This is a genomic window from Polaribacter sp. 20A6 (genome assembly GCF_011378915.1).
GTDB lineage: Bacteria > Bacteroidota > Bacteroidia > Flavobacteriales > Flavobacteriaceae > Polaribacter > Polaribacter sejongensis.
The window spans coordinates 346027-403697 of record NZ_WTPZ01000003.1 but is presented as its reverse complement, the minus strand read 5'-3'; the positions used below and the strand labels follow the sequence as shown (position 1 = coordinate 403697).

Here is a 57671-nt window from a genome sequence, read left to right as displayed (position 1 = left end):
TGCATTAAAATGGTTTTAGAACCATGAATAATTCCTACTTGTCCTAATTGAGAAGTGGCAGCACTTTCACCAGAATTAACTCCCAAACCAGAAGCTTCAACCGCTATTAATTCTACCTCTTCATCATCCATATAGTGATAAAAAGCACCTGCAGCATTAGAACCTCCACCAACACAAGCTATAATTGTATCCGGATTTTCTTTTCCTGTTTTTTCTTTTAGTTGCCATTTCATTTCTTCTGAAATAACTGCTTGTAAACGTGCAACCATATCTGGATACGGATGCGGACCAACTACAGAACCAATTAAATAAAACGTTTCTGGATGCTGAATCCAATACCGAATTGCTTCGTTAGTTGCGTCTTTTAAAGTTCTACTTCCGCTTAAAGCAGGCACCACTTTTGCACCTAACATTTTCATACGAGCAACATTTGGTGCTTGACGCTCAATGTCTTTCTCTCCCATAAAAACAGTACATTCTAAGTCCATTAAAGCACAAACTGTAGCGGTTGCAACTCCGTGTTGTCCTGCACCTGTTTCTGCGATTATCTTCGTTTTCCCTAATTTCTTAGCTACTAAAATCTGACCAATCGTATTGTTTACTTTATGTGCTCCTGTATGGTTTAAATCTTCTCGTTTTAAGTAAATAAAAGCATCATATTTTTCTGATAAACGTTTTGCCAAATACAACGGACTTGGGCGACCAACATAATCTTTTAACAACGACTTGTATTCTTCTTGAAACTCTTCCGATTCTAAAATTTGAAGGTAATTATCTTCTAATTCCTTTACATTCGGATATAACAATTCTGGGATAAATGCACCTCCAAATTGTCCGTAATAACCATTTTTGTCTGGGTGAAATTTTGATTTCATATCTTAAATTGTGTAATTGTTTATTTGTTTAATCGTGTAACTGTTGATGTGCTTTTTTACACAATTCAACGTTTACACAATTACACAGATATTTTATTTTTAAATTTTTCTAACTCTTCTATTTTCTTAACTCCTGGTTTACTTTCAAATTTACTATTTACGTCTAAAGCATAAATTGGTAAATTAGATTTCAATATTTTTTGTACTTCTTCTGCATCTTCTAAACCGATTCCTCCACTTAAAAAGAAAGGTTTTTCAAAAGGATATTTTTCTAAAACAGACCAATCAAACTTTGTTCCGTTTCCGCCTCTTTCTTTTCCTTTGGTATCAAACAAAAAGAAATCTACCACTTCTAAATACGGTTTTAAAACATCAAAATCGAATTCGTCTTTAATTCCGAATACTTTAATAACCTCAACTTCATTTTTAGAAATGTAGTTTTTTTTTTTTTGCTTTTTTATCGTCTTATTTTCTTCAATAAACAAAGCTCTGTTTTCTGCTAATTGCTTTTGTAAATTGATAACATACTCAACAGATTCATCTCCGTGTAACTGAATAGCTTCTAATCTATATTCTTCAACTAAAGAAATAACAATCTCTACATATTCATTTACAAAAACACCTGTTTTCTTTATCGAATTAGAAAATTCTGGAATAATTCCTTCAAAATTTCTTTTTGATTTTTCATAGAAGATAAAGCCCAAATAATCAGGTTGCAACGCTGCAACTTGTTGGATATTTTCTGTGAATTTCATTCCGCAAACTTTTAATTTCATACCGAATATTGCTTAATTGTTTATTCGTTTAACTGTGTAATTGTTTTCACTCAATCTCTTTAAACTGACTTTTACACAATTCAACAATTACACAGTTACACTTTTTTTTACCTTATTTGATTGATAAACTCTAAACAAGCTTCTCCCGGATTGTCTGTTTTCATAAAATTTTCTCCAATTAAAAAACCTTGAAATCCAAACTCTTTCAATCCCGTAATTATCTTAGGATCAGAAATTCCGCTTTCTGAAACCTTTAAACAAGTATCCGGAATTTGACCTGCCAACTTAATAGAATGTTCTAAATCTACTTCAAAAGTATTTAGATTTCTATTATTAATTCCGATAATCTTATTGTCTAAATCGTTGATTTTATCTAAATCTTCCTGTGTATGAATTTCATACAAAACCTCTAATCCTAAATCTGTCGCTAGGTTTCCGTAGTTTTTTAGTTCTGTCGCAGTTAAACAAGAAGCTATTAATAAAATTACATCTGCTCCAATAGCTTTTGCTTCAACAATCTGAAATCCATCAACAATAAAATCTTTTCTAAGAATAGGTTTTTGTTGATTGATGATTCTCGCCTCCATTAAATCAGCCATTGTTCCTCCAAAGAAAGAAGTATCTGTTAAAATAGATTGTGCAGCTACATTTGCATCTAAATACCCATTAGTAACATCTGCAATGGTTGCTTGGTCGTTAATGATTCCTTTTGATGGAGATTGACGTTTAAACTCTGCAATAATCCCTGTAGAACCAACCTCTAACAAAGATTTTTTTAATGAAAAAGGTGTTCTTCCAAAACTTGGACTTTTTACTAAATTCTGAACAGGAACTTCTGCTTTTATCTTAGCAATTTCCTTCTTTTTAAATGCGATTATTTTATCTAAAATTGTCATATAAATAATTATGAATTCTTAATTAAGAATTACGAATTGGTGTTTCTTACTGTTTTTTGAATACTTCCGATAATTTTTAAAATTTCTTCAATATCCGTTAATAATGATTTCGATTCTATCTCAGATAAGAAATCGGTATCTTTTAATAGACGAATCCAATAATGAGATTCTCTTGCTTCTTTATAAGCGATTGTTAATTTAGCAAAAAAGTCTTTTCTACTCTGACCTCCAATTGCTTCTTCAACATTTGCTCCTATTGATGTTCCTGAACGTAATAACTGTTTACTTAATACAAACTCTTTCTTTTCTTGTGATAAATGCTTGTATAATTTTACAACTCTAACAGCGAAATTATAACTTTTGATTTGAATTATATTATCCTTTTTCATGAGCCGTAATTCATAATTATTAATTCGTAATTAAAGAATGTAAACATTCTTTCGCTTTCAATCCAAAAAGTGAATCTTTAGCTTCTACAAAAGCATTTTCGAAAGACTTGGTATCATCTACAATAGTTAACGCAAAAGCAGCATTTGTTAGCACTACGTTATTCTGCGCTTCTGTTCCTTTTCCACCAATAATCGTTTTGAAAATTTCAGCAGCATCTGCGACAGAGTTTCCTCCAAAAATTTCTGATTGCTGAATTCTTTTCTGCCCTAAATCTTCTGGATTTATAATTTGTTCTCCGTTTTTTGTAAAGAACTTAAATCCGCTTGTTAAAGAGATCTCATCATAACCATCTAAGGCATGAATAATTCCGTAATGGATATCTTCTTCTTGTAAAATGTAATTGTACAAACGTGCAACTTCCAAATTAAAAGTTCCTAACATGTGATTTTTTGGCGAACTTGGGTTTACCAAAGGACCTAACATATTAAAGAACGTTTTTAACGCCAAGGCTTTTCTTGTTCCACTTACAGCTTTCATTGCTGGATGAAATTTAGGAGCATGTAAAAAACAAATATTTGCCTTTTCTAGATGTTCTCTTAAAATAGTTTCATCATTGGTAAAATTATACCCAAAACTCTCTAACATATCTGAAGAACCTGATTGAGAAGACACCGAATAATTTCCGTGTTTTGCTACTTTTTGTCCGGTTCCGGCAACTATAAAAGAAGTTAAGGTAGATATATTGAATGTATCTTTTCCATCGCCACCAGTTCCTACAATATCAATAGTATTATAATCTGATAAATCTACTTTTATAGCCAATTCCATTAAAGCATCTCTAAAACCTGCAAGTTCATCTGCAGTTATCGGACGCATCATGAAAACAGTCATAAACGATGCTAAATGTGCATCATTGTATTTTTCTGCAGCAATATCTTTTAAGATTTGTGTTGCTTCAGATTTAGACAATCTCTCGTGATTATATAATTTGTTTAAAATTGCTTTCATTTTATGCTGAATTTATTTCAGTATCTGTTTGTCAGTTCTAGCGCTGTCGAGAACTTATTATTTACTATTAGCCTTGATAAAATTCGTAACCAATTGCTCACCAACATCTGTTAAAATAGATTCTGGATGAAACTGCACCGCAGAAATTGGAAATATTTTATGCTCAATTGCCTGAATTAATCCATCTTCATCTCTTGCAGTAACTTGAATTTCTTCTGGAAAACCTTCGTCTGTTGCTGCCCAAGAATGGTAACGTGCCGCCATAAATGTTTCTGGAACATCTTTAAATATTACTGCGTTTTTGTCTGTAACTTTCATTTCTGTGGCTACTCCGTGAAAAACATCTTCTAAATTGATGATGGTTCCTCCAAAAACTTCTGTAATGGCTTGTAAGCCTAAACACACTCCGAATATTGGTTTTATGCCTGCGTAGGTTTTTATTACTTCTTTTAAGATTCCTGCCTCATCTGGAATTCCTGGTCCTGGCGATAACATTATCATATCGTAGTTTCCTACATCTACAATACTTATTTCGTCGTTTCTAAAAACTGCAGGAAAATTTCCTGTAATTTTTTCGACCATGTGAACCAAGTTGTAGGTAAAAGAATCGTAATTATCTAAAATTAATATTTTCATATTTCTCAATTTGCGTTAGGGATTGAAATGGCATCCTTTTTATTTTCTTTTTAAAATAAAAAGATATAATGGAAAGCCCGCTCGAACGCCCTAAATATTCTCTGCTAAAATCAACGCTTTTTTTAACGCTGCTAACTTATTATTTACTTCTTGTAGTTCTTTGTCCTCGTCAGAATGAATAACGATTCCTGCTCCGGCCTGCGAATACAAAACGTTGTTTTTACTCACAAACGAACGAATGGCAATCGCTAAATTTACGGAACCGTCTAAGCCGATAATTCCGACTGCGCCACCATAAAAACCACGTGTTTGATTTTCGTATTTGTTAATCAACTCCATCGCCTTATATTTTGGTGCGCCACTTAGCGTTCCGGCAGGAAAAGTATCTCCAACAATTTCAATAGGGTTTCCTTTAATCTTCCCTCTAACGGTAGAAACTAAATGAATTACATGGCTAAAATATTGCACTTCCTTAAACACCTCAACCGTAACTTTATCGGCATGTTTGCTTAAGTCATTTCGTGCCAAATCTACCAACATTACGTGTTCAGCAGTTTCCTTTTTATCTTCGGATAATTTTTTACCCAATTTAATATCTTCTGCCATATCGCCTGTTCGTCTAAACGTACCTGCAATTGGATTGATGGTTGCTTTACCTGCAAAAATTTTAATTTGCGCTTCTGGTGAAGAGCCCATTAATTTGAAAGATCCGTAATCGAAATAAAACAAATATGGCGACGGGTTGATAGAACGCAATGCTCTATACACATTAAACTCGTCTCCTTTAAATTCTTGTTGAAATTGGCGTGATAATACGAGTTGAAAAACGTCTCCTCTTTTACAATGAGATTTTGCTTTTCTTACATATTCTTTAAATTCTTCGCCAGTTGTATTTGAAGTTTCTTCGCCTATAATTTCGAATTTTTGTGTATTGAATGCTTGTGCATCAATAATAGTTTCTACTTCATGTATGCGAGATACTGCGCCTTCTTCGATATTTTCTATCAGTGTCATTTCATCATTAAAATGATTGATAGCAATAATGAATCGATAAAAACTGTATTGCATTTCTGGGATTGCAGAAGGTGCTTTCTTGTTTGTAAATTTTATATTTTCGAAATACTGAACAGAATCGAATGTATTATATCCATACAAACCATTGAAATGTTTTAGTTCAGCAGGACAATCTAAATGGATAGATTCTTTAAACTTATCATACAACTCGTAGAAGTTTTTATTGATAGGTTGCTCATCTAATTGTGTTCCTTTGTGAGAAACTGAAAATTGAGAATCATCTACTTTCATAGTAACAATAGGCTCCACCGCTATAAAAGAAAAACTTTCTTCTTTACTGTGATAATCGGAACCTTCTAACAACAACGTGTTAGCGAATTTATCTCTAAAACGTAAGTACAGCCCTACGGGAGTAACTGTATCCGCCATTTTTGTTTTATGTATTGTCTTAAATTGTAATTTTTTCATTTTACTTTTTATCTGGTCGAGCGCAGTCGAGACTTTTTTTCGAACCTCTCGACTGCGCTCGAGGGAACATTTCTCTTTATCTTTTTTTACTTTGGATGCTTAAAAAATCATCATAAAAAAAAGGCTTATCGTGAGATAAGCCTTTTTTAATATATTTTATACATATAGGTTTCTTCTCACTTAATTATTAAGAGAGTTCCACCAACCTGTATTTATTGTATTATTTTTCATTGTGAAACAAAAGTAAGATAGATTTTTTAATTAAGCAATGTTTAGATTGTTTTTATTTAAAACAAAAACATTATTAGACTGAAAAAGAATTGTTTAATTTAATTGAAAATGCTAACTTTATGTGTTATAAACAAAATGTAATGCATCAATAATAATGATACACTTATGTTGGCAAACATAAAAAAATGAAATATAAAAATATAACTGTTGCAGGAAGTGGTGTTTTAGGCTATCAAATTGCTTTTCAAATTGCTTTTTATGGTTTTAACGTTAGTATTTATGATATTAATGATGAAATTTTAGAAAAAGCAAAATCAAAGTTTAAAATCATAGCTAAGGCTTTTAAAACAGATTTAAATGCAACTAAAGAACAATTAGACGTAACCTTTAAAAACTTAACTTATACTTCAAATTTAGCAGAATCTGTAAAAGATGCTGACTTAATGATTGAGGCAATTCCCGAAAACATAGCAATTAAAATAAGTTTTTATAAGAATTTAGCTAAAGTTGCTCCCCAAAAAACAATTTTTGCTACAAATTCATCTACACTTCTACCAAGTCAACTTGCTGATTCCACAGGAAGACCAAAGCAGTTTTTAGCATTACATTTTGCTAATAATATATGGAAACATAACACCGCTGAGATAATGGGACACCCTACAACAGATCCTAAAGTTTTTAAAGACTTAATCATGTTTGCTAAAGCAATAGGAATGTTACCATTACCACTTTATAAAGAGCAACCAGGTTATATATTAAACTCTTTATTAGTTCCTTTTTTAGGCGCAAGCTTAGACTTATTGGTTAATGAAGTATCAGATCCTCATACAATTGATAAAACTTGGATGAAAGCTACAGGAGCACCAATTGGTCCATTTGCAATATTAGATACTGTTGGTATAAACACGGTATATAATATTAACGTATCATCTGCAGAAGAAACACAAGAACCACTTGCCCTTAAAACGGTAAAATACTTAAAAGAAAATTTTATTGATAAAAATAAATTGGGCGTTTCTACAGGTGAAGGTTTTTACAAGTATCCAAATCCTAGTTTCTTAGATTCTGATTTCTTAAAAATAAAACCAGAATAACTTAACTCTACTTATTAATACTCATTTTTAAATTATAGAGAACATCATATTTAACCAAAACAAAAAAAATCTCGCTTTCGCGAGATTTTTATATTTACAAGAATTCTTTAAAAAATTACTTCCTCATAATTCTAACATTCATCTCTTCTACTTTTTTATCACTCAAAATAGAAGGTGCGTTGAATAATAAATCTTCTGATGAACCTGTTTTAGGAAAAGCCATTACTTCTCTAATAGAAGCTTTTTTCTCTAAAATCATCATTAAACGATCTACTCCCCAAGCAATTCCTCCGTGAGGTGGCGCTCCGTATTGGAAAGCTTTGTACATCGTTCCAACACTTTTCATCATTTCTTCTTTATTGTAACCCATATTTTTATAGGTTGCTTCTAAAATTTCTGATTTATGTGCACGAACAGAACCTCCACCAATCTCATAACCGTTTAAGATTAAATCGTATTGTTGAGCGATAATTGTACCAATCTCCTCTCCTTCTCCAGTCATGTGCTTTTCTAAATCATAGATTGCTGGCATAGAAAAAGGATTATGTGTAAATGTCCATCTTCCTTCGTCTGTTTTTTCAAACATTGGGAAATCTACTACCCAAGCTGGTCTTAATTCTTTCGGATTAATCAACTTAAAGATACGTCCCATTTCTTGACGAACAGCGTCTAACGCTTTGTTTGCTGTAGCATAATCTGACGCTGAGAAAAATACAATATCCCCAACTTGAGCATCTGTTGCTTTAATAATATTAGCAGCAATTTCTTCACCTAAAAACTTAATAATTGGCGATTGTAAATCGTTTTCATTTACAATAATATATGCCAATCCTCCTAAACCATTTTGTTGTGCAATAGCTGTTAAGTTCTCAATCTGACCTTTAGAAACTCTTTTTCCTCCTTGTTCTTCAGCCGAAACTTTAATACATTTTACAATTCCGCCGTCTTCAATTGGTTTGCTAAAAACCTGAAAAGTAGTATCTTTTACAATATCGGTAATGTCTTGCATTTGCAATCCATATCGTAAATCTGGTCTATCGCAACCATATTTGTCCATAGCATTTTTATAGGTAATTACTTCAAACGGACGTAAAATCCATTTTTTACCATAAATTTTCTTCACAATTTCATTAAACATTTTAGTGTTTAAATCGATGATTTGCTGCATACTTGCGTACGCCATTTCAATGTCCAATTGTGTAAATTCTGGTTGTCTGTCTCCACGAGAATCTTCATCTCTAAAACAACGTGCAATCTGGAAATATTTTTCAAAACCACCTACCATCAACATTTGTTTAAACTGCTGTGGCGCTTGAGGTAATGTATAAAAAGAACCTGCTTGCTTTCTAGTAGGAACAATAAATTCTCTTGCTCCTTCGTCTGTTCCGGCAGTTAAAATTGGAGTTTCAATTTCTAAAAACTCTTCTTCATCTAAAATATCACGAAGTAACTTAATTACTTTATGTCTATTTACAATTGCTTTACGAACCTCATCATTTCTATGATCTAAAAACTTGTATTGAAAACGAGTAGTTTCGTTCGTTTTCATGGCTCTTTTTATTTCAAAAGGAAGCGTTTTAGATAAATTTAAAATATCTAATGCTGCTGTTTCTAATTCTAATTTACCAGTTCTTAAACCAGCATTATAATCGTCTTCTTTACGCTGAACCACAACTCCTGTTACAGAAATTACAGATTCTGATTTTAACTTAACAAGTTCATCTAAATTAGGGAATGTTTCTCTACTTAAACGTACTTGAAAAACTTCATTACTTGAATCGCGTAAATCAATAAATATTAATTCACCATGATCTCTCACACTAGAAACCCAACCAGATAAAGTTACCTCTTCATTAATTGTACCTTCTGTTAGTTGAGAAATTTTATGCGTTCTGTATTCTTCTTTTATAATGATTGGAACTGTTTGTAGTTCTTCTTCAACTTTTATTTTTGATTTTGCTCCTACAACTTCATTTTTAGAACTTCCAGCATCCACAGAACCCTGAACTCCTGACTTTAAATTCTGAACTTGCTCAAGTATTTCCGTACGGATAACTTTCCCTGAAGCTCCTTTACCAATAATACCAATTACTTTACCAACAAGAATACCAGCTTTCCCTTGATTTCCTGCTTTAATATCGTTTGCAATGGCATCATTTTCTGCAATTACTTTTTTAACGGCATCTTTAATTTTATCTTCAGAAATAGTATTGTCTTCAAAATACTTGTTGTAATCGAAGTTTCTATCTTTTAAATATGATGTAATTCCGTTTTGTACTAAAACAGACGTAATTTTATCATCTTTAAATAATTGGAAAATTTCTGTTAATTGGGCTACATCATGAATATTTTCATACTCATCTGCACCAATATTATTCACCAATGTTTTGGCTACAAAAGAAGCATCCTTAATTTTATTATTGATAGCTACAAATACTGCAGAACGTAAAGAATCTGCTGTAAAAAATTTAGCATCTTGTGGTAAAACGCCACCATTTATCAAAATAGATTCTACTGCAAAAGGCAAAGAACTAATATCTACATCAATACTTTCTACTACTTTTTTAATGTTTACAAAAGGTAAATCTGGTTCAGAAATAAAACGATAATCTGCTTCAAATTCCTTTTTACGCATGGTTTTGGTCTGCTTTAAATCTGCATCCCATAAAACCGTAGTTTGGTCTGGTCTAAACGCCTTATTTTCTACGTAGTAATTTAATTGCTTTTCAATTTCTTCCTTTAAAGCATCTACCATAAACTTAAAAGAATTTAAGTTTTTGATTTCTGTTCTTGGGTTTAAATCATACGTATGTTTTTTTCTTAGTGATACAGAAACATCAGATTTAAACTCCCCTTTTTCAAGATTTGCTTCAGAGATTTTTAAATTCTGAACAATTCTTTGAATGTATTGTGCATACGTAGAAGCATCTTCTATATGACGAATACAAGGATCGGTTACAATCTCTATTAACGGAACACCTGCTTTGTTAAAATCGACCAAAGAAATTTTCTTTTCGTGCATCAATTTTGCAGCATCTTCCTCAATATGAACTTGCGTTAAACTCACTGTAAATTGCGAACCATCATTTCTATAACAAGAAACTTGTCCGTCTGGAATTACAGGATTGTGAAACTGTGTAATTTGAATGTTCTTTGGGTTATCTGGGTATTCGTAATGTTTACGATCCCAAGAAATAACTTCATTAGAAAAAGTAGATTTTACCGCTTTTCCAAAATAAATAGCTTTGGTAATTGCTTCTTTATTTATCGATGGTAAAACCCCCATTTGCCCAGTACAAACCGAACATATATTCTGATTTGGTTGTTCTATTTCTTGATTTGCACAAGAACAGAATAACTTTGTTTTTGTATTTAATCGAACGTGCGTTTCAATACCGATTACTAACTCTAAGTCGTGCTTTTTAATAAGCTCATTTAATTGTTCCAGTTCCATTATATCGTATCTTTTAAGAAGTTAGCAAACTTCAAAACAAGTTCGTCATTATTTTTTGCTGCCGTAATTTGTAATCCTGTTTCTGTTCCTTGTGGCACTGTTAACGTTGGTAATTGTCCTAAACTAAAACCAACTGTATACGCATCTGACAAATACATTGCCAACGGATCTTTTAAACTATCGCCTATTTTTGGTGGCGAATTTGGTGTAACTGGTGATAAAATAATATCTACCTCCTTAAAATCTTTTTCAAAATTAGCTACAATCTGATCTCTAACGTTTAATCCTTTTAAATAGATTTCATCAGAAAAACCTTGCGATAACACCTGATTTCCACCAACAATTCTACGTTTAGATTCTTCAGAAAAGTTTTCTGATCGTGTAATAGAATACGTATCTTTTAAATTATCGCCTTCTATTCTGTTTCCGTAATTAGTACCATCTAATCTTGAAAGATTCGATGCTGTTTCTGCCATTGCTAATGTATAGTATGTAGAAACTAAGGTATCAGATTCAAAGAAATCTAATTCTTTTACTTCAATTCCTTTGGCTTTTATTTTTTCTATTGCTGATAAAAAATCTGCTTTTACTTGCGGATCAATTGCATCAGTATCTATAAAGTTTTTAAAATAACCAACAGTTTTAATTCCATCAGCATTTAAAATATTTTCTTCTGATATTGCTTCTGATGGATACGTAGTTTGGTCTTTAATATCCTTACCACTCATTACATTTAAAACAATTCTAATATCTTCGATGGATTTTGCAATAGGCCCAACACAATCTGTAGAAGATGCGTATGCCATTAATCCGAATCTAGAAATTCTTCCGTAGGTTGGCTTTAATCCGTAGATTTTATTATAACCTGCTGGTTGACGAACAGAACCTCCTGTATCTCCACCAATTGAAAAAACCGTAAAATCTTTTGCTACATTTACTGCAGAACCTCCACTTGATCCTCCAGAAACCAACTCTGTATTAATCGCATTTTTAACAGCTCCGAAAATGGTGTTTTCTGATGATGAACCATGTCCAAAACTATCACAATTTTCTTTTACTAAAGGAATAGCACCTGCATCAAATAATTTCTGAATGGCAGTTGCTGTATATGGCGATTTGTATTTTTTTAATAAATCTGAACTTGCAGTTGTTAAGGTTCCTTGTACCATGTACACATCTTTAATTCCGAAAGGAATTCCCTCTAACAGACCAATTTCTTGTCCATTTGCAATTTTTGCATCTACTTTTGCAGCCAATTCTAGCGCTAACGTATCTAAAAGTGAATTGACAGTATTGTGGGTATTCGATTTTAATAAATCTAATCTTTCTTGCACTAATTGTGTACACGAAATTTCTTTGCTCACCAATTGCTGATGAATTTTACGTATTTGCGATTCCATATTATTCTTCTATCACTTTAGAAACTACTAAATAGCCGTTTTTTTCTTTTGGGAAGTTTTCGATGATGATTTGTTTTTCCGCTTGCGGACTATCAATAACAACATCTTCTCTTAAATCATTTAAAGACACTGCATTATTATGATTGCTATTAGAAGTAGAATTTGATGTATTTGCTTTTTTAATTACCTCAAATAACTGATTCACCGATTCCGATGGTTTTGCTCCTTTAATGCTAGACAAAATGTCTACCGTCATTATTTTGCTCATGTTTTTAATTTTTAGATTCAAAAAAAAGCCTTCCGATTAGGAAGGCTTTATTTATATATTTCTAAACAACAACCTTCCGTCCTAACAATTAGGATTATTGAAATTACGATTGTTATTATTGTTTGTCATTTTTGTTATACTGATGACAAATATATACAGAAAAAACTGTTTATATTCTTCTTTTTTAAGATTTTATACAGCCTTTACAGTATTTTTAAAATATTGATATTTATTTATTGATATAGCAACAGATTAAAGCATATTTACAAGAAACTTACTAATTAAATAGTAAGCTTCAAATAAACATCTCGATAAAATTGGGGGATTTCACTATTTTTATTAAAATAAACTTATTTTCTTAAAGGAATTGCAATATTAGGGTAATCGGTAATAATTCCGTCTACACCCATTTTTAGTAGGTTTACCATATCCTCTTTTTTATTGACCGTCCAAGGAATTACTTTCATATTTTTATTTTGAATCGTTTTCACCTCATCTTTATTCAATAAAACAAAATATGGACTGTAAATTTCTGGCACAAAACTTAACATTTTCATATTCGTTTCAAAATCATTTTGATACGTTAAAAATGCCAATATAAACTCAGGGTATTTCTTATGAATGTATTCTAAAATACGAGGATCAAAACTTTGAACCGTTATTCTTTTTTTAGGAATTTTGGCTTTTATCAGTTCCGCTATAACAAGGTCAGAAAATTTAGCTACAGCAGGTTGAAATTTTCTTTTTTCGTCATCAGGCGTACTTTTAATTTCAATATTATAACGAATCTCCTCATTTTTAGCTTCGGCAAAAGCAATCACCTCAGACAACAACGGTTTGTAAGCCTTCTCTTTTTTCTGCTCTAAGAATTTTGGATTTCCGATAGAACCAACATCATAACTTTTAATTTTTTTGTATTTATTCTTATACATATTAAAAGCCAAAGCATCCTCTTTTGTAACGCGATTTCCTTTAGCATCTAAAGTAACTTCCTCATTTAACCAAGGCTCATGAGAAACTACAACCTTATCATCTTTACTAATTACAACATCTAATTCCAACGTATTTACACCAAACTCTAATGCTTTCTCAAAAGCCTGAATTGTATTTTCTGGTGATATACCTCTCGCTCCTCTATGACCTTGTAAATCAAAATCGAACTTTTGTTCTTTTCCTAAAATTACCTCATCAATAAAAGTTACTGTTTCGTTATAAACACCTTCCCAATCGTTAGATCTTAAATCACACGCAATTACATGGTTTCCTGCTTCAGGAAAAGCAACTTTAACTTTTTTATCCGCAGAAGTTCCTAACTCATCATACATTTTTAAAATTGCATCAACAGAAACCACCTGATCTTGTTCTTCTTCATTCTTATAATAATAGCCAACAAATACAGGAACTTTAACTTTAGCAAAAGTTGCTGGCTTCATATTATCTAATAACATTTTTATCAAGGCTTCATAACCATTAACATGATACGTAGTAGACCAATATTTGGCTTCTTCTTCAGGTCTTTTCTGCTTTGTAATTTCACTTCCGTTCATTTTTATAAATCCGGCTTTTCCTTCTGGAGTTGTAATTGCTGCAAATGCAGGATTTTTAAGTCCAATAAAAGGAGAATACATTACCAAACCTAAAATAGAAGCATCTTCCGAAGCTAATTTTAAGCTTAAAGTTCCGCCAGTAGATGTACTTACCAAAATTACTTTCTTACCAATTATTTTACCAATGGATAAAGCTTCTTTCGCTGTTTCTATATAATTTTCTGGAGTTAACTTCTTAAAACTATCATCTCTCTGTATACCATGTTCTTTTAAACGAGACACATAAACATTTGCGTTGTATTTTTTAGAAAGCATACTCAATATAGGCTCTCCCTCCCTACCACTTGCTCCAAAACCATGCAAATAAACAAATGCAATATCAGATTGTTTATTTTTATAATTATCAGCCCAAATAATTCTAGCATCATTATTAGGTTTAATGTTTTTATTACTATCCTCTTTCTTTTTTACAATACTTTCAATTGTCATAATCGTTTTTACTTCTTGACCTAAAACCGTAAAATTAAAGGCAATTAATAAAAGCGAAGTTAAAAATGTTTTTTGCATAATAAATTGTGTTTAAAAAAAAGCTATCTAAAATGTTTGTTAAAATACATTAAGATAGCTTTTCTATTAATAATAAGCGTTCTTAAAAGTTCGCTTTTACTTGCATTCCGAAAAATCTTGGTGCCCCAGCAATAAAAGTTGGTATACCAAAAGCTCCTCCAGTATTACCAGCATCAACAATAAACTCTTTATTTAAAGCATTGTTCATAAAAAAAGTAAGTTCGTAATCTTTGTTAATTACAAGACCTGTTTTAAAATTTAAGATTCCGTACCCATCTTGAGAAATATCTGGCAAATTTGTTTCTTCAAAAAACACTTTAGATTTGTACGTATAAGTTGGTCTAAAAAAGTAGCTTAAATTTTTAGTAGCATCTATGTTGATATTAAATCCTGCAGAAAAAGAATTCTTAGGTGTTAATCTAAACGTATTTCCTGCTAAATCTTGTGCATTTCCATTAGAGTCTTCGTCATCAAAAGAAGCATCTATATAACTATAATTTGCAAAAAAACTTGATGTCTTAGAAAACGCATATTGCATAGCCGTTTCAAAACCAAAAGAACTTGCACTTCCACTATCTTCTGGCGTTGCCGTTAAGACTCCATCTTCGAATTTAGAAATAGTTGTTTGAAAATTTGAATACTCATACACATACGCATTAACATCAAATTGTAATTTATTATTTAAAAACAATGATTTTGCACCTACCTCATAAGACCAAACTGTCTCGTCTGATAAAACAGTTGTTTCTGTTGCTGTTACATTAATAACATTTGGTCTTCTCCCTCGGGCTGCCGTACCAAACAATGTAATATTATCATTTACATCATAATTTAAAGCGAAACGTCCAACGGCTGATAAAAAGTTTTCACTAGCTTCTAATTTTTCGCCATTTGTTGATGCAAACAACACATTTGGATAACTACCTAATAAGTGCCCTAAAACAGAAGGATTTTCTGAATCCGTTACTTGATATCCTGCATTAATGTTTTCCCAGGTAGCTCTTAATCCTAAAGTAACAGATAATTTATCGGTGAAATCATAAGAAGCATCAGCAAAAACATCTCCAGAATAATTTTCTCCAAAATTAGTATTAGATTCTGTATTAAAAGAATTTAACGGAACACCTGCAAGCGGTCCAAAAGTAGCTGGATCATTTGGTATATTTGGTAACAACGTTGGTACACCATTAATTAATAAAGCTTCTGGATTTAAAAATAACATTGCTACACTTTGCTCATTATATTCCCAAGGCACTCTTTGAGAACCTTTTTCATAAAAGAAGTTTCCTCCAAAAAATCCTCTAAATTTATCATCATTATCAAAATTGAATCTAAATTCTTGACTAAATTGTTTTCCTTCTGATATTTCATGGAAAAATAAAGCAGGAGCCGCAGTTCCGTCTGCATCAAAAGCTTCATCAGAATTAAATTTTCTATAAGCTGTTGTAGAAGTTAAATCCCAAACATCGTTAAATTCATGTTTTAAAATACCTGTAACACCCCAAACAGTTCTGTCTAAACCTAAATCTTCTCCTCTTTCTAAGTCTGCGAAAGTATTTGGGTTTGTATCTCCGCCGAATGGCGCATAAGTACCACTTTTAAAAGAAGTTCCCGGAGGCGTATCTTGTTGCCAGTTTGCAATTACATCTAAAGTAGTATCGTCATTTAATAAATATCTAAATGAGGTTCTAAAAGCAACTGTTTCTTTTCCATTTAAATCTCCACCAGAAAGGTTTTCGATATATCCATCTCTTTTATTATATATAGCAGCAGCTCTAAAAAATAATTTATCGTCTACTAAAGGAGTATTATAATGTCCTGTTGCCAAAAACTGATTAAAGTTACCATACCCTAATTTTACAGCACCAGACGTTTCATTTTTTGCTTTATTCTGAATGATATGCATTGCACCAATTTGCGCACCTCTACCAAACAAAGTTCCTTGTGGTCCTTTTAAAACTTCTACACGCTCTATATCGTATAATTCTACAACAGACCCTCTAGATTTACTAATTGAAACTCCGTCTTGAAAAATAGAAACTCTTGGTTCTACTCTAGAATCTCCACTATCACTTGTAATTCCTCTTACTACAATCCCTGGATTGTTAACACTTTGAATTTGCACTTGAAAACCCGGTACATATTCCGACAAAGCATCATATTCAAAAGTACCTTGATTTTCTAAAAAATCTGTTCCGTAAGAAGTAATTGCAATAGGCACATCTTTATTTTTTTGTTCTCTTTTTTGAGATGTTACCACAACACCTTCTAATTGATAAGCACTTTCTTTTAAAACAAAGTTCTGAATAGTTTCTACCTTATTAATAACTACATTACTAATAATAGTATTGTACCCTAAATACGAAATCTCTACACGATATGTCCCCTTAACAATCTTATCTAACAAAAACGTACCATTTTCATTTGAAGTTGCTCCTTTTGCTATTTTTTTAACATGAACATTTGCTCCCATAATAGGCTCTCCTTGTTCTGTAGTAATAGTTCCTTTTAGGACACCTATATCTTGGGCATTTATACTAATTACACTAAAGAGTGTTAAAAATGTAAGTACAATTTTTGAAAACATTGTTTTATGAGTTTATAATTAATTTGAACCGCAAATTTATCATCGTAAACCGAGACTCTTATTAATTTAAAATCATACAAACGTTACTTTTTTAATCATTAGAACCTATTCTATACAGATATTTTACAAAACAATAACACCAAAGTTTCAGCATATTAATGTTGTTTGCCTTTATCAGAAAAAACACTTTTAGATTAATAACTGATTTATAAATTATTAATCAATTTAACCGTAAAATAAGCTACTTTAAACAAAGAATCATAAACTTAACTTACACATATCCATAACACCTTAATATCGTACTAATATTCCTTCAAACGAAGAATGTCTGCTATTTTGTAGTTTTAAAACAAAAGGTTTAAGCTACTTTAAATCAACCGAAATTTAAACTCGATTTAAAAAACATCAAAATTAAATTTAACACCCATTTTAAGCGATTTAAAGCACTTTCACAAAATTAACAAATGTTGATAATTTTAAGCCAAAATCACTAAAAAGCTTTTAAAACCCCTTTATTAATTGTAAATTTGAGATTGTGAATTTTGCTTTTTAAAGGCAAATTTCATCAATCTAAAAAAACATTAATTTACTTTATATAATGAGCGAAGAAATTAAAAAAGAATATGATGCATCCAGTATTCAGGCACTGGAAGGGATGGAGCATGTAAGAATGCGTCCTTCCATGTATATTGGAGACGTAGGTATACGTGGTTTACACCATTTAGTATACGAGGTTGTAGATAACTCTATTGATGAAGCAATGGGTGGTTATTGTGATACAATTGATGTTACAATAAACGAAGACAACTCTATTACTACTAAAGATAATGGACGTGGAATTCCAGTTGGAATTCACCAAAAAGAAGGCGTTTCTGCACTACAGGTAGTAATGACAAAGATTGGTGCTGGTGGTAAATTCGACAAAGATTCTTATAAAGTTTCTGGTGGTTTACACGGTGTAGGTGTTTCTTGTGTGAATGCACTTTCTGATCTTTTAGTAGCTACGGTTCATAAAGAAGGAAAAGTTTGGAGACAAGAATACTCTCAAGGTAAAGCATTATATCCAGTTAAAACGATTGGAGAAACAGATTTTACAGGTACAATTGTTACCTTTTTACCAGACAAATCTATCTTTAAACAAACTACAGAATATAATTACGATACGTTAGCAACTCGTATGCGTGAATTGGCTTTCTTAAATAAAGGAATTACAATTACACTAACAGATAGACGTGAAACGGATGATGAAGGTAACTTTATTTCTGAAATTTTTCATTCTGATGAAGGTTTACCAGAATTTATTAGATATTTAGATTCAACCAGAGAGCAATTAACAGCCAATGTAATTGCAATGGAAGGTGAAAAAAACGGGATTCCTGTTGAAGTTGCCATGGTTTACAACACCTCTTATGCAGAAAATTTACATTCTTATGTAAATAACATTAACACGCACGAAGGAGGAACACATTTATCTGGTTTTAGACGTGGTCTAACAAGTACACTAAAAAAGTACGCAGATGAATCTGGATTATTAAAAAATGTAAAATTCGAAATTGCTGGTGATGATTTCCGTGAAGGATTAACAGCAATTGTTTCTGTAAAAGTTGCAGAACCACAATTTGAAGGACAAACAAAAACAAAATTAGGAAACAGAGAAGTTACTTCTGCTGTATCTCAGGCAGTTTCAGAAATGTTAACTGATTATTTAGAAGAAAATCCTAATGACGCAAAAACAATTGTTCAGAAAGTAATTTTAGCAGCAACCGCAAGACACGCAGCACGTAAAGCCAGAGAAATGGTACAACGTAAAACGGTAATGTCTATTGGTGGTTTACCTGGTAAATTATCTGACTGTTCTGAAACTGATCCAGCACAATGTGAAATTTTCTTAGTTGAGGGAGATTCGGCAGGTGGAACAGCAAAACAAGGTAGAGATAGAAACTTTCAAGCAATTCTTCCACTACGTGGAAAAATCTTGAATGTAGAAAAAGCTATGCAACATAAAGTTTTTGAAAACGAAGAGATCAAAAACATGTTTACCGCTTTAGGTGTTTCTATTGGTACAGAAGAAGATCCAAGAGCTTTAAATTTATCTAAAGTTCGTTACCATAAAGTAGTTATTATGTGTGATGCCGATGTAGATGGTTCACATATTGCTACCTTAATATTAACGTTCTTTTTTAGATACATGAAAGAAATGGTAGAGCAAGGTTATATTTACATTGCAACACCACCTTTATACTTAGTTAAAAAAGGACAAAAAAGAGAATATGCTTGGGATGACAATCAACGTGATATTATTGCTCAAAACATGGGTGGTTCTGTAAGCATACAGCGTTACAAGGGTCTTGGGGAAATGAACGCAGATCAACTTTGGGACACAACAATGAACCCTGAATTTAGAACGCTACGTAAAGTGGTAATTGATAGTCCTGCAGAAGCAGACAGAGTTTTCTCTATGCTAATGGGAGACGAAGTTCCTCCTCGTAGAGACTTTATAGAAAGAAATGCAAAATACGCGAACATAGACGTATAAGATTTCAATCTAAATAATTTTATATCATACACATTTCTAGCAATAGGAATGTGTATTTTTTTTGACTTTAAAATCCACATACTTCATACGTTTTGCACGTACTCACATATAGGTATTTTCGCCCTTTTTTAAGTAATAAAATATCAGCAACCTTTATTTATTGATAAAATTATCTATTTTAGCCATCACTTTAACATAATTTTAACCATTAATAATACCCAACAACCCAATGAAAAAGAGCATTTTAATTCTTATCGGCGTATTCGTCTTCACATTTAATGCAAAAGCACAAGATGGTTTAGAGAACATTCTTTTTGCTGATATTTCAGACGCAAACCTACTAACAGAAGCTTATTTAAAACCGGCTGCAGAAGGCTTTATCTACGGAATGAGTAGTGGTTGGTATCACACAGCAAAAGTTCACAAAACACTAGGTTTTGACATCACCATAGGCGCTAATCTTTCCCTTGTTCCATCTGATAAAGAAATTTTTAATGTAAATTCATTAAACTTATCCGATAAAATCACACAAAACCCAATAACTTCTCCTACCGTTTTAGGGAGTGGTGATAGTGCTTTACAAAATGGTTTTGAGGTAACCATACCTGCAAACTCAGACCCTACGATAAATAATGGTATTCACCCAGAATTAGTGAGAAACTTTACAATGCCAGATGGTTTTGGAGATGATCTACCTTTAAACGCAGCACCAACTCCATCCGTACAAATAAGCTTAGGTCTACCTTATCAATTTGAAGCAACTGTACGTGTTGTTCCAGAAGTAGGTAGCGATGATGTAAAGGGAAAATTATTTGGTTTAGGAATAAAAAAAGAAATCACCAATTGGTTTGGCCCTTTAGATAAATTACCTCTTCATGTTTCTATAATGGGTGCTTTTACGAATATGACAGTTACAAGTGCTATAGACGACCCTAACGACAATGGAGTAACCATAACTGACGGTTTAGGAGAATTAAAATTAGACTCTTATACAGTACAAGCTTTAGCTTCATTAAATTTTCCTTTCATAAATGTTTATGGAGGTATTGGATACGTTAGCGGTTCTTCTTCTTTAAACATAAACGGAACTTACGAATTAGAATATTCAGGAGGGCTTGGACAAACATATAGAAAAACACTTGTAGACCCTTTAAACTTAAACTACAAAGTTGGTGGATTAACATCTACAATCGGAGCAAGATTAAGCTTAGGATTCTTTAAGATTTTCGGAAGCTACACCCTACAAGAATACAACACAGTAAATGCAGGTATTGCATTTAGTTTTAGATAAAAAGAGTCGAAATCCTTTTCGTAAAAAGACACCTTTATAGGGTGTCTTTTTGTTTTTATAAGACTAAAACCTTAAGTAATTTTCGTACTTTTGTTAGAGATCAAATACATTATAAATCTTAAAAATTATATATATGAAAGTTTCAGTAGTAGGAGCAGGTGCAGTAGGTGCAAGTTGTGCAGAATACATCGCAATTAAGGATTTTGCATCCGAAGTTGTTATTTTAGACATTAAAGAAGGTTTTGCAGAAGGTAAAGCAATGGATTTAATGCAAACGGCTTCTTTAAACAGTTTTGATACAAAAATTACAGGAAGTACAAATGACTATTCTAAAACAGCTAATTCTGATGTTTGTGTTATTACCTCTGGTATTCCACGTAAACCAGGAATGACTCGTGAAGAATTAATTGGTATTAATGCAGGAATTGTAAAAACAGTTTCAGCTAATTTAATAGAACACTCTCCAAATACAATTATCATTGTGGTTTCTAACCCAATGGATACAATGACTTATTTAGTTCATAAAACTACTAGGTTACAAAAAAACAAAATTATTGGAATGGGTGGTGCTTTAGATTCTGCTCGTTTTAAATATAGATTAGCAGAAGCTTTAGGTGCGCCTATTTCTGATGTTGACGGTATGGTAATTGGTGGTCACTCAGACACTGGTATGGTTCCTTTAACTCGTTTAGCTACTCGTAACTCTGTTCCTGTTTCAGAATTTATTTCTGAAGAAAGATTAGAACAAGTTTTACAAGACACTAAAGTTGGTGGTGCAACCTTAACTGGTTTATTAGGTACTTCTGCTTGGTATGCTCCAGGTGCAGCAGTTTCTGCAATGGTACAAGCAATTGCTTGTGATACTAAAAAAATATTTCCTTGTTCTTCTTTATTAGAAGGTGAATTCGGTTTAAGTGATTTATGTATTGGAGTTCCTGTTGTTTTAGGTAAAAACGGAATTGAAAGCATTGTAGAAATTAAATTATCTGATGCTGAAAAAACTCAAATTCAAGCTTCTGCAAAAGGAGTTAAAGCTACTAACGCTTTATTAGAATTATAAGAAAGCGTCTTATAGACTTTTACAACAAATTATAATACCTAAAGCCTCAAAGAATATCTTTGAGGCTTTTTTTATACCTCTACTTCTACCCCATCTTTTCTAGGAAACTAAATAGATATTACTGTACAAATATCTAAACCCGTATATTTGAGCCCCAATTGTTGAAAAAGTGAAAAATCAAACACATACCCTTTTAAAAAACGTATACGGTTACGATAACTTTCGTCCTTTACAGGAAGAAATCATAAACAGAACCATAGACGGAAAAGATAGTTTTGTATTAATGCCTACGGGAGGAGGAAAATCAATTTGTTTCCAAATCCCTGCATTGATTTTCGATGGAATTACCATTGTAGTTTCACCATTGATTTCATTAATGAAAGACCAAGTACAAGCTTTAAAATCTAACGGAATAAAAGCTGATTTTTTTAATAGCTCCATTTCTCCGCAAGAAGAAAACGATGTAATTGGTAGAGCAATGAATGGAGAATTACAATTATTGTATTTATCTCCAGAAAAATTAATATCCGTAAGCAATACTTGGCTTAGAGAATTAAACATAAAATTAGTCGCTATTGATGAAGCACATTGTGTTAGTATGTGGGGACACGATTTTAGACCTGAGTACACACAACTAAAAGTTTTTAGAAACTCTTTACCGAAAGTACCTTTTATGGCTTTAACCGCTACTGCGGATAAATCTGCTAGAAAAGATATTGAAGACCAATTGGGCTTAACAAACTCTAAATTATTTATTTCTTCTTTTGATCGAAAAAACTTAAGCATAGAAGTTAGAGGTCAAGTTCCAAAACAGAAAAAGCTACAAGAAATCGGCAATTTTATAGAACGACGAAAAGAACAAAGTGGTATTATTTACTGTTTGAGTAGAAAAAACACCGAAGAAGTAGCGAGTCACCTGAAGCAAAGAGGTCATTCTGTAGCATTTTATCATGCCGGAATGAATAATGAAGAAAGAGAAAAAACACAAACTGATTTTATAAATGACGATACTAAAATAATTGTAGCTACGATTGCTTTTGGAATGGGGATTGACAAATCAAATGTTCGTTTTGTAATTCATTATAATTTACCCAAAAACTTAGAAGGCTATTATCAAGAAATAGGAAGAGCAGGAAGAGACGGATTGCCATCAGAAACTATCCTCTACTACAACATGAGAGATTTTGTATTATACAGCCAATTTGCAGATGGTGGAGCAAATAGCGATATGCAAAAAGAAAAACTAAACAGAATGCTTCAATTTGCAGAAGCTAAATCGTGTAGAAGAAAAATATTATTATCCTATTTTGGAGAGCATCTCACAGAAAACTGTGGAAATTGTGATGTTTGCGAAAATCCACCTAAAGATTTTGAAGGCACTGTTATAACTCAAAAAGCACTTTCTGGAATTGCAAGAATGAAAGAAAAAGACGGAATAACCATGTTAATTAATGTCTTAAGAGGAAGTAACAATGCAGATATCCACTCCAAACAGTATTATAATCTAAAAACATACGGAATAGGAAAAGATGTTAGTTTTTTTGATTGGCGAGATTATGTAATTCAAATGGCAAATCAAGGTTTGATAGAAATTATGTACAGCGAAAATTCTGCCTTAAAAATATCACCCATCGGGTGGGAGGTTTTAAAAGGAGAAAAAACAATACGACTAACAACACCTCTAACTTCAGATGATAAAAAGAAGAAAGCAAAAACTGTAAAAGCAACTATTGGAAGTGAAGCAAATAAAGATTTATTTACAGAACTTAAAAAAATAAGATATACCATTGCTAAAGAAGAAAACATGCCAGCGTATATCATATTTAATGATAAAACATTAAAATTAATGGCAAGTGAACTTCCAACAACCGAAAATGAATTTTTAGCTATTTCTGGAGTTGGAATGAACAAAATGGAAAAGTATGGTGACGAATTTATGAGCATGATTCGTAAATTTAAAAATGTAGCAAAACCTAGAAAAGTTAGTACAATGCAACACACGTTTAATTTATACCAAGAAGGTTTAAATGCTTCGGAAATTGCAGAAAAAAGAAACTTATCTATCACTACTGTTTTTTCACACCTTTCTCAATTGTATATGGAGGGAAAAGAAGTGAAATTAGAAAAACTTGTAGACAAAGAAGTTGTGAATAAAGTACGAATTGCATTTGATGAATTAGATCGTAAAGTAGCATTGAAACCCATTTTCGAAAAACTAAACGAAGAAGTTTCTTATGGGGAAATAAGGTTGAGCATTACACTCATTTTAAAAAATGAATAACAACCATAAATCATCAATAAAAACTCAGTTTTACTATTCAATCAAAAAGAATAGCATTAAAGTCTTTTCATAATTTCTGTCTTCCAATTTAATTTTTCAGCAAGAATTTTTTCTTCATTTATTTTTTTAAGATCCATAACATAATCATGAAATTCAAAATTTAAAGAAAAGTATAATACAGAAAAATTAACCTTATCATCTACAAAGATAGAATTACCATGAGAATCATTAATAGCACACTCTGAAAAACAAACCTTAGAGTCAATATTTAAATATTTTTCCCTTAAGATATTTTCAATTTTTCTTTTATTATTCATATTAGAAAAAGTATACCTAAAAAGAACTAACTTTTTTTTATAAAAATGAAGTTCCAAGATAACTTTATCACTTCCAATTATAGTTTTGGAATATAAAATTACTGTACCGCAAAGCGTTTTAACAGTATGAAAATCATCTTTAAGACCACTTTTAACACTTCTAATTGTACTACCGAATTTAAACTTAGAAGTAAAAAAAATTTCATTTTCAGTAGTAACTACCTTCCTTAATTTAAGCTCTTCAAACAATAACAAATAGTAGTTAATATTTTTAATACTAAAAAAAGACCTATAAAAATAACTTGCGTCTTTATAATTATTCTTTTTTAGAAAACGAAAAAACAAGCAAGGTTTTAAAGGGGAAAGAGTACTCAATTGGTATAATATTTTGGGGGTTATTGTATAATAACAAACATACTTAAATTATACAACAATCAAATCATTAAATAAAACCTTTTAATTTATTAATATAATCAAATAACTATAATTATGTTAAAATTTTTAACAAATTCACAAATAAAACTCTATTATCACAAATAAAACGCAATTAAAAAAAATCAAAAATATTATAAAAACAGTATAATATAATGATGCTATTCTAAGTAATAAAACAAACGCACAATACCTAGTCTAATAGATTTTAAAAAACTAGAAAACAAAGAAGTAAACAACTAAAAAAAAACATAAAACATAGAATTACAATATAAGAAGAGCGTAAATATAATGGGTTTTAAGAAGCCAGAATATGACAATTATCTTGTATTTAAAATTACATTATAATCAGTTAAAGTTCCTATCAATAAAATTAAATTAGATTCTTTATTACAGAACGATAAAGCAATCTTTTTTATATATTTGACACATGAGAACAAAATGGTACATCGGTACTTTATTCTTACTATTTATTTGTTTCGGAGCATTTCATGAAGAGGTTACTTTACCCAATCAAGAAATAGTGCTCGAATTTGTTGATGTTAAAATTAACCAAAAAGATATTGAAAGCACCATTGCTGACGTAAAAGAAAAACTATTAAAAATTGGTGTTTCAAATATTAAAATCAATGAAACAGACAGCGGAACTTTAAAGATTTCTTACTACAGTACTTTTCATATTGATAAAATCAAGAAAAAACTAGCTAAGAAACATACGTTAGTTTTAAATGAAGACCCTAATCATAAAGAAAAAGATGAGAATTCTTATAAATACCATATTGATATTCATGAAATAACAAACAAATCTGATATTTCTAATTCTGATTTTCATTTTGTTGTAGAACTTAAATATAATTCAGATAAACTCACCAATTACAACTCTTTTGCTTTCCTAAAAAAAGCAGACCAAAACAAAGAAAATCAACTCTTTAAAACTACTTATAAAGTTCATAAAACAAATCCTTTTATAAAGGATAAAACATCTTACAACGAACCAGAAGTTAGAGCAGGTCCCAGAAGCTTCCATCTATAAAAAATGTAATCATTTACACTTTTTTATATCTACTTTAAAATCATGAGTACCAAACTCATAATTACAAAAAACAATCAACAAAAATAATTGTCAGATTTTACGAGAAACTATATATTTGCTCGTTTTTTAAAAACCTAGACAATAAAATAATTATAAAATGCAAAACAAAGGACTTATAAAGTTATTTGCTATCCTTTTTGGACTAGTAAGTTTATACCAATTATCATTTACATTTTTAGCCACTAAGGTAGAAGATGACGCTGTAGCTTACGCTGAGAGCAAAGGTGATAATATTGATGCAAGACAAAAAGCTACTTTTGAGAGAAAGTACTTAGACAGTGTTGCAAACCAAGAGATTATTAATTTAGGCATTGCCTCTTACAGCTACAATGATGTAAAAGACAAAGAAATGAATCTTGGTCTAGATTTAAAAGGTGGTATTAACGCTATTTTACAAGTATCTGTAAAAGAAGTTTTAAAAAGCTTAGCTAACGATTCTAAAAACGTTGCTTTTAACCAAGCATTAGACGCTGCAGATGAAGCTCAAAAAAGTAGTAACGCTACTTATTTAGACTTATTTTTTGAAGAGTTTGAAAAAGTTGCAGGAGACACTAAATTAAGTGATCCTTCTATTTTTGGAACAAAAGCTTTAAGCGAGAAAATTACTTTTAACGAAGCAAATGCTACCGTTAAAGCAACTTTACAAGAAGAGATTAACAGTTCTATTGGTACTGCTTTTGAAGTATTAAGAAGTAGAATTGATAAATTTGGTGTTACACAACCAAACATTCAAAGAATTGGAAATTCTGGTAGAATTCAGATTGAATTACCAGGAGCAAAAGATATTGAGCGTGTTACTCGTTTAATCACTAGTAAAGCAGAATTACAGTTTTGGGAAGTTTATACCAATGCAGAAGTTCAGAATTACTTTTTTACCGCAAATGCTAAAATTGCTGAAATCTTAAAAGACAACAGTGCTGCAGAAAAAGTAATCGACTCAACTAAAACAGATGATATTGATGATTTATTAGGTGAATCAATCGATTCTACAGATGTAAATCAAAAAAACCTTTTCACTTATTTATTTCCTAACGTAGCACAATCTCAGCAACAAATGAGTTCTCTAGTAGGACAATCTAGAGTGTTAGATACGGCAATGGTAAATGATTTATTAAGCAGAAAAGACGTAAAAGCTTTATTACCTAACGAATTAAAGTACGTTAAATTTTTATGGGATTATAAATCTAACAAAGGTACAGACGGAACTGAGCTAATTGGATTATATGCTATTAAAGGAAGCCGTAGTGGTAATGCTACTATTGAAGGTGATGTTATTTTAGATGCTTCTCAAGTATTTGACCAATTAAACAAGCCAGAAGTTTCTATGACTATGAATAGTTCAGGAACAAAACAATGGGCTAAAATGACTACCGAAAACCAAGGTAAATTTGTTGCTGTTGTTTTAGATAACTATGTATATACTGCGCCTTCTGTAAATACACCAATTACAGGTGGTAGAACATCTATCTCAGGTGGAAGTATGACTATTACGGAAGCAGAAGATATTGCTACCGTTTTAAAAGCTGGTAAATTACCTGCAGCTGCAAGAATTATTCAAGCAGAGGTTGTAGGACCATCTTTAGGTCAAGAATCTATAGATCACAGTATTCAATCTTTTGGATTAGCTATTTTATTAGTATTAGTTTGGATGGCTTTATATTACGGAAAAGCTGGTTTATATGCAGACATCGCTTTAGCTGTAAACATCTTATTTATCTTCGGAATTTTAGCTTCTTTCAACGCCGTGTTAACATTGCCTGGTATTGCAGGTATTATCTTAACCATTGGTATGTCTGTAGATGCAAACGTAATTATCTTTGAAAGGATCAAGGAAAGTTTAGCTATTAAGAAAGGGTTAAAACAATCTGTAGAAGAAGGGTTCTCTATTAAAGGAGCTTTATCTGCAATTATAGATGCAAATATTACAACGCTTTTAACAGGTGTTATTTTATATGTTTTTGGTACAGGACCAATTAAAGGTTTTGCTTTAACATTAATGATTGGTATTGCAACGTCATTATTTACAGCGGTATTTATTACTCGTTTATTAATAGACAGATCTATTAATAAAGGTGGTAAATTAACATTTAACACTTCTATCTCTAAAGGATGGTTCCAAAACATAAATATAGAATTCTTAAGAAAACGTAAAATTGCGTACATCGTTTCTGGTGCTGTAATTATTGCAGGTATTGTTTCTATTTTCTCTATCGGATTAAAGCAAGGTGTAGATTTTAAAGGAGGACGTTCTTACGTTGTTCGTTTCGATCAAAGCATGAATGCTACAGAAGTTGCTTCTACTTTAAAAGATGCTTTTGGTACGGCTCCAGAAGTAAAAACATACGGTTCTGATCGTCAATTAAAAATAACAACAGTTTATAAAATTGATGAAGATGGACAAGATGTAGATGACCAAGTTCAGAGTGCATTATTTACAGGATTAAAATCTTATTTAGGAACAACTACTTACCAAGACTTTAAACCAGGTTTCGAAAAAGAAGGTTCTGGTGTAATGAGTTATATGAAAGTAGAGCCAACTATTGCAGATGATATTAAAACATCAGCATTATACGCGGTATTTGGATCATTATTAGTTGTTTTCTTATACATCTTATTACGTTTTAGAAAGGTATCTTTCTCTATTGGAGCTGTAACTGCAGTTTTCCATGATGTTTTAATTGTATTAAGTGTATTCTCTATTACATACAGCTTTATGCCTTTTGATATGGAGATAGGTCAATCATTTATCGCGGCAATTCTAACCGTAGTTGGATACTCTCTGAATGATACTGTGGTTATTTTCGATAGAATTAGAGAATTTACAGGAACACATCCTAATTGGAAATACAGCGAAGTTGTAGACAAAGCATTAAGCTCTACTTTAGGTAGAACTATAAATACATCTTTAACAACATTATTAGTAATGTTAGCAATCTTCTTATTTGGTGGAGATTCTATTAAAGGATTTATGTTCGCCTTAATTATTGGTGTAGTAGTAGGTACTTATTCATCATTATTTGTGGCAACACCAATTATGTTTGATACTTCTAAAAAAGAAGAAAAAAATAATTAAATTTATTTATAGATATAGTAAAACCGTTTTTAATTTGTGAGATCAGATTAAAAACGGTTTTTTCATTCAACAAATAGCTATTAAAAACAACAATCTAATGAGTATTATAAAACTTCAAGATCTATATTTTAAACCTTTTATCACTAAAGAAGAAATTGCAGGAATCGTAAAACAATTAGCAGTACAAGTAAAAGAAGACTTACCTAAAGGAGAAGTTCCTATTTTTGTAGGAATTTTAAACGGGTGCTTTTTATTTGCAGCAGACTTTGTTAGAGAATTTAATGGAGATTGTGAGGTTTCTTTTGTAAAGTTAGCTTCTTATAGCGGCACAACTTCTACAGAAAACGTAAAACAATTAGTAGGTATTAATGAAGATTTAACAGGAAGAACTGTAATTATATTAGAAGATATTATAGATACAGGGAACACTCTTCAAGAAATTTATAATATCTTTAGAGATAAAAATTTAAAACAATTAAAAGTTGCAACGTTATTTTTTAAACCAGACGTATTTAGAAAAGAACTACCAATAGATTATATCGGAAAAGGAATTGAAGATAAATTTATTGTTGGTTACGGATTAGATTATAATGGTTTAGGGAGAAACTACCCTGCAATTTATCAATTATCAACACAACCTAAAATGAAAAACATCGTATTATTTGGCCCTCCAGGTGCAGGGAAAGGAACACAAGCAGATTTTTTAAAGGACATGTACAACTTGGTACATATCTCTACAGGAGATGTATTCCGTTTTAACATTAAAAATAAAACTGAATTAGGCTTGTTAGCTAAAAAATATATGGATGAAGGAGATTTAGTTCCGGATCAAGTAACTATAAATATGCTAAAAGCAGAAGTTGAAAAAAATGCTGATGCAAATGGCTTTATTTTTGATGGGTTCCCTAGAACAGAATCTCAAGCAGAAGCATTAGATGCTTTTTTAGCTGAAAAAGGTGAACAAATAAACGGAATGGTAGCTTTAGAAGTTCCTGAAGATGCTTTAGTAACTCGTTTATTAGAAAGAGGAAAAACAAGCGGAAGAACTGATGATACTGATGAAGGTAAAATTAGAAACCGTTTTAATGAATACAATACCAAAACAGCTGTTTTAAAAGATTATTTTGAAGCTCAGAATAAATACTATGGCGTTAATGGTTTGGGTTCGATTGAAGAAATTACACAAAGAATTGCAAAAGTATTTGATACTTTATAAAATGTGTAACTGTGTAATTGTTTAACTGTGTAACCTTTAAACGTATATTACATAGGGCAATTAAACACTTAAACATTTACACGATTAAACAAGAATTATGACTGAAGGAAATTTTGTCGATTACATAAAAATATACGCTTCTTCTGGTAAAGGCGGACAAGGTTCTATGCACTTACATAGAGAAAAGTATATTACCAAAGGTGGACCTGACGGTGGAGATGGTGGACGTGGAGGACACATTATTTTACGTGGTGATAAAAACATGTGGACGTTGTTTCATCTAAAATTTAAACGTCATTTTAGAGCCGAAAGTGGTGGTGGCGGAAGTGCTAGTAGAAGTTCTGGTGCAGATGCAGATGATATTTATATTGATGTGCCTTTAGGTACCATTATTAAAGATGCTGATACTGACGAAGTAATTATAGAAATTACAGAACATCAAAAAGAAGTAGTTTTATTACGTGGAGGAAAAGGAGGTCTAGGAAACTGGAACTTTAAATCTTCTACCAATCAAACACCAAGATACGCACAACCAGGAATGGATGGTTTTGATGGTTGGTTTAGAATGGAATTAAAACTATTAGCAGATGTTGGTTTGGTTGGTTTCCCTAATGCAGGAAAATCTACTTTATTATCTGTATTAACTTCTGCAAAACCAAAAATTGCAGATTATGCTTTTACTACTTTAAAACCAAATTTAGGTATTGTAGAACATAGAAATCATCAAACATTTGTAATTGCAGATATTCCTGGAATTATAGAAGGTGCTGCTGAAGGAAAAGGATTAGGACATCGTTTTTTACGTCATATAGAACGTAACTCGGCGTTGTTATTTTTAGTTCCTGCAGATAGTGATGACATTAACAAGGAATATGAAATTCTTTTAAACGAGCTTAAAAAACACAATCCAGAATTGTTAGATAAAGACCGTTTATTAGCTATTTCTAAAACAGATATGTTAGATGAAGAGCTAGAAGCAGAAATAAAAGCAGATTTACCAAAAGGTGTCGAGGCTATATTTATTTCTTCCGTTGCTCAAAAAGGATTACAAGAATTGAAAGACAAACTTTGGAAAATGTTGAATTAGGCAATTTTGTTTTTTTTTAGATTCTTAACTTAGAATCATACTAAATTTTAAAAGGTTATAATTACTGTAAAAAACAATAATTATAACCTTTTTTTTGGTCCTTATAAATACATAAAAAATGAACCTTTTTAATTAAAAAAGGTTCATTTAAAAACATTAATTATAAACTAGTTGGGGGACTAAAACATCTAAAAATCATACCACTGGGCAAGCATGGTAGTATCATCTACAGGAATTATACCTATAGTATTTTGATTTGCATTAAAATTGACCATTTTTTGAACATAGAAACCACTATCTCTAAACATAAATTCTAAGAACGGTAATATCCCCGCTCTCCTATTTGTTGTTACTGGTAAGCTTTCTGTAAATTTGTAAATCTTATTACCTACAGCATCTTCTGTAACGGTATAAGTAAAATCGAAATTGATACTAAATGTACGTCCGCTAGATAAGTAACGCACTTGAATAAAAGAATTATCATCTGTATCTAAATTATATAAATAAACTCTAGTAACAGCTCTACCACCTTGTGTACTCGTAAAATGTTCTTCCCAATCTGTAAAAAAGTTAATAAATTTTTCACTAGATAAATCTGAGTTTGGTAAGTTAGTTCTATACAATCTTATGTTGTTATTACCCCTAGATTCATTTCCAAAATCATAAAAAGGTAATAGAAAATTTAAATCATCAGCATATTTTAAAGTCAATTTAACATCTCCAGATTCAGCTACAAACTCATCATTTTCTGGTTCATAAATAAATTCATTTAATTCAATTCCGTCTATTTCTATTGCAGGACTTATAAGAAAACCTGTTGCTGTTGGAGCAATACCAAAGCTAAGATCTGTTTTTTCTGCATCTGGAGTAATTGCTGTAACAGTCGCAAACCTTCTAGCTTTATTAAAAGAAAAATTATATAATGTAGTAGCACCTCCATTTTCTAAAGTAATGTTTCTAAAAACTGATTTTAATGAATTTTTAGGAATATTATTATCTAACATTGTCTTATTTAAACTTGTTAAACTAGACCAATCATCTTGAGTAGCTTTAGAGAAACGAACAACAATATTACGATCTCTATTAGATTTAAAAAGAATGTCTTCTCCTTCTACCTTAAAGAATAAAAACTCAAAACTACCTTTATATCCTTGTCCTCTTAAATCTTCATCAGGGAAATTATTTGAATCTGATAATTCGTGAATTACATTTTTTGTAGTAAAAGTAAGTTTAACCGTAGAACCTAAAGTAATATCATACAAACTAGCTGTATTTATATCTGGCGTACCAAAATCTGAATCCATTAGAACTTCTGAATCACTAATAAAATCAAACAAAAAAGTAAAACCTCCTAATTCTGTATCATCAGTAAAATAGGTCATTTTCCAACCATTTTCAGCACTCTGAAGTGAGGTTTTTAATTCTGCAATACTTTTTTCTATTCTAATTGTTGGTGTATCTTCAAATAAAAGCTCTGGATCGTTATTGTTATCACAGCTACTAAATACAAAAAGACATAGCGCTACAATTAATTGATACGTATTTATTTTTATTTTTTTCATCTTCTTATATATTATTTAATTGCTTCTAAAATATTATCTGTAGCTAGTTTTTGTAACTCGTATAAATCTATATTAAAAGATTTTTTAAAATATTCTGCAACAATTACTTCTTTTGCTTTTATAAGTGCAATAGCATTATCCGCCTCTGGTGTTGCAGTAACAATAGCTCCTTGGGTTGCTGCATCTATTTCTGCTTGGGTTGCACCTGCATCTAAATTATCTAAGGCATTAGCAACAGCGTTACTAATAATTTTAGCTTTAATGTTATCTATAATTTGTTTGTAATCTTCTGCATTGTTGGTAAGAATTGTTTCTACCATTTCTGCAAAATCTTCTCCTTCATTAAGTCTTGCATAATCGGTTATAAAACCAAGACTATTTGCAATATCAAACCTTTCTTCTTCATCTGCAGGGTTAAACCATTGTGCAGTATAACCACCTGGTGTTATTTGTTTAAAGGCTTCTTCATCATAACGAACTTGTTGATTTAAAATATGGGTATATTCATGTTGAATTGTTTGAATAAACCTTGTTACTTGACTTTTATTTTTTACATCAACTAAATCAGTTTCAAATAAAACAATATTCTTCCCTCCTTCTGCAAAACCTAAAGTTCTTGTTCCGCTTGGGTTTAAATTAGAACCACCAACTAAAACAAATTCTCTTGGCGCTACTAGTTTAACAAAATCCTCTCCTCCTAGATCAGAATAAGTATCTATCCATACTTTTTTAATCACCTTCATTATAGGCACAACTTTATTTAAAGTTGGTGGGTATAAATATCTATCTAAATCTACTCTACCTTCATCCCATTGATAATTTACATCAATATTATAAGGTGTTGTTATATTTTCTCTAAGCCACAAATCTGTAGCATTTAAATCTGGAGTTTCTGTATCTAAATTACTTTCTGTTATTTTATCTTCTGCTTGGTTACATGCCGTTATAACTCCTAAAAACAGTATTGCTATGTATAAATATTTCTTTTTCATAATTATCTAGGGTTAGGTGTTAAGCCGAAATTTATGGCAGATTCCGGAATTTGTAATTGTTTTTTTAAGTCTTCTTTAGATAGTTCTATATCTATATCATCTTTTCTGTAATATCTTTTAATTGCAATATTAAATCGTCTTACATCAAACCATCTTACTCCTTCATGATAAAATTCCTTTTGTCTGAACTTTAAAATAGCATTCACAAAAGAAGCTTGTTTATCATCTTTAAAGCCATAAAAAGGAGTTAATTCATCTGCATTTACAGTAAACATATTAACAACCATTTCTTCTGTTAAAACATCTGTACTACTGTTATATCCTTCTGTCTTTTTTGATAAGAAAATATTTAAATCTTTTAAAGAACTTGTGTAATCTTCTTGCATTGCATATGCTTCTGCCCTGTTTAAAAGAGCTTCATCAAAACCAAAAAGCACTTGCCCTGTATAACCTCTACCTGTACCTGCAGATTGATTTGTTATCTTAAAATACTCATCAAATTTTGGAATATTAAAACCTTCACTAGAACCAAAGATATCATAAGCCCAACTCTTGCTAAAAGGGTTATCTGACTGAAAAATAGCATCAGAATTTATGTTTGATAAACCATAATTGGTTCTCCAAAAATTTCTACCCCACCAAGAAGAAGTAGAACTAATTAAAATATTTGAATCTTCTAAAGAACTACTATATTGAAGTGCTCTTTGAGAGTAAGACAAATCTTGGTAAGCTAATAAATCTCTAATCTGACTTTCTGGATTTGTAAGAACTTCGTTGGTGTACATAACAACTTTATCCCATTCTCCTTTATATTGATAAAACCTTGCCGCAAAAGCTTTTGCTGAAGTTGTTGTAAAATGAAATTTAAAATTCTCTTCTCTATCTTCAACCAAGTCAATACCTTCTAATAAATCTTCTTCTATAAGTTTATATACCTCTTCTACCGTATTTCTAGTATAACTTTGTATTAATGCAGTTTCTGGTTCTAATACATATGGTATACCTAAATCTGAACTAGATGTAGTTAAATTGTATTGTTTACCCCAAAAATTAACCAACATAAAATGTGCATAAGCTCTTGTTAATAAAGCCTCTCCTCTTTGTCCGTCTAAATTAAATTCTCCTTTTAAATCTTCTATAGAAGCTAAAGCTTGATTTGCCTGAGCGATTGCTTCATAGGTATTAGACCAAAAGAATGTTGGTGAATCTTGATCGTCTGCAAAACTAGTTTCCCAAGTAAACATTTGTTCACCAAGAAATACGTTTATGTAGCTTCTAATATTTGATCTAGAAGTTGCATTGTCTGACATAATTTCTGCCATTAATTGATAATTCCCTTCGGAATAAGCACCTGTAAGTAAACCGCTTATTTTTTCTGGAGAATCTATTTCTGCTCTATTATCTGGTAATTCAGATAAATAATCATCACAACTAATTATTAAAAAAAGGAAAATAATTGTGGTTATTTTAAATATATTTTTTTGTAGTATCTTCATTATCTTATATTTTATAGTCCAATATTTAAAGACATTGTAAATTGTCTAGTTATAGGTAACGCAACTCCACCTGTTCCATAAAACTCTGGATCTTGTCCATTTAATTTATCATCAGAATACAATAAAAACAAGTTTGTCCCTTGAAGTTTTAGTTTCATATGAGAAAGGCTTAATTTGTCTAATACCGTTTTGTTAAAACTATATCCTACAGAAATACTTTTCATTCTTACAAAATCTCCATCTGCAACTCTTACATCAGAATAATTATAAGCGTTATATGCTCTAGATAAATCGCTAGTATTATAAATATTGTTATCTCTAACATCTATAACTTTAGGAATGTTTGTTATGTTTTCATCACCAGGTAAAACCCATCTATTTATACTACTTTTTGTAAATACATTGGTACCAGAATAAAAGTTATCTAAAGATGGATTTAATCTTACAACATTACCTCCAGAACCTGTTATTAAGACATTTAAATCCCAATTTTTATAACTAAATGAGTTAGAAAAACCACCAGCAATGTTTGGTAAAACAGAACCGTTGTACACTAAATAATCTGTAATATTAGAACTGTCTTGAAAATTAACATCTGTTACCGGGTTATCTCCTTCTGGTAAAATAAAGGTTGGTATACCGTCTGAATTTAAACCATCAAACTTAAAAGAAAACAAAGAGTTATTTGGATATCCTTCTAACTGCCCACCTTGTAAACCAACAACATCTATTACTCTTGGTTGGTTTTGAAGTTCTATTATTTTTTGATCGAAATAAGAGAAGTTTAAAGAAGACGTCCATTTAAAATCTCCCGCTTGTACATTTGTTGATGTAATAGCAAACTCAATTCCTTTTTGGGTAGTATCAGAATTGTTTCCGCTTTTAACAAACTCACCTCCAATACCAGAAGTTCTAACAAAATCTATATTATCAAAAATATCTCTTTGATAAATATCTCCTGTAAACTGTAGTTTGTTATTAAACAATCCTACATCTAAACCAATATTTAACTCGTATTGTTTTTCCCAAGTTAATTCTGAGTTTTCTAAATCTTGAATATCCAAATACGTTTCTCTTTCAGATGGCGTTAATCTATCTGTAATTTGACTACTAAAAATTGCTAAAGAATTTGTTGCAGGTCCAGGAGATGCACTTAAACCGTAAGAGGCTCTAAATTGTAAGTTATTAATAGTTTTAGATTTTTGTATAAAACTTTCTTCACTTGCATTCCATTTTGCACTTACAGTACCGGTTGGTAACCATCTAGATTTTGTACTTCTACCTTGTCTGTTAGAACCATCATATCTACCAGTTAAAGAGAATACATATTTATCATCATACGTATAAGTTGTTCTACCAAAGAAAGCTACTGTTCTTTCTCTTTCTCTACCTAAACCAAAATAATTACCTCCTTCTGATATTACTTTTTCTAATAATCTTGAATCTGTAAATGGTACAAATCCGTTTTCATATTGTAAACCGTAACCTGTAAAGTTTTCGCTATTTCTATCTACATATCTTAACTCTTGTCCTAATAAAGCATCAAAATCATGTTTTTGATTAAAGTTTTTCTTTAATTTTAAACTGTTTCTAACGTAATAAGAAGTTAAACTATTATCAAACTTACGATATAAACCTCCTTCTGGAAAAACAGAAATAGGAATTGCATCTACATCGTTAGGATCTGTGTATAAAAAAATATTTGCATTTGCTATTACTGTAGTTTCATCTGCATTATAAGCTTTAACAACGTTAGAGTTTTCTCTAATTTGATGTTCTCTAACACTATTTACATACCTTGCAGATGCATTTAAATCGTACGTTATATTATCTGAAATTTTATAAGAAGCATCTACTTGAAACCTAATATCTTTTACATCTAAATCTAAGGTATTGTTTTCTAATTCTTCTAAAATATTAAAATCGGCCCAATTATTTGTATAGTATTCTAAATTTCCATTGTTATCTCTTGGTCTTAATGCTCTAGATGTATTTAAAGCATAACTAAACGGATTGATATCAAAATCTCTACTAAACTGACCATCAACTACATTTGCTTCTCTATTAAAAGAACCTGGTGCTTTCTGACTTCTAACAGAAGCTACCGTAGCAATAGAAATATTAAATTTATCAGAAAAATAGAATGTATTCTTTAAATTAGATGTAATTCTAGACACTTTATCTGCAACAGACCAACCTGGATCGTGTAAAAAACCAATAGAAGCATAAAAAGAATTATTCTCGCCACCACCGGTAAAATTAAGTGTATGATTTTGCATTAAAGATTGTCTAAACAATGTTTTAAACCAATTAGTATTTTCTAATTCGTAATCTTGTAAAAAAGCTCTTCTACCTTCTTGTGTATTCTCTACACCAAAACCTCCGTTAGCATAACTATTAATTTGCTTTTCTAAAATACCGTAAACTCCAGAAAATCTAGCATTACCAACATCTGGTAATCTTAAATAACCCTGACTTCTTAAGCCTTCTAAAACACCAATTGTTTCTTTAGAGTCTAAAATATCATATTGAGAATATGACGGAATATCTCTTACAGTTTGCTCTAAAGTATAACTTACTCTTAGAGGACTCGATTTTTTTCCACTTTTAGTGGTTATTACCACTACTCCATTTCTAGCTCTTGCTCCGTAAATAGAAGTTGCAGAAGCATCTTTTAAAATATCTATTTTTTCTATATCTGTAGCATTTACACCTGCAATAGAAGAACTAAGTAACGTAGAAGCATCACCAGAAGTTAATGCACCAATATCTTGTTCTATTATATCTTCTTGCACCACACCATCAATAACATATAGCGGATTGTTATTACCAAAAACAGAAGACGCACCTCGAATAGTAATTTGAGGTGCTGCACCAAAAGTACCTGTAATATTTTGTACAATAACACCTGCTACTTTACCTTCTAGCATTCTACTCACATCATTAATTCCATCAATTTTTAATTCTGCGGCTTTAATTGTAGTTGCTGCACCCGTAAAGCTTTTTTTATTAATTTTATCGTAACCAGTTGTTATTACAATTTCATCTAAAGATTCTGATGATTCTTCTAAAAAAACACTTAAAACCAAAGAGTTACCCACTTTAATTTCTTTTGATTGAAAACCTAAAGATTGAAAAAACAAGACATCTCCTTTAGAGGCAGCTATAGAAAATTTTCCATCGAAATCTGTGGCAGCTCCTTTATTGGTTCCCTTAACACTAACTGATGCACCTATAATAGGCACATTGTTTTTGTCTACTAAAGTTCCTGTAATTTTTTGTTGAATGGTTTGTTTTTTTAATAAGATAGAACCATCTTTATTAAAGATATATACAACATTACTTTCTTGTAAACTTTTGTCTAAAAGTTCTTTTACTACAATAATTCCTTTATGAAGCTTAACTTTTGGCAGCTCTTTAAAAAGACTATTTTCGTAAAAAAAAGTATAATCTGTTTGTTTTTTAATTAAATCAAAAACTTCTTCTACAGAAATGGTTTTATCTGTATCAATTTTTATTTTTGCGTTTTGAGATAATCCTTCGCTTGGTACAAATGCAAACGAGATGGCGCAGAATAGATATATGAACGTTCTCATAATAATAGTTAATAGCTTTTTTCGTAATAGAAAAAAGACTCCGGTAAATTTAATTTCCATAAATTTGTTAAGTGTTTAATTAATTGATTAATAAGCATGAAACTAAGGAATAGTGGTTTTGATATTGTGAGAGATGGACAAACCACGTTCCTTTTTATTTTCTTAGTATAATATTTTTATTTTCTATTTTATAAGTAATATCTGTTGTGTTACTAATTGCATTTAAGACAAACTTTATATCTTGTTTTTTACTTAAAACTCCATTAAATCTTAAATTCTTTATGTCATTATTTTCTAAAGTTATATTAACATCATAACATCTAGAAAGTATTTTTGTAATTTCTAATAAAGAAGTATTGTTAAAATTAAAATAGCCTTTAACCCAAGAAATTTGTTCTTCTGCATCTATTATTCTCTTATTCATTTTTGAAGATAATATGTTTAAAACAGACTGTTCATTAGGCTTTAAGTAAACCTTAGCTCCTTTTTCATTTTCAACTAAAACCTTACCTTCTATTAATGTGGTAGTAATTGCATGATCCTCCGGATACGCTTTTACATTAAAATGAGTACCTAAAACGGATATATTTTGTAGAGAGTTTACAACCATAAATCCATCGCCAGAATTATTTTTACTAGATGAAACTTCAAAATAAGCTTCACCGTAAATTAGCTCTACTTTTCTTGGTTTACCTTTTGTAAAACTTACAGGATATTTAAGTTTAGATTTAGAATTTAACCAAACCTTAGTACCATCTTCTAGTGTTAAAGAAAACTCGCCACCAGTTTTTGTTGTTAAATAATTATAAGCAATCTCTGCTTGATTCTCTTTTTTAGTAGCATCTTTATTTTCTAAGGTTTTATAAGCAATATTTTTATCTTCACTTTTAAAAAGTAGGTTTTCTATTTTATTATCCTTAGAAAGGACAACTTCTTTACCATCACTTAATGTTAATATTGCTTTATTATTATAACCAGAGCTGGTTACAATTTCTGGTATTTCTTTTGTTTTATTTACGGAATTAAATAAATAAGATATAGAAAACAATAATGCAATTGAAGCCGCTGCATAATATGTCCAATTTGTTTTTTTTGTAATTTTTATTTCACTCTTAATCGAGTTCCAATTTTTCTCTTTATCAAAAAGGTATTCTTTTGAATTTTTATGCTCCTTTACGTTTTTAAAATACGCTCTATGTTTTTCTGATTCAGAATACCAATTATTAAACTCTATTTCTTCCTTCTCTGAAAGTGAATTATTTATTTTTTTTATAATTAAGGAAAACTCCATTTTTAGAAAATCTATTTAATGTATGATTATAATCTATGATTAGATTCTTTACACTAAAGACAACATAAAAATAAAAAAGGGTGACAAAAAATATATTTTTTTTTAAAAAAACTCAAATTAAAGTAACAATTAAGCGAAAAAATTGATAATTATGAGGTAAAAAACGGAAACAACTAAAGATTCCTTAATCTTAACCTTAGCCCTTTTCAGCTGGGTTTTTACAGTATTTAAAGAAATATTTAACTCTTCTGCAATCTCTATATACTTATAATTTTCTATAAATTTTAATTTAAAAATTTCCTGCATGTTTAATGGCATTTTGTCTACCACCTCTAAAACTTTTAAATAAAGACCGTTATTATCTTCTGTTAAACTGGAGACTTCTACCTCATCAATTAAAGATTGACTATATTTTAAGTAATCTTCATTATCTGTAATATTTATAGATTTTAAATGATTAAGGCATCTATTTTTTACCATTACAAACAAATATGATTTAAGTGAAGATTTTATTTCTATCTTTTTTGAATGTTCCCATATATAAACAAATACTTCTTGCACAACGTCTTCACTTACTGAAAAATCAGATAAATATCTATTAGCATACACTACTAAGTCTTTAAAAAATAAATCGTAACATCTTTTAAAAGCAACAGTATCTTTCTTTTTTATTTGAACTATTAAAAGATGGTTATTCATAAAAATTTAATAATTTACTTTTCTTGGAAATACTTTTATTCCATAACACAATAATACATTCTTGCTTTATAGATCTAAAAAAGATTAAAAGAAACTCTTGTTTGCAGTAAATATAAAACATTAATTATAAAATAAATTAATGTTACTATAATTCTGATCTTTTGATATAAAAATTACGAAAGCTTTACATTTAACACCTAAAAATAAATTATAAGATAAAATATAGGTATAAAAAAAATCGTATCTAAAATAAAATTGAAGTTGAACTTTTTCCTTTTATTCCTTAAAAAAGGATTACAAAAAAGTAAATAATAAACGATATACCTTTTACTGCTTTAACTCTACACGAATCGGCAATCTATATTTAGTAGTAACCGGTATTCCTCTTTTGTTTGCTGGATAAATTTTTGGAAGTTTTTCTACACTCGCTTTTAGTAAACTATCTAATTCTGGTAATTCCTTTTTAAGCTTTTCAGAAGCCTGAATAGTATCTAAGCTAAAAATTCCTTCAGAATTAATTATTACATCTACATAGACAATTTCATTAATAGAATCCTTAACAGACAACGAATGTTGTTGCAACTCCGCTCCTATCTTCTGATGGATAGTTGTTCTAAAACAATCCATTTTTTCTTGTTTATCAATGATAGCGTCGCAACCTTTAAAAGAAGGAAAAGTATCTACAGAAGAAAAATCTACAATCGTATCTAAAGCTGCACTATTATTGCTTTTTGGAGGGCAAAATAAATCACACGAAGTGATAAAAACCATCATTATTAAAAAAGATAAAAACCTTAAATACATACTTTTAATTAAAATGTGAATTTACAAAACTTTAACGACTTTTATTCTAAAGATTTAACACACAAAAAAGAACCTATTTAAACAAGAAAAAGCCGGAGTTTTTAACTCCGACTTTAACCATTTCAAATAAAAATACAATTTTCTTTTTCTAAACTTTTTTCTCTACTATTACTGCAAACGGAATTGAATATTTTACTCCTACTTTTTCACCATCTTGTTCTCCTGGAATCATTTTAGGTAAAGACTTCATTACCCTAATAACCTCTGCTTTAATTTTTGGATGTGGAGCTCTTGCTGCAATATCTACAACATTTCCTTCACTATCTATTTTAAAGCCAACAAAAACTCTTTTTCTACCAGCATCTAAACCAAGTGTATTTACCATATCTGCATCAAAATATTTTCCAAAATGTTTTTGAACACCTTTAGAAAAACATTTTTTATCTCCAGATTCACAGCCAGGGAAAGTAGGTGCTTTGTCAATTATCATAAAAGAAACAAAATTACCATCTCTCTCAGCTTTTACTCTTTCATCAACTTTATCATATAGTTTCTTTTTCAAAAATTTATTAGATTTTAAATTAAATGCTATTTCATCATTTAACTTACTAATGGAATCCTTTAAATTTTGATTTTCTAAAGCAACATTTTTTAAATTTTCTTGTGCAATTTTTTCAGACTCTGTCAATCTATTTACTGTAGCTTTTGAGGCACAAGAAGTGTAAAATAACATACTTGCCAATACCGGAATCAAGACCAAATATTTTAATTGATTCATTTTTTTAGATTGTGTTTTTTTCATCATAATAATTCTTTTTTTAATTAAGGTTTTTTTATAAAATTGATTGACAAACGCTATGTTTTCAACTTGAAAAAAGTTGGATAATAAATTATTGATATACATTTCTTTGGTGGCTGATTTTGCTGCAACTTCATCAGAAATGTACTCATGTAGTAAAGTGATTCTTTTCTGATAGAAATAAATCATAGGGTTAAACCACATGACGATTTTTAAAAACTCGAAGAATAACAAATCGAATGAATGTTTTTGTTTGCTATGTACAAACTCATGTGCTATAATTTGCTGCTGTTGAGAAACGGGAATTTCTTGTCCTAAAAATATGAAGTTAAAAAAAGAAAATGCTTTGGTTTCTTCAGGTAGTAAAACCAACTTGTAAGACGGATTTTTTACAATTTCATTTTTTCTAATTAAGCTGATAATTTTAAAAAACTTGACTAAAAATAAGATTAAAAAAATAGCAACTCCAATATAAAAGAATAGGTTTATATAGTTTACCTCATTTATAGATTGATACATTGCTGTTTTCTGTATCGCTTTTTCTGGTGATAAAACAATTTCTGGTAAATAGATAATCAATTCTTGCGGTACTGCTTTTTGAAACGTTGGTATTTTTATAAATGGCAACACAAAAGATAAAATAGGTGTTGTTAGTAAATACCATCGATTTTTGGTAAAGAAGGTTTCTTTACTTAGAAAGAAATCATAAATAGCCAAGAACAATACTTGAAATAATATGACTTGTAAAATATAATTAATCATAGTTTTTGATTTTAAAAATGTTCTCGATACAATTTTGACAAAAAATCAAAATCACTCGAACTGACAGGTACTGAAAACTGAGACTGCCAACTGAATACTGAAAGACTGCCTACTCTTTCTTATTCACTTCCTTTAAAATAGATTCTAATTCAGAAACATCCATTTTGTTTTCTTTTACAAAAAAGGAAACCATACTTTTAAATGAACCATCGAAATAACCATTCATTAATTTGTGTAAACTTTGGTTACTGTAGGTTTCTTTTTCAATTATCGGGAAATATAAAAATCCTCTTCCAACTGGTTTATGGTCTACAAATTCTTTCGTTTCTAAAATTCTAATAATCGTAGAAACGGTGTTATATGCCGGTTTAGGCTCTGGTAGTTTATCTATTACTTCTTTTACGGAAGCTTCTTGCAAATCCCAAAGTACTTGCATAATTTGCTCTTCTGCTTTTGTTAATTGTTTGCTCATAATTTCAACTAAGTTTTTAGTTTAATAATACAAATATAACTAAATATTTAGTTTGAACTAATTTTATAGTTAGTAATTAATGTAACAAACCTAATTTGTAATCGTCTTATTATTAGAAAAATGCTGTTATTATTGACTTTAAAGCAGTATAATTATTTAAAAAACTATGGATATTTTTTTACTTCTATTAGGCTTCTTATTTGTCTGCCTTGGAATTATTGGCTCATTTTTACCGGTTTTACCCGGACCATTAACTAGTTGGTTGGGTTTACTTTTATTACATTTCACTAAGATTATTCCGATGAATTGGAACTTTCTAGGAATAACATTAGCCATTGCTTTACTAATCTGGATTCTCGATTATTTTATTCCTGCTATGGGAACAAAACGTTTTGGCGGCACTAAATATGGCGTTTATGGAACCACAATCGGATTAATTGTTGGCCTACTCTCTCCTATTCCGTTTGGTATGTTGATTGGTACTTTCTTAGGTGCGCTAATCGGAGAATTACTTTATGATAGTAAAGACACAAACAGAGCAATTAAGGCTTCTTTTGGTGCTTTTTTTGGCTTTTTAGCTTCTACAACTATTAAGTTTTCTATTTCAGTTATTTATTTTGTGTTGTTTGTGATTCAGTTTTGGGAGTTTAAAGGAAATTTCTTTTAAAAATTGAACACATAGGAACATAGAAAACATAGGTTCAGAATAAAATTAACCTAAAGCTATAAGCCTACAAACAAGTTTAGCCCAGATTAAAGTGGCATCCTTTTTTCTGTCAGTTCGAGTGAATTTTGAAGAATGAAAAATTTGTATCGAGAACAGAAGAAAAAAGATATAACGGAAAGCTGGAAATAGCTACAAAAAAATAAAATGTAAAATTGAAGTGAGAATATCACATAAATGAAAGTACTTCGAAGTGATTAAAAAGCATAAAAAAAGCGTCCCGTTTCAGGGAAGCTTTCCATTGGTTAACAAAACCACGACGCTTTTACTAAAGCGCCAAAACAACACAACTAATGCTGCCCTAACAAAAAGCAGCCGACAAATATACGATGTTTTTTAATATTCTCAAATAAAGAAGTTGTTTTTTATTTATTTCTCAATTGTCTATTAATGCTTTTGATTGTATCTTTGTGCTCTTAAATAAACATTAGAAAACTAAACAGCAAATGCAATTATCAGAACAAGAAGTTGTACGTAGAGAAAAGCTTGTAAAATTACGCGCTTTAGGCATCAATCCTTATCCGGCAGATTTATATCCTGTAGATACAAATTCAAAGGAAATAAAAAAGGATTTTGTTGCAGAGAAACAGGTGGTAATTGCGGGTAGATTAATGTCTATCAACATACAAGGAAAAGCTTCTTTTGCGCAGTTGCAAGACGGAGAAGGTAGAATACAAGTGTATTTTAACAGAGATGAAATTTGTGCTGGAGAGGATAAAACCTTATACAATGATGTTTTTAAAAAATTACTAGATTTAGGTGATTTTGTAGGAATTGAAGGAGAATTGTTTACCACTAAAGTGGGAGAAAAAACAGTGCGTGTTAAGAACTTTACGTTGTTAAGCAAATCTTTAAAACCATTGCCATTACCTAAAGAAAAAGATGGTAAAGTTTATGATGCTTTTACAGATCCAGAATTAAGATACAGACAACGTTATGCAGATTTAGTTGTAAATCCGCATGTAAAAGAAGTGTTTATTAAAAGAACAAAGTTGTTTAATGCAATGCGTTCGTTCTTTAACGATGCTGGGTATTTTGAAGTTGAAACTCCGGTTTTACAACCAATTCCTGGAGGAGCAGCAGCAAGGCCTTTTATGACGCATCACAATTCTTTAGACATTCCGTTATATATGAGAATTGCTAATGAATTGTACTTAAAAAGATTAATTGTTGGTGGTTTTGATGGAGTTTATGAATTCTCTAAAAACTTTAGAAATGAAGGAATGGACAGAACGCATAACCCAGAATTTACAGCCATGGAAATCTATGTTTCTTACAAAGATTACAATTGGATGATGGATTTTTCTGAAAAACTTTTAGAGCATTGTGCAATAGCTGTAAACGGAACATCTGAAGCTACTTTTGGTGAACACCAAATTAACTTTAAAGCTCCTTATGCCAGAGTAACAATGGCAGATTCTATTAAACATTTTACTGGTTTTGACATTACTGGAAAAACAGAAGATGAAATTAGAACCGCTGCTAAAGGAATGAATATTCCTGTGGATGAAACTATGGGGAAAGGAAAATTAATTGATGAAATTTTTGGTGAAAAATGTGAAGCAAACTACATTCAGCCAACTTTTATTACCGATTATCCGAAAGAAATGTCTCCTCTTTGTAAAGAACACAGAGACAACCCAGAATTAACAGAGCGTTTTGAGTTAATGGTTTGTGGAAAGGAAGTTGCAAATGCTTATTCTGAATTAAATGACCCAATTGACCAACGTGAGCGTTTTGAGCATCAACTTAAATTGGCTCAAAAAGGTGATGATGAAGCTACTGAGTTTATTGATGAAGATTTCTTACGTGCATTAGAATACGGAATGCCTCCAACGTCAGGAATGGGAATTGGAATGGACCGTTTAATCATGTTTTTAACTAACAATCAATCGATACAAGAAGTACTTTTCTTCCCTCAAATGAGACCAGAGAAAAAGGCTGCTTCAGTTGAATTAAATGATGATGAAAAAGGACTTTTAGCAATTATTACCAAAGCAGAAAAAATAGACTTAAATGATTTAAAAGTAAAATCTGGTTTGTCTAATAAAAAATGGGATAAAACCATTAAAGGTTTAACAAAACATAAAGTTGCCAAGGTTTCTAAAACAGACGAAGGTTTGTTTGTAGAGATTGTTTAACTACCATATAACAACTATCATTCCGAAATGAGCCTTTTTAGGCGATTGAGGAATCTCATAAATAACAAAAGGAATTACAGCAATGTAGTTCCTTTTTTTTGATTTCTAATTTGTTGCTTCTTAAGAAATATTCTAATAGGTTTGCAATCTCTAATTTTATAGATTATCAATGGAAAAATATAAGGAAGTAATTGAATGCGTTTATAACGACGTTAAAAATATTGATGATATTGGTAAAGTAGCTAGTTATATTCCGGAATTGGCTTTTGTAGATGCTAATAGTTTTGGTATAAGTATTACGAACATCAAAAATGAAAATTTTGGAATTGGAGATTTTGAAACAAAATTTTCTATTCAAAGTATTTCTAAAGTGTTAACTCTAAGTTTAGCTTATAAGTTTGAAGGTGCTGAATTATGGGACAGAGTTGATGTAGAACCATCTGGAAACCCTTTTAATTCTTTATTACAATTAGAAGCTGATTTAGGGAAACCAAGAAACCCTTTTATAAATGCAGGGGCTATTGTAATTTGTGATGTATTGGTAAGTCATCTTAAAAACCCAAAAGCAGATTTTTTAGATTTTTGTAGAGAAATTTCTAACAATCCTACCTTAAATTATGATGAAAAAGTAGCGGAATCTGAAAGAGTTTCTGGCTTTAGAAATGTAGCTCTTTGTAATTTTATAAAGTCTTTTGGTAACATTAAAAATAATGTTGAAGAAGTTTTAGATCTCTACTTTCATACTTGCTCTTTAGAAATGACTTGTAAAGAGCTTTCTCAAATATTTTTATTTTTAACGATTGATAATTTTACTACTAAAAAAGGAGAAAAAGTAATTACTGAAAGTCAAACAAAAAGGATTAATGCCATTATGCTTACGTGTGGTTTTTATGATGAATCTGGTGAGTTCGCTTTTCGTGTAGGTTTACCTGGTAAAAGTGGTGTTGGTGGTGGCATTGTTGCTATTCATCCTGATAAATACTGTATTGTCGTTTGGAGTCCGAAATTAAATAAAAAAGGAAATTCTTATAAAGGGATGTTATTTTTAGAGAAGTTTACATCAAAAACAGCTTCTTCAATTTTTTAGAGAAATTCTAATAAAACTATTCGTATCAGATAAAAACAGCTATCTAAAGGGTAATAAAAGTCCTTTTAACCCTCTACATACTTTCTATATTCGTAATTAAAAATATGAATTATGAAAACTAAATTTTTATCTCTTGTCATTATTATTACTTTTTCTTATCAGGTTAAAGCACAAACACCTGTAAAATTAAGTACAGATCAATTTCGTTTTATTGAAGGTCCAGCTTGGGATGGCGCTGAATTTATTTATTTTTCGGATATTCCTGATAAAAAAATATACAAATACTCTGTAACCAATAATACCTTTTCATTAGCTTTTGATAATAATACCGATGGTTGTAATGGATTAATGTTTGATAACGATTCTAATTTAATCGTCTGTGGGTTTAGAGCTGGAAATATTGCCAGAAGAAAGATAGATGGAACACTGATTGAAACCTTGCATTCCGAATACAATGGAAAACGTTTTGACAACCCAAACGACATTTGTATCGATAAAAAAGGCGGAATTTACTTTACCGATCCAACAAGAAGGAATCCTCCTTTTCAATCTGCCAGAAGCGTTTATTATATCACTCCAGCAGGAAAACTAACAGTTGCCACCGAATCAGGATTCACATTCCCAAATGGCGTTTTAATTTCTATTGATGGAAAACATCTTTTTGTAAACGATTCTGATACGCATGATATTTATAAGTTTGACATCAACCCCAAAGACGGTACAATTAGCAACAAAATAGTTTTTGCTACAATCACAAACGCAAATGATGGTGAAGTAAAATCTCAAGCAGACGGAATGGCATTAGACACAGAAGGCTACTTATACGTAGCATCTAAACTTACAATTCAGATTTTTGATAAAAACGGAACGAAAACTGGTGCTATTTTATTTCCAGAACAAACCACAAATTGCACTTTTGGTAAATCTGATAAGAAAACATTATTTGTTACGGCTACAAAAAACTTATATAGTGTAGACTTAATAAAAAAAGGTTTTCAACATCCTTTTGATTTACCTGAATAATGCATTTGTTTACGACTAAATATTTTCAATAATTTCGTTGCATAGTTCAATAAAAATGAGGAACTTTCTTGTACTTTCAATTGACATGAAATGAAACAAGATGCTCATAAATTTTCTTCATTTGAAGAATACCCTACAACAGATAAAAGTCTTTGGTTAGACTATTCTAAAGAAAAAACTACTTTTAAAATTTGGTCTCCAACTGCAACTGCCGTAAAACTAAATTTGTACAAAACCGGAAATAATTCTGAAGCCTTTACAGTATTAGACTTAGAAGCTAAAGAAAATGGACTTTGGCAAAAAATGGTTAAAGGAGATTTAAACGGAACTTATTACACCTATCAAATTTGTATTGACAATAATTGGCTAGCAGAAACCCCAGGTATTTATGCAAAAGCAGTAGGTGTAAATGGACAAAGAGCCATGGTTTTAAACTTTAATAAAACAAATCCTAAAAATTGGAAAAAGGATACATATGTACAATTAGATTCGCCAAATGCTGCGATTATTTATGAATTGCATATTAGAAATATTACCATTCAAACTGAAGCCAATTCTTCTTATCCTGGTAAATATTTAGGTTTGATAGAAGAAGGCGTAAAAAGCAATCTTGATGTACCAACAGCTATCGATCACATTAAAAGGTTAGGAATTACACACGTTCATATATTACCCACTTTCGATCAATATTCTATTGATGAAAATCATTTAGAAATCCCACAATTTAATTGGGGTTACGACCCTCAAAACTACAATGTACCAGAAGGTTCTTTTTCTACAAATCCGTTTAAAGCAGAAGTAAGAATTCCCGAATTTAAAAAAATGGTACAAGCATTTCACAATGCCGGAATTGGAGTTATTTTAGATGTTGTTTACAACCATACTGGAGTTATAGAAAACTCTAATTTTAACTTAGAAAACCCAAAATATTATTATCGTTTTAATGAAGACGGAAGCTATTCTAATGCTTCTGGTTGCGGAAATGAAACATCTTCTGAACGAACAATGACCAGAAAATTCATACTTGAATCTGTTAAGTATTGGACAGAGGAATATCATTTAGATGGTTTTCGTTTCGATTTAATGGGAATTCATGATGTAGAAACCATGAATTTAATTGCAGATGAAGTCACAAAAATAAATCCAAGTGCACTTATTTATGGTGAAGGTTGGACAGGTGGAGATTCTCCGTTACCGGAAGAAAAAAGAGCGTTAAAAAAACACATTCCCCAAATGCCAAAAATAGCAGCTTTTTCTGATGAAATTAGAGACGCTATAAAAGGAAGCACGTTTGATGATAGAAGTACTGGGTTTGTTAGTGGCGCAAAATTTAAAGAGGAATCTCTAAAATGTGGAATTGTAGGAGTTATAGAACATCCTCAAGTAAATTACATGTACATAAATCATACAGATTTTCCATGGGCACAGCAACCTTGGCAAGCTATTAATTATGTTTCTTGCCACGACAATTACACCTTATACGATAAATTAAAAATATCTAGACCCGATGCCAATTACAAACAAATTAAAGCGATGCATAAGTTGGCAACTGCCATTGTAATGACTTCTCAAGGAACTCCTTTTTTACATGAAGGTTCAGAAATAATGAGTACCAAAAAAGGAGATCATAATTCGTATAAATCTCCTGATAAAATAAATGAAATAGATTGGGCTTTAAAAGTAAAAAATGCAGATGTTCTAGCCTATTATAAAAACCTGATTCAATTAAGGAAGAAACATCCTGCCTTTAGAATGACGACTGCTAAAGAGGTGCAAGAGAATTTAGAGTTTAAAAAAATAGATCACGGTTTAGTCTCTTATCAGCTTAAAAATAATGCAAATAAAGATTCTTGGTCAAAAATATTAGTGATTTTTAATAGAGAAAATAAAACGATAAAATATCTATTAGACCAAACTTATAAAATTGCTGTAATAAAAGATACTTTTGATTTTGAAGGAAAACAAGAAGCTAAAGACGATGTATATGTACCAGCAATTTCTATGATGGTTTTGTTTGAAGAATAAATATTTTGTTTTAATTTAACTTTATTCTTTCATAAAAAAACGGAACTTTGCAAGAAGTAAAATCTGTTATTTTTAGAACCTTTAAATTAGAAATGTAAATCATAATGGGCAAAAATCAAATTTATAAAGTTGATAACTTTAATGATATACTATCTACAAAATTTAAAGGAGATATTAACGCAATCTGTTGGAACCGAACTTTAAAAGGTGATTTTTCTGAAATTGTCAATAAAATTACACTAGATGGAAATATGAGTGAAATTTTACCTGAACAACTTCTAGAACTTCAGTTAAGTGAACAAGGTCAACTTGCGAGAGAAATTCTTTTAAATGACTTCAACGTATTAAAAGAGCATGGGAAAATTCCAACGTTAAATATCATCAAGCAATACGAAAGAGATGATGCATTTCCTTTTTTTTCTACCGATGTATATTCGTTTCATGTAGATCGCTCTCCAATACCTGCAGACACTTTTTTATGCACGTATCACGGAGCATCAAGTGATATTTTACCCAATGCACAAGGCACACAAAAAATATTAATTCCAGAAATACGAGCAGAACTTAAAAAATTATATGGAGAAGAATCTGACCAAGGTTTTGAATCCTTTTTAAGTGAATTTTTCTTTGATTTACATTATAAGGCGAAGCCGGAAGCACAACCAATTAACTTAGGCATTGGTCATTTATGGAAACTGGCAATAGATCATCCAGAAAGCGAAGTACCTCCTTGCTTACATAGAGCTCCGAAGGAAAAAACAGGTGAACCTCGTTTAATGATGATTTGTTAATTTACAATAAAATATATGAACATAAAGATTGATAAATTTGTAGTATCTATAATCATCGTAATACTACTAGCGTATCTATTTCCGCAATGGGGAACACAAGAAAACAAATTCCCAATCAACACTATTAGTTCTATTGGTATTTCGCTTATTTTCTTTTTCTATGGGTTAAAACTGAGTCCGAGTAAGTTAAAAGCAGGACTCAAAAACTGGAAATTACACGTTTTAGTACAATTATCTACCTTTTTAATTTTTCCTTTACTCGTTTTATTAGTCCACCCATTTATTCAAAACCAAGAACAAGAAACAATTTGGTTAGCTTTCTTTTTTTTGGCTGCATTGCCATCTACCGTATCTTCTTCGGTGGTTATGGTTTCTTTAGCTAAAGGAAATATTCCTGGAGCCATTTTTAACGCCAGCATTTCGGGTATTATTGGTATTGCCATAACTCCATTATGGATGGGGTTATTTGTAAATGAAATTCAGTCAGATTTTGATTTTACAGACATCTACCTAAAACTAATTCTTCAAATAATTGTACCTGTAGTAATCGGTCTTTTTTTACAACGTTTTTTGGGTGCTTTTGTTCAGAAACACAACAGCAAATTAACCCTTTTTGATAAATCTATTATCCTTTTAATTATCTACAAAAGTTTTGCAGAATCGTTTGAAGGAAACATATTTAGTGCGGTTTCATTTTTAGATCTAACACTTATCTTAGTTGGAGTAATTATCTTATTTTCATTAGCTTTTTTTCTCACTGGTTTTTTATCAAAAAAACTACACCTAAATACTGAAGATCAAATTACAGCACAATTTTGTGGTACAAAAAAGTCATTAGTTCATGGTACGGTTTTTTCAAAAATAATCTTTGGTAATATGGCCTCTATTGGTATTATCTTATTGCCGCTCATGTTGTTTCATGCAACTCAAATTTTAATAATTAGTGTTGTAGCAACAAAAAGGCTGCTAATAAATAGCAACCTTTAAAATCTAAATAATTATTTTTCAGAAAGCGTTACGCTTTATATTTCATCCCTAAGTGAACCACTTTTTTGGTTTCATAAAAATCTTCTTCAAAAAAGTCAGGTAAATCGTAGATGGTAGCAGAAGTATATAATTTCAATTCTTCTGATAAATCTCCACCTTTTAAATATAAAATTCCGTTTTTTAAATCGTGATTTTGCTTTTTAGCAATTCTACCTTTTGTCCATCCTACAAACGTTTCCATTTGTGCTACTGCTCTACTTACAATAAAATCATAAGTTTCTTTTATCTCTTCAACTCTACAGTTAGAGGTTTTTACATTTGTTAAACCTAAACCAGCAACAACTTCATTTACTACTTTTATCTTTTTACCAATAGAATCTACCAAATGAAACTGCGTTTCTGGAAACAAAATTGCTAACGGAATTCCAGGAAAACCTCCACCAGTACCAACATCCATCACTTTAGACCCTGGTTTAAATTGCACCACTTTTGCTATTGCTAAAGAATGTAAAACATGGCGTAAATACAATTCGTCTATGTCTTTTCTAGAAACAACGTTTATTTTTAAATTCCAATCTTGGTATAATTCTTGAAGTTTAGAAAACTGTTCTATTTGAGTTGGGGTTAAGTCCTTAAAATACTTGAGTATAATTTCCATTAATAAATAAATTTGAATTGCAAAAATAGTTATTTGTATTGGAACAATTCTAAACAAAAACTGACGTTTATCATAAAAATCCATTTCAAAAAGTATATTTTTGCAGATTATAAACATATAAATGAAAACAATAAACTTTTCAAGAGTAGATAAAGCGAAATTCTTTAGAACTCTAAACAAAAGAGTAAATACATATTTTAAAGAAAACGAAATCAAAAAAACAGGAAACTGGAAATTGTACACAAAAGCAATTATTATGTTTTCTTTATTCTTGGTTCCTTTTATTTTAATTCTAACGGTTACTATGCCACAATGGGTAATGGCACTTTTAATGGTGGTTACTGGAGTAGGAATGGCTGGAGTTGGAATGAATGTAATGCACGATGCCAATCATGATTCTTTTTCTAAAAGAAAATGGGTTAATAAATTAATGGGAAGCAGTATTTATATTCTTGCTGGAAACGTGTATAACTGGAAAGTACAACACAATGTTTTACACCACACTTTTACAAATGTAGAAGGGCATGATGAAGATATAGATGCAGGACGAATTATTCGTTTTTCTCAACATTCTTCATGGTTACCAATTCATAAAATTCAGAAATATTATTCTATCTTTTTATACGGATTATTAACAATAAACTGGGCTATTACTACAGATATTAAGCAAATGCATCGTTATTTAAAACGTAAATTATCTTATGGTAAATTTCCAAATCCTACTACAGAATGGACCAAATTAGTCATTTCTAAAATCGCCTATTATTCCCTTTGGATCGTTTTACCATTATTAGTTTTAGACGTTGCTTGGTGGAAAATTTTAATCGGTTTTTTTGTAATGCACTATACCGCTGGTATGATTTTAAGTTTGGTATTTCAATTGGCACACATTGTACCAAATACAGAAATGCCGTTACCAGATAAAGACGGAAATTTAGAACACACTTGGGCAGTCCACCAATTATACACCACATCTAACTTTGCCCCTAGTAACTGGTTGGTAAACTTCTATACAGGAGGTTTAAATCATCAAGTTGAACATCATATTTTTCCGCATATTTCTCATGTACATTATGATAAATTAGCTAAAATTGTAAAAGAAACGGCCAAAGAATTTAATTTGCCCTATAACGAATACGACACTATGCGTAAAGCGATTGTAGAACATTTTAGACATTTGGGAGTTTTGGGTAAAAACCCTGAAATAGCATAAGTAACACAACAACAATTAACAGTAAGATGAAAAATCCATTATCGGACAGAATTAACAGTTTACCTGTATCTCAAACTTTAGCAATGGCTGCTAAAGCAAGAGAACTAAGAGCAGAAGGAAAAGATATTATAGGTTTAAGTTTGGGTGAACCAGACTTTAATACACCAGATTTTATTAAAGACGCTGCAATTGAAGCTATCAATCAAAATTATAATTCGTATTCTCCAGTAGATGGATATGCAGATTTAAAAGATGCTATTTGCGTAAAGTTTAAGCGTGATAACGATTTAGTTTACAAACCAAATCAGATTGTTGTTTCTACAGGAGCAAAACAATCTATAGCAAACATTGCACAGGTATTATTAAACCCAGGAGACGAAGTTTTATTACCTGCACCTTATTGGGTAAGTTACTCTGCAATTGCAATTTTATGTGAAGCAACGTATGTAGAAATTCCTTCTTCTATAGAGAATGATTTTAAAATCACTCCAGAACAGTTAGAAGCTTCTATTACGCCTAAAACAAAAATGATTTTCTTTAACTCACCAAACAACCCAAGTGGAACTATTTATAGTGAAGCAGAATACAGAGCGTTGGCAGCAGTTTTAGAAAAACACCCACAGATTTTTATCTTATCAGATGAAATCTATGAACATATCAATTACGAAACTAAACCTTTTAGTTTTGCAGCAATTGAAAGCATGTACGACAGAACCATTACTGTAAACGGATTGGCAAAAGCATTTGCTATGACAGGTTGGAGAATTGGTTATATTGGTGCTCCAGAATGGATTGCAAAAGCATGTACAAAAATGCAAGGGCAAATTACTTCTGGTACAAACTGTATCGCTCAAAGAGCAGCAATTACTGCAGTTTTAGCGCCAGTTTCTAAAATTCAGTTTATGGTAGATGAGTTTAAAACTCGTAGAGATATCATTATTGGATTGTTAAGAGAAATAGACGGATTTAAAGTAAATGTTCCTGAAGGTGCTTTTTACGTTTTTCCAGATGTTTCTGCATTCTTTGGTAAAACCATCAACGGATTTAAAATTGAAACAGCAAGTGATTTCTCTTTATTCATCTTAGAAAGAGCAAATGTTGCAACTGTAACTGGTGAAGCTTTTGGTACACCAAACTGTATTAGAATTTCTTATGCAGCATCAGAATTACAAATTAGAGAAGCAATCAAGAGAATTAAAGAAGCGTTAAGCTAGTCTTTAAAACAAATATTTATATTGAAATCCATCTTTAATTAGGTGGATTTTTTTTGTTTGGCCGTGCCCTAAAAGTCAGGCTTAAGCTAAAAAGCGTGAGAGCTCAAACAACTGCTTCTATCCTTCACGCAAGCTTGTTTTCCTTCTTATTTCATAAATTAAGACACATAAAAAAACCACATCTTTAAAAGATGTGGTTTAGTACTTATAAAGAAAAGTATTAGAGGATTAATCGGGGGACAAAATTTTAATAATAATATAGTCCGTTGTTTTCTTATTCTTATTCAAATATAGAACTTAACTAAAGTTAATTCATATAAAATTAGACCATTAGCAATCATAAACCGTTAAAATGATACTTTAAACCGATAAGCAAATAACCTTAAAACGAATTTTTAGCCTATTAAGAATCAGAAACATCTAACTTTAAGAACAATATTTTTCAACTCTATTCTTAATTTATTATAAAAATAGTAGGATTTATATATTATAAATTTGGTAGATAAATGCTAATACAATTCCACTTATTAACTCCTTAAAAAACAAAAAACCATATCTAAAAGATATGGCTTCATGCTATTTTTGGGGGAACTTATTAAAATTTAATCTACATTGTCATGTAAAAAAGAATTATTAGATTTAAAACTAATTTCATCTGTATTCTTTTTAATAGATGTTTCTGTACTACTAATAGAACTGTTTGTGTCTAAGTTTATTCCTAGTCTTTTATAAGCTGGCTGACGCTCAATTTCATCAATGTTCTTATTCATTTGATCATTGAACTTATAATTAAAACCTTTCATTGTTTTACGTCTCTCTTCAGCTCTTTTTTGCAACTCGGTAATTGTCAAATCTAAAGGAGAAACTTCTTCACTTTGCGTTTCTATTTGGTTAACTTCTGCTTGAGGAGCTCTTGTTTTTAGTTCGAAATTAATTTCTTCTTCAACACTTTTTTTTTCAACAATTCCAGAACTTTTACCAATCGTTGGCTGTGCATCAAAATCTTCTAAAACATAACGCTTTTCTACCACTTTTCTCTCAAATACAACCTCCTCTGCTTGTGTAGCTTCTATCTCGTTTACTTTAGGAGTTTCTACTTCTGCTTTCGGATTTAAAGGTAAATCAAATAATAGGTGAGGCTGAACTGCTTTTGGCTCTTCTACAGCTTGTACTTCCTGAACTGGAGTTACATCTGTAATAACAAAATCATCCTCAGCGGCAACTTCTACTTCTACCTCATCATAATCAACCGCCATATTTACAATCTCATTGGTCGTTTTAACCAAGTTTGATTTTGGTGTTACTACTTCCTCTTCTAAAGTATGAACAACTTTTTCCTCTACAGCGTTAGTTAACGGCTCGTTTAAAGAAGGTGCTTTCGTAATGGTTTTTTCACTAAAATCATACGTCGCTTTTTGCTCATCCTCTAAGGTGTGAACAATTTTTTTTACCTCTGTATTTGTAATTGTACTTTGTTGATCTGCAGCAAAACCTGTAGCTACAATAGTTACAGCAATAGCATCACCCAACTCTTCATCTTCACCAATACCCATAATAATATTGGCATCATAACCCGCTTCATCTTGTATGTAATCGTTTATTTCACCAATTTCATCTAAAGTAACTTCATTAGTACCAGATACAATTAACAACAATACGTTCTTAGCTCCTGTAATTTTATTATCATTTAATAAAGGAGAATCTAATGCTTTAATAATAGCAGTTTTAGCTCTAGTCT

Annotated in this window: 41 protein-coding genes and 1 pseudogene (2 of these 42 only partly in view); 18 read left to right on the top strand and 24 right to left on the bottom strand. The window is 30.8% G+C overall.

Annotated features, from left to right (window positions below; all coding sequences use genetic code 11):
* From trpB to GQS57_RS09035, 7 genes are all read right to left on the bottom strand, one after another.
* Positions 1-875, bottom strand: partial view of a tryptophan synthase subunit beta gene (trpB, locus tag GQS57_RS09065; protein ID WP_165732541.1) — the 5' portion only. Its footprint begins 310 nt before the window's first position; only the first 875 of its 1185 coding nucleotides appear in the window; the start codon lies at positions 873-875; its stop codon lies beyond the left edge, outside the window.
* An 80-nt stretch (positions 876-955) separates the two neighbouring features.
* On the bottom strand, positions 956-1630 hold the full coding sequence (locus GQS57_RS09060) for a phosphoribosylanthranilate isomerase (RefSeq protein ID WP_240915457.1): 675 nt from the start codon (positions 1628-1630) through the stop codon (positions 956-958).
* A gap of 128 nt (positions 1631-1758) precedes the next feature.
* A complete protein-coding gene (trpC, locus tag GQS57_RS09055) occupies positions 1759-2547 on the bottom strand; it encodes an indole-3-glycerol phosphate synthase TrpC (protein ID WP_165732539.1) in 789 nt (262 codons plus the stop codon).
* Positions 2548-2576: 29 nt separating this feature from the next.
* Complete coding sequence (locus tag GQS57_RS09050) at positions 2577-2936, bottom strand: four helix bundle protein (protein WP_165732538.1); 360 nt, start codon at positions 2934-2936, stop codon at positions 2577-2579.
* A gap of 19 nt (positions 2937-2955) precedes the next feature.
* Positions 2956-3945: an anthranilate phosphoribosyltransferase gene (gene trpD, locus GQS57_RS09045; RefSeq protein ID WP_165732537.1), complete on the bottom strand. Its 990-nt coding sequence runs from the start codon at positions 3943-3945 to the stop codon at positions 2956-2958.
* Positions 3946-4002: 57 nt separating this feature from the next.
* On the bottom strand, positions 4003-4581 hold the full coding sequence (locus GQS57_RS09040) for an aminodeoxychorismate/anthranilate synthase component II (protein WP_165732536.1): 579 nt from the start codon (positions 4579-4581) through the stop codon (positions 4003-4005).
* 90 nt (positions 4582-4671) lie between these two features.
* On the bottom strand, positions 4672-6063 hold the full coding sequence (locus GQS57_RS09035; RefSeq protein WP_165732535.1) for an anthranilate synthase component I family protein: 1392 nt from the start codon (positions 6061-6063) through the stop codon (positions 4672-4674).
* Between the two features lie 407 nt (positions 6064-6470).
* On the opposite strand from GQS57_RS09035, the pseudogene GQS57_RS09030 reads away from it, so the two are divergent.
* Positions 6471-7388 (top strand): annotated as a pseudogene (locus GQS57_RS09030) (3-hydroxyacyl-CoA dehydrogenase); the annotation flags it as partial.
* 115 nt (positions 7389-7503) lie between these two features.
* Here GQS57_RS09030 and gatB/aspS read toward each other — a convergent pair.
* From gatB/aspS to GQS57_RS09005, 5 genes are all read right to left on the bottom strand, one after another.
* On the bottom strand, positions 7504-10842 hold the full coding sequence (gatB/aspS, locus tag GQS57_RS09025; RefSeq protein ID WP_165732533.1) for a bifunctional amidotransferase subunit GatB/aspartate--tRNA ligase AspS: 3339 nt from the start codon (positions 10840-10842) through the stop codon (positions 7504-7506).
* Entirely contained in the window at positions 10842-12242 is a 1401-nt protein-coding gene (locus GQS57_RS09020; RefSeq protein WP_165732532.1) for an amidase family protein, read from the bottom strand. Before GQS57_RS09020 ends, gatB/aspS begins: the two co-directional genes overlap by 1 nt.
* A gap of 1 nt (position 12243) precedes the next feature.
* Complete coding sequence (locus tag GQS57_RS09015; protein ID WP_165732531.1) at positions 12244-12510, bottom strand: hypothetical protein; 267 nt, start codon at positions 12508-12510, stop codon at positions 12244-12246.
* 350 nt (positions 12511-12860) lie between these two features.
* Entirely contained in the window at positions 12861-14624 is a 1764-nt protein-coding gene (locus tag GQS57_RS18850; RefSeq protein WP_205860245.1) for a glycerophosphodiester phosphodiesterase family protein, read from the bottom strand.
* An 82-nt stretch (positions 14625-14706) separates the two neighbouring features.
* On the bottom strand, positions 14707-17211 hold the full coding sequence (locus GQS57_RS09005) for a TonB-dependent receptor (RefSeq protein ID WP_165732530.1): 2505 nt from the start codon (positions 17209-17211) through the stop codon (positions 14707-14709).
* 598 nt (positions 17212-17809) lie between these two features.
* On the opposite strand from GQS57_RS09005, the gene gyrB reads away from it, so the two are divergent.
* The 4 genes from gyrB to recQ all read left to right on the top strand — a co-directional run bounded on the left by gyrB (position 17810) and on the right by recQ (position 24379).
* Complete coding sequence (gene gyrB, locus GQS57_RS09000; RefSeq protein ID WP_165732529.1) at positions 17810-19747, top strand: DNA topoisomerase (ATP-hydrolyzing) subunit B; 1938 nt, start codon at positions 17810-17812, stop codon at positions 19745-19747.
* A 229-nt stretch (positions 19748-19976) separates the two neighbouring features.
* Positions 19977-21038, top strand: a complete 1062-nt coding sequence (locus GQS57_RS08995) for a DUF6588 family protein (RefSeq protein WP_165732528.1) — start codon at positions 19977-19979, stop codon at positions 21036-21038.
* 133 nt (positions 21039-21171) lie between these two features.
* Complete coding sequence (gene mdh, locus GQS57_RS08990; RefSeq protein ID WP_165732527.1) at positions 21172-22098, top strand: malate dehydrogenase; 927 nt, start codon at positions 21172-21174, stop codon at positions 22096-22098.
* A 169-nt stretch (positions 22099-22267) separates the two neighbouring features.
* Positions 22268-24379 carry a DNA helicase RecQ gene (gene recQ / locus GQS57_RS08985; RefSeq protein WP_165732526.1) on the top strand — a complete coding sequence of 704 codons (2112 nt, stop codon included), beginning with the start codon at positions 22268-22270 and terminating at the stop codon, positions 24377-24379.
* 56 nt (positions 24380-24435) lie between these two features.
* On the opposite strand, the gene GQS57_RS08980 is transcribed toward recQ, so the two are convergent.
* On the bottom strand, positions 24436-24951 hold the full coding sequence (locus tag GQS57_RS08980; protein WP_165732525.1) for a hypothetical protein: 516 nt from the start codon (positions 24949-24951) through the stop codon (positions 24436-24438).
* Between the two features lie 607 nt (positions 24952-25558).
* Here GQS57_RS08980 and GQS57_RS08975 point away from each other — a divergent pair.
* The 4 genes from GQS57_RS08975 (at position 25559) to obgE (ending at position 31597) form a co-directional block, all read left to right on the top strand.
* Positions 25559-26161 carry a hypothetical protein gene (locus GQS57_RS08975; protein WP_165732524.1) on the top strand — a complete coding sequence of 201 codons (603 nt, stop codon included), beginning with the start codon at positions 25559-25561 and terminating at the stop codon, positions 26159-26161.
* 157 nt (positions 26162-26318) lie between these two features.
* Entirely contained in the window at positions 26319-29294 is a 2976-nt protein-coding gene (gene secDF / locus GQS57_RS08970) for a protein translocase subunit SecDF (protein ID WP_165732523.1), read from the top strand.
* A gap of 97 nt (positions 29295-29391) precedes the next feature.
* Positions 29392-30510: an adenylate kinase gene (locus GQS57_RS08965; RefSeq protein ID WP_165732522.1), complete on the top strand. Its 1119-nt coding sequence runs from the start codon at positions 29392-29394 to the stop codon at positions 30508-30510.
* A gap of 97 nt (positions 30511-30607) precedes the next feature.
* Positions 30608-31597 carry a GTPase ObgE gene (gene obgE / locus GQS57_RS08960; RefSeq protein WP_165732521.1) on the top strand — a complete coding sequence of 330 codons (990 nt, stop codon included), beginning with the start codon at positions 30608-30610 and terminating at the stop codon, positions 31595-31597.
* A 188-nt stretch (positions 31598-31785) separates the two neighbouring features.
* Here obgE and GQS57_RS08955 read toward each other — a convergent pair whose 3' ends face one another.
* From GQS57_RS08955 to GQS57_RS08915, 9 genes are all read right to left on the bottom strand, one after another.
* On the bottom strand, positions 31786-33159 hold the full coding sequence (locus GQS57_RS08955) for a DUF4302 domain-containing protein (protein WP_165732520.1): 1374 nt from the start codon (positions 33157-33159) through the stop codon (positions 31786-31788).
* Between the two features lie 11 nt (positions 33160-33170).
* Positions 33171-34151, bottom strand: coding sequence for a substrate import-associated zinc metallohydrolase lipoprotein (locus GQS57_RS08950; protein WP_165732519.1), 981 nt, complete (start codon positions 34149-34151; stop codon positions 33171-33173).
* Between the two features lie 2 nt (positions 34152-34153).
* Positions 34154-35647 carry a RagB/SusD family nutrient uptake outer membrane protein gene (locus GQS57_RS08945; protein ID WP_165732518.1) on the bottom strand — a complete coding sequence of 498 codons (1494 nt, stop codon included), beginning with the start codon at positions 35645-35647 and terminating at the stop codon, positions 34154-34156.
* Positions 35648-35658: 11 nt separating this feature from the next.
* Complete coding sequence (locus GQS57_RS08940; protein WP_165732517.1) at positions 35659-39243, bottom strand: SusC/RagA family TonB-linked outer membrane protein; 3585 nt, start codon at positions 39241-39243, stop codon at positions 35659-35661.
* 154 nt (positions 39244-39397) lie between these two features.
* Positions 39398-40534, bottom strand: coding sequence for a FecR family protein (locus GQS57_RS08935; RefSeq protein ID WP_165732516.1), 1137 nt, complete (start codon positions 40532-40534; stop codon positions 39398-39400).
* A gap of 129 nt (positions 40535-40663) precedes the next feature.
* On the bottom strand, positions 40664-41233 hold the full coding sequence (locus GQS57_RS08930; RefSeq protein ID WP_165732515.1) for an RNA polymerase sigma factor: 570 nt from the start codon (positions 41231-41233) through the stop codon (positions 40664-40666).
* A 327-nt stretch (positions 41234-41560) separates the two neighbouring features.
* Positions 41561-42007 carry a hypothetical protein gene (locus GQS57_RS08925; protein WP_240915456.1) on the bottom strand — a complete coding sequence of 149 codons (447 nt, stop codon included), beginning with the start codon at positions 42005-42007 and terminating at the stop codon, positions 41561-41563.
* A 178-nt stretch (positions 42008-42185) separates the two neighbouring features.
* Positions 42186-43598 carry a M56 family metallopeptidase gene (locus GQS57_RS08920; protein ID WP_165732513.1) on the bottom strand — a complete coding sequence of 471 codons (1413 nt, stop codon included), beginning with the start codon at positions 43596-43598 and terminating at the stop codon, positions 42186-42188.
* Positions 43599-43707: 109 nt separating this feature from the next.
* Positions 43708-44070, bottom strand: coding sequence for a BlaI/MecI/CopY family transcriptional regulator (locus GQS57_RS08915; protein WP_165732512.1), 363 nt, complete (start codon positions 44068-44070; stop codon positions 43708-43710).
* Between the two features lie 166 nt (positions 44071-44236).
* Here GQS57_RS08915 and GQS57_RS08910 point away from each other — a divergent pair, with 166 nt between their 5' ends.
* The 7 genes from GQS57_RS08910 (at position 44237) to GQS57_RS08880 (ending at position 52848) form a co-directional block, all read left to right on the top strand.
* The gene (locus GQS57_RS08910) at positions 44237-44737 is read left to right on the top strand and encodes a DUF456 domain-containing protein (protein WP_165732511.1); all 501 of its coding nucleotides are present in this window, start codon (positions 44237-44239) and stop codon (positions 44735-44737) included.
* 503 nt (positions 44738-45240) lie between these two features.
* A complete protein-coding gene (gene lysS, locus GQS57_RS08905; RefSeq protein WP_165732510.1) occupies positions 45241-46935 on the top strand; it encodes a lysine--tRNA ligase in 1695 nt (564 codons plus the stop codon).
* Positions 46936-47104: 169 nt separating this feature from the next.
* Positions 47105-48022, top strand: coding sequence for a glutaminase (locus tag GQS57_RS08900; protein WP_165732509.1), 918 nt, complete (start codon positions 47105-47107; stop codon positions 48020-48022).
* 111 nt (positions 48023-48133) lie between these two features.
* The gene (locus tag GQS57_RS08895) at positions 48134-49045 is read left to right on the top strand and encodes an SMP-30/gluconolactonase/LRE family protein (RefSeq protein WP_165732508.1); all 912 of its coding nucleotides are present in this window, start codon (positions 48134-48136) and stop codon (positions 49043-49045) included.
* 90 nt (positions 49046-49135) lie between these two features.
* Positions 49136-51070 (top strand): type I pullulanase, encoded by a 1935-nt coding sequence (pulA, locus tag GQS57_RS08890; protein WP_165732507.1) that lies wholly within the window; start codon positions 49136-49138, stop codon positions 51068-51070.
* A gap of 104 nt (positions 51071-51174) precedes the next feature.
* A complete protein-coding gene (locus tag GQS57_RS08885) occupies positions 51175-51861 on the top strand; it encodes a hypothetical protein (RefSeq protein ID WP_165732506.1) in 687 nt (228 codons plus the stop codon).
* Between the two features lie 15 nt (positions 51862-51876).
* The gene (locus GQS57_RS08880; RefSeq protein WP_165732505.1) at positions 51877-52848 is read left to right on the top strand and encodes a bile acid:sodium symporter family protein; all 972 of its coding nucleotides are present in this window, start codon (positions 51877-51879) and stop codon (positions 52846-52848) included.
* A gap of 28 nt (positions 52849-52876) precedes the next feature.
* Here GQS57_RS08880 and rsmG read toward each other — a convergent pair whose 3' ends face one another.
* Positions 52877-53506, bottom strand: a complete 630-nt coding sequence (gene rsmG / locus GQS57_RS08875; protein ID WP_165732504.1) for a 16S rRNA (guanine(527)-N(7))-methyltransferase RsmG — start codon at positions 53504-53506, stop codon at positions 52877-52879.
* Between the two features lie 121 nt (positions 53507-53627).
* Between rsmG and GQS57_RS08870 the strand changes: the two genes are divergently transcribed.
* Both GQS57_RS08870 and GQS57_RS08865 read left to right on the top strand, forming a co-directional pair.
* Positions 53628-54719 (top strand): acyl-CoA desaturase, encoded by a 1092-nt coding sequence (locus GQS57_RS08870; protein ID WP_165732503.1) that lies wholly within the window; start codon positions 53628-53630, stop codon positions 54717-54719.
* A gap of 26 nt (positions 54720-54745) precedes the next feature.
* Positions 54746-55933 (top strand): pyridoxal phosphate-dependent aminotransferase, encoded by a 1188-nt coding sequence (locus tag GQS57_RS08865; RefSeq protein ID WP_205860244.1) that lies wholly within the window; start codon positions 54746-54748, stop codon positions 55931-55933.
* Between the two features lie 602 nt (positions 55934-56535).
* Here the strand turns inward: GQS57_RS08865 and ftsZ are convergent.
* A protein-coding gene (ftsZ, locus tag GQS57_RS08860) for a cell division protein FtsZ (protein WP_165732502.1) crosses the window boundary here: on the bottom strand, positions 56536-57671 show its 3' portion. Its footprint extends 718 nt past the window's final position; the window shows 1136 of its 1854 coding nt (coding positions 719-1854); the start codon falls outside the window, past its right edge; it ends in the stop codon at positions 56536-56538.

Coding starts and splice junctions, on each gene's coding strand:
- GQS57_RS08870 (WP_165732503.1), top strand. CDS start 53,628: ATGAAAACAATAAACTTTTCAAGAGTAGATAAAGCGAAATTCTTTAGA.
- GQS57_RS08935 (WP_165732516.1), bottom strand. CDS start 40,534: ATGGAGTTTTCCTTAATTATAAAAAAAATAAATAATTCACTTTCAGAG.
- lysS (WP_165732510.1), top strand. CDS start 45,241: ATGCAATTATCAGAACAAGAAGTTGTACGTAGAGAAAAGCTTGTAAAA.
- GQS57_RS09040 (WP_165732536.1), bottom strand. CDS start 4,581: ATGAAAATATTAATTTTAGATAATTACGATTCTTTTACCTACAACTTG.
- GQS57_RS08880 (WP_165732505.1), top strand. CDS start 51,877: ATGAACATAAAGATTGATAAATTTGTAGTATCTATAATCATCGTAATA.
- GQS57_RS08920 (WP_165732513.1), bottom strand. CDS start 43,598: ATGATTAATTATATTTTACAAGTCATATTATTTCAAGTATTGTTCTTG.
- trpD (WP_165732537.1), bottom strand. CDS start 3,945: ATGAAAGCAATTTTAAACAAATTATATAATCACGAGAGATTGTCTAAA.
- GQS57_RS09050 (WP_165732538.1), bottom strand. CDS start 2,936: ATGAAAAAGGATAATATAATTCAAATCAAAAGTTATAATTTCGCTGTT.
- GQS57_RS08865 (WP_205860244.1), top strand. CDS start 54,746: ATGAAAAATCCATTATCGGACAGAATTAACAGTTTACCTGTATCTCAA.
- GQS57_RS08965 (WP_165732522.1), top strand. CDS start 29,392: ATGAGTATTATAAAACTTCAAGATCTATATTTTAAACCTTTTATCACT.
- GQS57_RS08900 (WP_165732509.1), top strand. CDS start 47,105: ATGGAAAAATATAAGGAAGTAATTGAATGCGTTTATAACGACGTTAAA.
- obgE (WP_165732521.1), top strand. CDS start 30,608: ATGACTGAAGGAAATTTTGTCGATTACATAAAAATATACGCTTCTTCT.
- pulA (WP_165732507.1), top strand. CDS start 49,136: ATGAAACAAGATGCTCATAAATTTTCTTCATTTGAAGAATACCCTACA.
- GQS57_RS08930 (WP_165732515.1), bottom strand. CDS start 41,233: ATGAATAACCATCTTTTAATAGTTCAAATAAAAAAGAAAGATACTGTT.
- mdh (WP_165732527.1), top strand. CDS start 21,172: ATGAAAGTTTCAGTAGTAGGAGCAGGTGCAGTAGGTGCAAGTTGTGCA.
- GQS57_RS08945 (WP_165732518.1), bottom strand. CDS start 35,647: ATGAAGATACTACAAAAAAATATATTTAAAATAACCACAATTATTTTC.
- gatB/aspS (WP_165732533.1), bottom strand. CDS start 10,842: ATGGAACTGGAACAATTAAATGAGCTTATTAAAAAGCACGACTTAGAG.
- GQS57_RS08895 (WP_165732508.1), top strand. CDS start 48,134: ATGAAAACTAAATTTTTATCTCTTGTCATTATTATTACTTTTTCTTAT.
- GQS57_RS08950 (WP_165732519.1), bottom strand. CDS start 34,151: ATGAAAAAGAAATATTTATACATAGCAATACTGTTTTTAGGAGTTATA.
- gyrB (WP_165732529.1), top strand. CDS start 17,810: ATGAGCGAAGAAATTAAAAAAGAATATGATGCATCCAGTATTCAGGCA.
- GQS57_RS09005 (WP_165732530.1), bottom strand. CDS start 17,211: ATGTTTTCAAAAATTGTACTTACATTTTTAACACTCTTTAGTGTAATT.
- GQS57_RS09060 (WP_240915457.1), bottom strand. CDS start 1,630: ATGAAATTCACAGAAAATATCCAACAAGTTGCAGCGTTGCAACCTGAT.
- GQS57_RS09020 (WP_165732532.1), bottom strand. CDS start 12,242: ATGGAATCGCAAATACGTAAAATTCATCAGCAATTGGTGAGCAAAGAA.
- GQS57_RS09015 (WP_165732531.1), bottom strand. CDS start 12,510: ATGAGCAAAATAATGACGGTAGACATTTTGTCTAGCATTAAAGGAGCA.
- GQS57_RS08915 (WP_165732512.1), bottom strand. CDS start 44,070: ATGAGCAAACAATTAACAAAAGCAGAAGAGCAAATTATGCAAGTACTT.
- GQS57_RS08995 (WP_165732528.1), top strand. CDS start 19,977: ATGAAAAAGAGCATTTTAATTCTTATCGGCGTATTCGTCTTCACATTT.
- secDF (WP_165732523.1), top strand. CDS start 26,319: ATGCAAAACAAAGGACTTATAAAGTTATTTGCTATCCTTTTTGGACTA.
- rsmG (WP_165732504.1), bottom strand. CDS start 53,506: ATGGAAATTATACTCAAGTATTTTAAGGACTTAACCCCAACTCAAATA.
- GQS57_RS08885 (WP_165732506.1), top strand. CDS start 51,175: ATGGGCAAAAATCAAATTTATAAAGTTGATAACTTTAATGATATACTA.
- trpC (WP_165732539.1), bottom strand. CDS start 2,547: ATGACAATTTTAGATAAAATAATCGCATTTAAAAAGAAGGAAATTGCT.
- GQS57_RS09035 (WP_165732535.1), bottom strand. CDS start 6,063: ATGAAAAAATTACAATTTAAGACAATACATAAAACAAAAATGGCGGAT.
- GQS57_RS08910 (WP_165732511.1), top strand. CDS start 44,237: ATGGATATTTTTTTACTTCTATTAGGCTTCTTATTTGTCTGCCTTGGA.
- GQS57_RS08925 (WP_240915456.1), bottom strand. CDS start 42,007: ATGATGGTTTTTATCACTTCGTGTGATTTATTTTGCCCTCCAAAAAGC.
- GQS57_RS08975 (WP_165732524.1), top strand. CDS start 25,559: ATGAGAACAAAATGGTACATCGGTACTTTATTCTTACTATTTATTTGT.
- GQS57_RS18850 (WP_205860245.1), bottom strand. CDS start 14,624: ATGCAAAAAACATTTTTAACTTCGCTTTTATTAATTGCCTTTAATTTT.
- GQS57_RS08955 (WP_165732520.1), bottom strand. CDS start 33,159: ATGAAAAAAATAAAAATAAATACGTATCAATTAATTGTAGCGCTATGT.
- GQS57_RS08940 (WP_165732517.1), bottom strand. CDS start 39,243: ATGAGAACGTTCATATATCTATTCTGCGCCATCTCGTTTGCATTTGTA.